47 protein-coding genes and 1 tRNA gene (1 of these 48 only partly in view) are annotated in these 49,513 nt (G+C 62.9%); 14 read left to right on the top strand and 34 right to left on the bottom strand.

Annotated features, from left to right (window positions below):
* From LZ538_RS08565 to LZ538_RS08545, 5 genes are all read left to right on the top strand, one after another.
* The coding region (locus tag LZ538_RS08565) for a hypothetical protein (RefSeq protein ID WP_249831558.1) at nt 1–2,505 on the top strand (2,505 nt) is incomplete at its 5' end.
* Between the two features lie 77 nt (nt 2,506–2,582).
* Complete coding sequence (locus LZ538_RS08560; RefSeq protein ID WP_249831557.1) at nt 2,583–4,127, top strand: TolC family outer membrane protein; 1,545 nt, start codon at nt 2,583–2,585, stop codon at nt 4,125–4,127.
* Nucleotides 4,128–4,155: 28 nt separating this feature from the next.
* Nucleotides 4,156–6,306, top strand: a complete 2,151-nt coding sequence (locus LZ538_RS08555) for a type I secretion system permease/ATPase (RefSeq protein ID WP_249831556.1) — start codon at nt 4,156–4,158, stop codon at nt 6,304–6,306.
* Nucleotides 6,303–7,334: a cell wall hydrolase gene (locus LZ538_RS08550; RefSeq protein ID WP_249831555.1), complete on the top strand. Its 1,032-nt coding sequence runs from the start codon at nt 6,303–6,305 to the stop codon at nt 7,332–7,334. Before LZ538_RS08555 ends, LZ538_RS08550 begins: the two co-directional genes overlap by 4 nt.
* Before the next feature lie 19 nt (nt 7,335–7,353).
* The gene (locus tag LZ538_RS08545) at nt 7,354–8,637 is read left to right on the top strand and encodes an HlyD family type I secretion periplasmic adaptor subunit (protein WP_249831554.1); all 1,284 of its coding nucleotides are present in this window, start codon (nt 7,354–7,356) and stop codon (nt 8,635–8,637) included.
* Here LZ538_RS08545 and LZ538_RS08540 read toward each other — a convergent pair.
* The 20 genes from LZ538_RS08540 to LZ538_RS08440 all read right to left on the bottom strand — a co-directional run bounded on the left by LZ538_RS08540 (nt 8,583) and on the right by LZ538_RS08440 (nt 29,549).
* Nucleotides 8,583–9,503 (bottom strand): transglutaminase-like cysteine peptidase, encoded by a 921-nt coding sequence (locus tag LZ538_RS08540; RefSeq protein WP_249831553.1) that lies wholly within the window; start codon nt 9,501–9,503, stop codon nt 8,583–8,585. The two genes, LZ538_RS08545 and LZ538_RS08540, sit on opposite strands and share 55 nt — an antisense overlap.
* Before the next feature lie 79 nt (nt 9,504–9,582).
* Nucleotides 9,583–10,140: a DUF4142 domain-containing protein gene (locus LZ538_RS08535; protein ID WP_249831552.1), complete on the bottom strand. Its 558-nt coding sequence runs from the start codon at nt 10,138–10,140 to the stop codon at nt 9,583–9,585.
* Between the two features lie 43 nt (nt 10,141–10,183).
* Nucleotides 10,184–10,882 (bottom strand): transglutaminase-like cysteine peptidase, encoded by a 699-nt coding sequence (locus tag LZ538_RS08530; protein WP_249831551.1) that lies wholly within the window; start codon nt 10,880–10,882, stop codon nt 10,184–10,186.
* Between the two features lie 480 nt (nt 10,883–11,362).
* Nucleotides 11,363–12,859 carry a putative 2OG-Fe(II) oxygenase gene (locus LZ538_RS13375; protein ID WP_249831550.1) on the bottom strand — a complete coding sequence of 499 codons (1,497 nt, stop codon included), beginning with the start codon at nt 12,857–12,859 and terminating at the stop codon, nt 11,363–11,365.
* Nucleotides 12,856–14,004: an aspartyl/asparaginyl beta-hydroxylase domain-containing protein gene (locus tag LZ538_RS08520; RefSeq protein ID WP_249831549.1), complete on the bottom strand. Its 1,149-nt coding sequence runs from the start codon at nt 14,002–14,004 to the stop codon at nt 12,856–12,858. Before LZ538_RS08520 ends, LZ538_RS13375 begins: the two co-directional genes overlap by 4 nt.
* Nucleotide 14,005: 1 nt before the next feature.
* Nucleotides 14,006–16,015, bottom strand: coding sequence for a tetratricopeptide repeat-containing sulfotransferase family protein (locus tag LZ538_RS08515; protein WP_249831548.1), 2,010 nt, complete (start codon nt 16,013–16,015; stop codon nt 14,006–14,008).
* Between the two features lie 88 nt (nt 16,016–16,103).
* Entirely contained in the window at nt 16,104–19,646 is a 3,543-nt protein-coding gene (locus LZ538_RS08505) for a TonB-dependent receptor domain-containing protein (RefSeq protein ID WP_283937667.1), read from the bottom strand.
* Nucleotides 19,647–19,839: 193 nt separating this feature from the next.
* Entirely contained in the window at nt 19,840–20,475 is a 636-nt protein-coding gene (locus tag LZ538_RS08500) for a DUF6445 family protein (protein ID WP_249831547.1), read from the bottom strand.
* Between the two features lie 53 nt (nt 20,476–20,528).
* A tRNA-Phe gene (locus tag LZ538_RS08495) sits at nt 20,529–20,604 on the bottom strand.
* 53 nt (nt 20,605–20,657) lie between these two features.
* Complete coding sequence (locus LZ538_RS08490) at nt 20,658–20,855, bottom strand: DNA gyrase inhibitor YacG (protein WP_249831546.1); 198 nt, start codon at nt 20,853–20,855, stop codon at nt 20,658–20,660.
* The gene (locus LZ538_RS08485) at nt 20,839–21,792 is read right to left on the bottom strand and encodes an Rne/Rng family ribonuclease (protein ID WP_249831545.1); all 954 of its coding nucleotides are present in this window, start codon (nt 21,790–21,792) and stop codon (nt 20,839–20,841) included. The genes LZ538_RS08490 and LZ538_RS08485 overlap by 17 nt, the downstream gene beginning before the upstream one ends.
* A complete protein-coding gene (locus LZ538_RS08480; protein ID WP_249831544.1) occupies nt 21,785–22,357 on the bottom strand; it encodes a Maf family protein in 573 nt (190 codons plus the stop codon). The genes LZ538_RS08485 and LZ538_RS08480 overlap by 8 nt, the downstream gene beginning before the upstream one ends.
* Entirely contained in the window at nt 22,357–22,605 is a 249-nt protein-coding gene (gene infA / locus LZ538_RS08475; RefSeq protein WP_249831543.1) for a translation initiation factor IF-1, read from the bottom strand. Before infA ends, LZ538_RS08480 begins: the two co-directional genes overlap by 1 nt.
* 73 nt (nt 22,606–22,678) lie before the next feature.
* Nucleotides 22,679–23,650 carry a quinone oxidoreductase family protein gene (locus tag LZ538_RS08470; RefSeq protein ID WP_249831542.1) on the bottom strand — a complete coding sequence of 324 codons (972 nt, stop codon included), beginning with the start codon at nt 23,648–23,650 and terminating at the stop codon, nt 22,679–22,681.
* Between the two features lie 87 nt (nt 23,651–23,737).
* Entirely contained in the window at nt 23,738–25,861 is a 2,124-nt protein-coding gene (locus LZ538_RS08465) for a sodium-translocating pyrophosphatase (RefSeq protein ID WP_249831541.1), read from the bottom strand.
* A gap of 164 nt (nt 25,862–26,025) precedes the next feature.
* Nucleotides 26,026–26,991 carry a thiamine-phosphate kinase gene (gene thiL / locus LZ538_RS08460; protein ID WP_249831540.1) on the bottom strand — a complete coding sequence of 322 codons (966 nt, stop codon included), beginning with the start codon at nt 26,989–26,991 and terminating at the stop codon, nt 26,026–26,028.
* The gene (nusB, locus tag LZ538_RS08455) at nt 26,988–27,449 is read right to left on the bottom strand and encodes a transcription antitermination factor NusB (protein WP_249831539.1); all 462 of its coding nucleotides are present in this window, start codon (nt 27,447–27,449) and stop codon (nt 26,988–26,990) included. The genes thiL and nusB overlap by 4 nt, the downstream gene beginning before the upstream one ends.
* Nucleotides 27,446–28,360 (bottom strand): alpha/beta fold hydrolase, encoded by a 915-nt coding sequence (locus LZ538_RS08450; RefSeq protein WP_249831538.1) that lies wholly within the window; start codon nt 28,358–28,360, stop codon nt 27,446–27,448. The genes nusB and LZ538_RS08450 overlap by 4 nt, the downstream gene beginning before the upstream one ends.
* Nucleotides 28,357–29,262, bottom strand: coding sequence for a pirin family protein (locus LZ538_RS08445; RefSeq protein ID WP_249831537.1), 906 nt, complete (start codon nt 29,260–29,262; stop codon nt 28,357–28,359). Before LZ538_RS08445 ends, LZ538_RS08450 begins: the two co-directional genes overlap by 4 nt.
* Nucleotides 29,262–29,549, bottom strand: a complete 288-nt coding sequence (locus tag LZ538_RS08440) for a BolA family protein (RefSeq protein WP_249831536.1) — start codon at nt 29,547–29,549, stop codon at nt 29,262–29,264. Before LZ538_RS08440 ends, LZ538_RS08445 begins: the two co-directional genes overlap by 1 nt.
* A gap of 38 nt (nt 29,550–29,587) precedes the next feature.
* On the opposite strand from LZ538_RS08440, the gene LZ538_RS08435 reads away from it, so the two are divergent.
* A complete protein-coding gene (locus LZ538_RS08435; protein WP_249831535.1) occupies nt 29,588–30,163 on the top strand; it encodes a DnaJ domain-containing protein in 576 nt (191 codons plus the stop codon).
* Here LZ538_RS08435 and LZ538_RS08430 read toward each other — a convergent pair.
* Genes LZ538_RS08430 through LZ538_RS08400 form a run of 6 tightly spaced genes read right to left on the bottom strand, consistent with a single transcriptional unit; the run spans nt 30,160 to nt 34,309 of the window.
* A complete protein-coding gene (locus LZ538_RS08430; protein WP_249831534.1) occupies nt 30,160–30,816 on the bottom strand; it encodes a glutathione S-transferase family protein in 657 nt (218 codons plus the stop codon). The genes LZ538_RS08435 and LZ538_RS08430 overlap by 4 nt on opposite strands.
* Nucleotides 30,813–31,475, bottom strand: coding sequence for a dihydrofolate reductase family protein (locus LZ538_RS08425; protein WP_249831533.1), 663 nt, complete (start codon nt 31,473–31,475; stop codon nt 30,813–30,815). Before LZ538_RS08425 ends, LZ538_RS08430 begins: the two co-directional genes overlap by 4 nt.
* Nucleotides 31,468–31,965 carry a VOC family protein gene (locus LZ538_RS08420; RefSeq protein WP_249831532.1) on the bottom strand — a complete coding sequence of 166 codons (498 nt, stop codon included), beginning with the start codon at nt 31,963–31,965 and terminating at the stop codon, nt 31,468–31,470. The genes LZ538_RS08425 and LZ538_RS08420 overlap by 8 nt, the downstream gene beginning before the upstream one ends.
* 18 nt (nt 31,966–31,983) lie before the next feature.
* Nucleotides 31,984–32,826: a VOC family protein gene (locus LZ538_RS08415; RefSeq protein WP_249831531.1), complete on the bottom strand. Its 843-nt coding sequence runs from the start codon at nt 32,824–32,826 to the stop codon at nt 31,984–31,986.
* Nucleotides 32,827–32,867: 41 nt separating this feature from the next.
* Entirely contained in the window at nt 32,868–33,626 is a 759-nt protein-coding gene (locus tag LZ538_RS13370) for a DUF1428 domain-containing protein (RefSeq protein ID WP_347402751.1), read from the bottom strand.
* Nucleotides 33,623–34,309, bottom strand: a complete 687-nt coding sequence (locus LZ538_RS08400) for a glutathione S-transferase family protein (protein WP_249831530.1) — start codon at nt 34,307–34,309, stop codon at nt 33,623–33,625. Before LZ538_RS08400 ends, LZ538_RS13370 begins: the two co-directional genes overlap by 4 nt.
* Nucleotides 34,310–34,463: 154 nt before the next feature.
* Here LZ538_RS08400 and LZ538_RS08395 point away from each other — a divergent pair, with 154 nt between their 5' ends.
* Nucleotides 34,464–35,126 (top strand): winged helix-turn-helix transcriptional regulator, encoded by a 663-nt coding sequence (locus LZ538_RS08395; protein ID WP_249831529.1) that lies wholly within the window; start codon nt 34,464–34,466, stop codon nt 35,124–35,126.
* Between the two features lie 45 nt (nt 35,127–35,171).
* Entirely contained in the window at nt 35,172–36,176 is a 1,005-nt protein-coding gene (cobS, locus tag LZ538_RS08390) for a cobaltochelatase subunit CobS (protein WP_249831528.1), read from the top strand.
* Between the two features lie 58 nt (nt 36,177–36,234).
* On the opposite strand, the gene LZ538_RS08385 is transcribed toward cobS, so the two are convergent.
* From LZ538_RS08385 to LZ538_RS08375, 3 genes are all read right to left on the bottom strand, one after another.
* Nucleotides 36,235–38,085, bottom strand: a complete 1,851-nt coding sequence (locus LZ538_RS08385; protein WP_249831527.1) for a M10 family metallopeptidase — start codon at nt 38,083–38,085, stop codon at nt 36,235–36,237.
* A gap of 245 nt (nt 38,086–38,330) precedes the next feature.
* Complete coding sequence (locus LZ538_RS08380; RefSeq protein ID WP_249831526.1) at nt 38,331–40,232, bottom strand: M10 family metallopeptidase; 1,902 nt, start codon at nt 40,230–40,232, stop codon at nt 38,331–38,333.
* The gene (locus LZ538_RS08375; RefSeq protein ID WP_249831525.1) at nt 40,232–40,747 is read right to left on the bottom strand and encodes a hypothetical protein; all 516 of its coding nucleotides are present in this window, start codon (nt 40,745–40,747) and stop codon (nt 40,232–40,234) included. The genes LZ538_RS08380 and LZ538_RS08375 overlap by 1 nt, the downstream gene beginning before the upstream one ends.
* Before the next feature lie 256 nt (nt 40,748–41,003).
* Between LZ538_RS08375 and LZ538_RS08370 the strand changes: the two genes are divergently transcribed.
* Both LZ538_RS08370 and cobT read left to right on the top strand, forming a co-directional pair.
* Nucleotides 41,004–41,699, top strand: coding sequence for a 2OG-Fe(II) oxygenase (locus tag LZ538_RS08370; RefSeq protein ID WP_249831524.1), 696 nt, complete (start codon nt 41,004–41,006; stop codon nt 41,697–41,699).
* A 6-nt stretch (nt 41,700–41,705) separates the two neighbouring features.
* Nucleotides 41,706–43,520 carry a cobaltochelatase subunit CobT gene (gene cobT / locus LZ538_RS08365; protein WP_249831523.1) on the top strand — a complete coding sequence of 605 codons (1,815 nt, stop codon included), beginning with the start codon at nt 41,706–41,708 and terminating at the stop codon, nt 43,518–43,520.
* 318 nt (nt 43,521–43,838) lie between these two features.
* On the opposite strand, the gene rpmB is transcribed toward cobT, so the two are convergent.
* The gene (gene rpmB, locus LZ538_RS08360) at nt 43,839–44,138 is read right to left on the bottom strand and encodes a 50S ribosomal protein L28 (RefSeq protein ID WP_249831522.1); all 300 of its coding nucleotides are present in this window, start codon (nt 44,136–44,138) and stop codon (nt 43,839–43,841) included.
* Nucleotides 44,139–44,320: 182 nt separating this feature from the next.
* On the opposite strand from rpmB, the gene LZ538_RS08355 reads away from it, so the two are divergent.
* Nucleotides 44,321–44,596, top strand: a complete 276-nt coding sequence (locus tag LZ538_RS08355; protein WP_249831521.1) for a hypothetical protein — start codon at nt 44,321–44,323, stop codon at nt 44,594–44,596.
* 35 nt (nt 44,597–44,631) lie between these two features.
* Nucleotides 44,632–45,084, top strand: coding sequence for a nucleoside deaminase (locus tag LZ538_RS08350; protein ID WP_249831520.1), 453 nt, complete (start codon nt 44,632–44,634; stop codon nt 45,082–45,084).
* Nucleotides 45,085–45,098: 14 nt separating this feature from the next.
* Here the strand turns inward: LZ538_RS08350 and LZ538_RS08345 are convergent, their stop codons facing one another.
* Nucleotides 45,099–45,755 (bottom strand): OmpA family protein, encoded by a 657-nt coding sequence (locus LZ538_RS08345; protein ID WP_249831519.1) that lies wholly within the window; start codon nt 45,753–45,755, stop codon nt 45,099–45,101.
* A 119-nt stretch (nt 45,756–45,874) separates the two neighbouring features.
* Here LZ538_RS08345 and LZ538_RS08340 point away from each other — a divergent pair, with 119 nt between their 5' ends.
* Nucleotides 45,875–47,218, top strand: coding sequence for a hemolysin family protein (locus LZ538_RS08340; RefSeq protein ID WP_249831518.1), 1,344 nt, complete (start codon nt 45,875–45,877; stop codon nt 47,216–47,218).
* Here LZ538_RS08340 and LZ538_RS08335 read toward each other — a convergent pair.
* Genes LZ538_RS08335 through purD form a run of 3 tightly spaced genes read right to left on the bottom strand, consistent with a single transcriptional unit; the run spans nt 47,215 to nt 49,464 of the window.
* Nucleotides 47,215–47,706 (bottom strand): hypothetical protein, encoded by a 492-nt coding sequence (locus LZ538_RS08335; protein ID WP_249831517.1) that lies wholly within the window; start codon nt 47,704–47,706, stop codon nt 47,215–47,217. The two genes, LZ538_RS08340 and LZ538_RS08335, sit on opposite strands and share 4 nt — an antisense overlap.
* 4 nt (nt 47,707–47,710) lie before the next feature.
* Complete coding sequence (locus LZ538_RS08330) at nt 47,711–48,208, bottom strand: hypothetical protein (RefSeq protein WP_249831516.1); 498 nt, start codon at nt 48,206–48,208, stop codon at nt 47,711–47,713.
* Nucleotides 48,205–49,464 (bottom strand): phosphoribosylamine--glycine ligase, encoded by a 1,260-nt coding sequence (gene purD, locus LZ538_RS08325; protein ID WP_249831515.1) that lies wholly within the window; start codon nt 49,462–49,464, stop codon nt 48,205–48,207. Before purD ends, LZ538_RS08330 begins: the two co-directional genes overlap by 4 nt.
* Here purD and xseA point away from each other — a divergent pair.
* Nucleotides 49,463–49,513 carry the beginning of an exodeoxyribonuclease VII large subunit gene (xseA, locus tag LZ538_RS08320; protein ID WP_249831514.1) on the top strand. It continues 1,338 nt past the right edge of the window, so only the first 51 of its 1,389 coding nucleotides appear in the window; the start codon lies at nt 49,463–49,465; its stop codon lies beyond the right edge, outside the window. The two genes, purD and xseA, sit on opposite strands and share 2 nt — an antisense overlap.

Raw genomic sequence — 49,513 nt, 5'->3', positions numbered from 1 at the left:
GTGAACAACACGACGTCATTGACGACACCGACGGTGCACGAAGACGCGCTCAACAACGCCAATGCGATCGGCAACAATGAGGCCGGCAAGACGGTGAACGCGTCGATCACGGTCGCGCAACTCCAGAGCCTGGTGACCCCGGGCGCGGACTCGCCGGTTACGATCAGCCTCAATAGCGCGATCGACGGCGTGAACACGGGGTTGACCCAGAACGGGGTCAACATCGTGTGGGATTATGTCGATGCGACGCATGCACGCGGCCTCGTCGGCAACGACCCGAGCAAGGTGGCCTTCACCGTCACGTTCGATGGTCCGAACAGCGAGTATGATTTCACGCTGCTCGACAACATCGACCATGACAACGATGCGAACCTCGCGACGGGTGAGGGTGAATCGTTCGTCGAGACGCTCAGCCTCGACAATGTGTTCAAGGCGACGGACACCGACGGCGACAGCGTCATCATCTCCGGCGGCGTCGCGATCAACATCGAGAATGATGCACCGGTGAATTTCTCCCCGGTAGATCTGATCGATACCGATGATTCCACGGTCACGACGCAAGACAACGCGCTCGTGAACGACGGCACCGCTAACGTCACGCGTCTCATCAACGACGCGAACAACGACGGGACGGGCGAGAACTTCATCGGGGCGGACGGTTTCGGCAGCCTGCTGTTCACCGCGACCGGTCACACCAACGGCGAAGCGCTCAAGGATGCCAACGGTGTCGCATTGACGTCGCATGGCGACGCGATCCTGGTTACCGGCTTCGGGACCAACACGCTGACCGCTTATGTAGAAAGCGGTACTACACCGGGCTTCCAGCTACTGGAGGACTCGGTCGTATTCACCGCGTCCCTCAATGCAGGAACCGGGTTCGGTTCGACCAGCACGTACACGATCCACTTCAACGACACGATCGACGACGGATCGGGCATCACGATCTCGGACTTCTCGACGGCTCCGGCGGGACAGAACGACTGGATCGGCCTCGACTCCGACGGCAACGATATCAACGACGATAACAACGACAGTCCGGACTTGTTGCTGACGCCGACGAATGCCGGCGGTTCCGTCAACACCTCGGCAACGGATATCGGTAACTCCAACCAGTGGATCGACAATGGTGAAGGGATCCGCATCGATTTCGTGCAGGACGTCCGTTATGGGTCCGGCGACGAAAAGGACGTGGCGGGCTACACTTTCGATGGCCACTATGCGGTCCACGGAACGTCCTTCTCCGTCATGCAGACGCAGGGTGGTGGTAACGCCGCTATCCGCATCGCAGCGTATAATGACCCTGACACCGGCACGCTGACGGACCTTACAGGTTCGATCGTCGCCATCGATCAGAGCTCGATCGTGGTAACCGGCGACACGACCTACACGATCGTGGCGATGGGCGACGGCACCTTCGTGATCACTGGTCTCAATGCCGGCGCCAACGTCTCGTTCGATACGGTTGGCGGTGCCGACTATGACGCAATTGCGATCACCAGCGCGGATGGTGTTCTCAATCCGGCTACGCCGAGCCCATCGGACACCTTCTCGGGCGCTCCGTTCGCGATCGGCAATTTCGGTTATTTCACCGAGCTGGCCGGCAACAACATCGACCTGGCGCTGGGCGTGACTGCGACAGACGCCGATGGCGACAAGTCGACCGGAACGATCGACCTCACGCTGGTGCCGGACGGATCGAGTTCGTTCTCCTCGCTCTCCACTTTGTCCGCGAACGACAATCTGCGGACGGCGGGCACGAACACGATGATCATGTCCGCTGCTCTCGCCGCTGCCGGCATGGAGTCCGCCGCCGCGGCTTCACCAAGCGATGACGGTGGCAAGGTGTCGGGTCACGACAACGTCAGCCACTTCGAAGCCAAGGGCGGCGCAGTGCATGACTTGCACGTCGAGCAGAACAGCTCGACCCGTGAAAGCCTGGGTCTGCTCGGTCCGCAGCAGCAAAGCGACGATCCCAAGAGCAGCGGCGACAACCGCGGTTCGCACTCCGCCGATCAGCAGAGCGATCATTCGGTAAGCGACGCTCATGGCGCGGGTCCTGCTGCGGTCAGTGCTCTTGCGCAGGGCGAGGACGCGCCGGCGGCGAATGATGCCGGCAGTCAGTCGGTCTTCACCACGCAGGCGATCGTCATGCCGGGTGCCGAGCTGCTTGCCGCGGGCGGCAAGGGCGAAGGCCATGGCAAGGGCGTCGATGGCAACGCTGTCAGCGTCGACGGCAATGCCCAGCACAATGAGGTCGTCGGCAAGGTTCTGGCCGATGCGCTCAGCGGTGGCGGGCATCACGGCCCGGACATCGACGCGCTCGTCAACGCGGTGTCGGAACATGGCGGGCACCATGCCGGCAAGGGCCTGGAGGCACTTGCAAGCCATGGCGCGGGTAGCGTTCCAATCGGGGACATGGCCATTTTCGCCGGGTTCACCGGCCACGGAATGCACGCCATGGATCCCATGACGATGCATCAGGACGCAGCTCCGTCAAACGGCTGAGCGGCTCCGGGGCAATGAACGGCGGGGTTCCCCACTCGTGGACGGTGGGGGCCCCGCAATGACCAGAAGGGGGTAACATGAATAAGAAGCACTGGACGATCATCGTTCCCGGGGCGGTGCTGATCTGCGCGTCACCAGCTTACGGGGTGGAACTGCGCGATGCGATCCAATCGGCACTGAGCACCAATCCTGAAATCCGGCAGGCGGTCGCGAACCGCCTCGCGACGCAGGAAGAGCGGGTGCAGGCACAGGGCCGCTATTACCCGCGCGTCGACGTCGAAGGATCGGCTGGCGTTCGCAGCCTGAAAAACCCGTCGCGTCGTAATCTTGGCATCGCCGACGAAACGCTGTGGCCGATCGAGGGCGACCTCATCGTCGACCAGCTCGTCTATGACAGCGGCGGTCGCGAAGCGGAAATCCGTCGCCAGGCGGCCCGCACCGACGCGGCTGCTGCGCGTGTCGAAGAGCGTTCGGAATATGTCGCGCTCAACGTCGCGCGGACATACATCGACTATCTTCTCCAGCAGCGCCTGGTTGCGATCGCCCAGGACAATGTGACGTTCCATGAGCGTCTCGCCGGGGACCTTCGCGAAGGTGTCTCGAAGGGGTCGATCAGTATCGCTGACCAGCAGCAGGCAGAAGAGCGGCTTCAGTCCGCGCGTGCTCGCGTCACCGAGGCCCGCGAGGACCTTGATACCGCCGCGATCACCTTCCGCACGCTGACGGGCATTCCCGTCGATTCGGTGAACATGCCGCCGGATCTGTCGCAGTGCATGCCGGCATCGTTGGCCGATGCGGAAGCTTCTGCGCGTGAGAACAACCCGCGGGTCCAGGAAACGCTCGCCGATCTCGCTGCAGCTCGCGAAGACATTCGCGCAGCGAAGGCCGAGCTTGGTCCGCGTTTCAATCTTGAAGGTCGCGCTCGTGCCGGTCACGACATCGACGGGTTCGAAGGCAAGACTACGGACCTGCAGGCACTCGCGGTCCTTCGCTGGAACCTCTACAATGGCGGCGAAAAGGAAGCGAACGTTCGGGAGCAGTACCATCGTGCGGATGAAGTGCACGGTCGCCTGTTCGAGCGCACCCGCGCTGCCGAGGAAGACGTTCGCACGGCCTGGAGCCGCCTGACCAACCAGTCCGCTTTGATCGGCGAGCTCGAACAGCAGAGCCGCATTTCCGATGACCTGCTCCTGTCCTACCGCGAGCAGTTCAACATCGGTCGCCGGTCGCTTCTCGACGTGCTCGACGCCCAGAACACGCGTTACAACGTGCAGGCGCAGACGGAGACCGCGCGTCTCTCGAAGCTCTACGCGCAATATCGCGTGCTCGCGGCCGAGAACCGCCTGATCGAGTGCCTCAACGTTCCGATCGCGGTCGCCTCGACCGCAGATCAGCGGGAGAAGTTCCACGTGAACCCGATCCCGCCGGCGGATCGCGACGAAAACAGCATGCCGCTGCCTTTGATGGGGCCGCCTGCGCCTGCGATGGCCACTCCGGCCATGGCACCGGCAGGGGAGCCCGCTGCGATGCCACCGGCACCGCCGCCTCCGCCGCCACCCCCGCCGAGCGGTGCCGAGAGAGGCGCCGCTGCTGACGGCACGGGCGCGCCGGAAGGCCGCTGAGAAATCGAGGACGGGTGTAGTGAGTTTCATGCACTGGCTTGACGCGGAGCGGTCGCTGGAGATCGACCCCGTCCTCGAATGCCTCGCCTACATCGCGCGCCAGGCGGATCGGCCATCGTCGCCGGTTCTCCTGCGCGCAGGTCTTGCGGTCTCGGCCGATGGCCGGCTGCCATTCCACCAGATCGAGCCCGCGCTCGAGCAGGTTGGCATGCGGTCGGATTCGATCGTCCGGCGCCTGAAAGGTTGGCCGACAGCCAAATGTCCGGCGATCCTCGAGCTCGAGGACGATCGCGCGCTCGTTCTTCTTGAAACGCGTGACCGCGACGGCCTGATCTATGCGCCCGGTGTGGCTGAGGCGATGTGGGTCAAGCTCGAAGAGATCGAGCCAGCTTACACGGGCCGCGCCGTGGTCGTCGAAACCGATCCGACGCAGGAGCGGCTGAACGAGCGGCCATGGGACGAGGCCAAGCGCCGCCACTGGTTCTGGTCGGAAGTGTGGAAGGTTCGGCGCGAGTTCTGGCCGGTCCTGCTCGCCGCGCTGATCGTCAATATGCTCGCATTCGCGATGCCGTTGTTCACGATGAACGTCTATGACCGAGTCATCCCGAACAAGGCAGTATCCACATTGTGGGTCCTGGCGCTCGGAGTAGTTCTCGCACTTACCTTCGATTTCATCCTTCGGGTCGCGCGAGCGCGGCTCATCGATGAAGTCGGAAGGAAGCTGGACGCCAAGCTTTCCCAGAAGCTGTTCGAGAAGGTGATGAACCTTCCGATGGCGCAGCGCGAAGGCAGCACGGGCGCATTCGCGCGCCGCGTTTCCGAATATGAAATGGTGCGCGACTTCTTCGCGTCCACGACGGTCGTGCTTGCGGTCGACGTCGTGTTCCTCGTCCTTTTCCTCGCGCTGATCACGGCCCTTGCCGGATGGCTGGTCATCGTACCGATCGTCGGCATCGCCCTGATGCTCTTCGCAGGCTTCAGCCTGCAGAAATCGATGGGTCGCGCAGCGCTCGATGCACAGGCGGATTCGAGCCTTCAACACAGCGTCTTGGTCGAATCGATCGCTGGCGCCGAGACGCTCAAGGCGTCGCGCGCAGAGGGCCAGATGCTGGGCCGCTGGCGCCGCTATTCGGCAATGTCCGCCGCCACGCAGGAGCGGATGCGCAAGCTGACGGCGATTGCGGTGAACCTTGCGAGCGTTTCCCAGCAGCTCATCAGCATCGGCCTGCTGATCGGTGGATTTTATCGTTTCCAGCAGGGCGAAATGACGATGGGCGCGATCATCGCGATCATCATGCTCTCGGGCCGCTCGCTGCAGCCGGTCGGCCAGCTCGCATTCCTCATCACCCGCGGTCGCCAGGCGATGGCGACGCTCGATTCCCTCCAGCGCATGATGGAAGCCGACGATGAGCGGCAGGTCGCGATGCGCAGCATCGTGCCCGAGATCCGTGCGGGGCATATCCAGCTCGCGGATGTTTCTTTCAGGTATCCCAACGCGTCGCGTGACGCGCTGTCGGGGTTGAACCTGAAAATCGATCCGGGTGAGCGGATCGGTGTCATCGGGCGCGTTGCGTCAGGTAAATCGACGCTCGGCCGCGTGCTCTGCGGACTGTATGCGCCGACGCAGGGCGTAATGACGGTCGACGGCCTCGACAGTCGCCAATACCACCCGCATCAGCTGCGCGACTCGTTCCGCTTCGTCAGCCAGGACGCCGAAGTGTTCAGCGGCACGGTTCGCGACAATCTCATGCTCGGCGCGGCTCAGGCCGATGACCGGCAGCTGATCGACGCGGTCGTTCGCTCGGGTGCCGACATCTTCCTGTCGCGTGACGCGGCCGGCTTCGATCTTCCGGTGGGAGAGCGCGGGTCGCGCCTGTCCGGCGGGCAGCGCTCTCTGCTGGTGCTCGCACGCGCTCTAGTCAGTCCGTCGAAACTGCTGTTCCTTGATGAGCCCACCGGTTCGATGGACACGCAGACCGAGAATTATTTCATCGAGCATCTGAAGACAGCGCTCGGCGCGGATCAAAGCCTCGTGGTGGCAACCCATCGCCACAACATGCTTTCGATCCTGACGCGCCTGATCGTCATCGACGGCGGAAAGATCATCGCAGACGGTCCACGCGACGAGGTCTTGAAGCACCTCACCGCAGCGTCGACCAGGCAGGGCGCGACGCCGTGATCTCGCTTCGCCCCCACCTGAACCTGAGCGGTTTCCGTGCCGAGATCCTGGCACTCATCGCGCTAGTGCTCGCCGCTGCGGCCGCGCTGGCCATTGCACTCCTGCCTGCGCGTGAACCTGCCAACGCGGCGACTGTCATCGTTCCGCCGGCGAAGGCCGCGGCGCTGATCCAGGCAACCAGCGGCGAAGCGTCTACCGAAATGCGGGCCGTGGGCGAGCAGGCAAAGGTCATCAATGCGGCGTTGCCTTTCGCCGGAGGCCCGGTTCAGGCGGCGCGGCCTTTTGCCGCGAGCGGCAGCGATATCGATCATCGCCGCGCGCTTCTGTGCCTCACGCAGGCCGTTTATTATGAGGCGGGCTTCGAGCCACTCGAAGGGCGTCGCGCCGTTGCGCAAGTGGTCCTGAACCGCCTGCGTCACCCGGCTTTCCCGAAGTCCATCTGCGGCGTCGTCTATCAGAGCAACGGGCGAGTCTGCCAATTCACCTTCGTTTGTGACGGGGCGCTTTACCGGGCGCCAGCCCGTGCGGCCTGGCTGCAGGCCGAGGCGGTCGCGCGCGCAGCCTTAGCCGGTTATGTCGAAACAGAAGTCGGCGCGGCTACGCACTATCATGCGGACTATGTTGCGCCGCGTTGGGCGCCGTTGCTCGCCAAGGTCGCGCAGGTCGGACAGCACATCTTCTATCGCTGGCCTGGGGCCTGGGGTCAGCCTGCGGCCTTCACCGGCCGCTATATCGGCGAGCCGCGCGATCCAATGTCGATGCGGCCTCCGATGCCGATTCAGACAATGGTTGGAGGCCAAGTCATCGCGAGCGGGCCGGTCACGGACGGCACCCTACTGAAGCGGGCGCCCAACGACGTTGGCGGGCTGCTCGACACGTCAAAGGGCTGGACGCTGCACATTCCGGGTCCGGACGAAAGCGACAGCTCGGCATCGAAGATGATCGCGACGCAGCAGGGAAGCGCTCCAAAGGAGGCCGAAGTGGCGTCCGTCGCTGCCAGTGCTGGACCTGCGGTCGCCAGCCGCTAATCTCGGGAGCGCAAGTTACATGGCTACCCTGCCTTTCCTCGGACCCATCGCGAAGCATCGCGAACCGCTTACCGGCGCCCGTTTGATCATCGTCGCATCGGCGATTGGCTTCGTGTTGTTCCTGATCTGGGCGAGCCTCGCACATGTCGACGAAGTGACGCGCGGCCAGGGGAAGGTCATACCTTCCAGCAAGCTGCAGATCATTACCGCTGCCGATCCCGCTACCGTCTCGGAGATTTATGTGCGCTCGGGCCAGCGGGTCCGCAAAGGTCAGTTGCTGGCCCGCCTCGACAGCCCTGAAAACCAGTCCCAGCTCGGCCAGATAGAAGCCGAGACCGAGTCCCTGCAGGCCCGTTCCGCGCGCCTGACGCAGGAAGGGATGGGCGGTTCGGTTGCCTGCCAGGGCGCAGACTGCGCCGGCGAGCAGGCACTCAAGGCGGCGCGCGAGTCTGCTCTTCGGAGCAAGATCGGAGCCCTGCAGGCCAGTGCCGACCAGCGCCGTCGCGAGGCCGCGGAAGCAGCGGCGACGATCAATAGCCTTCAAGGCAGTCTCGCACTAGCGCAGCGCCAGGTCGAGATGCTCGAGCCGCTCGCGGCCAAGAACATCGTCCCGCAGACGGACCTCATGGACAAGCGGCGCGAAGTGGTCGACCTGCAGGGCCGGATCGCCGCCGCACGTGAGCAGCAAGGCCGCGCCGGCGCGGCGGTTCGCGAGGCCCTTTCGCAGGCGAGCCAGGCGAACTTCGAATTCCGCCAACAGGCGCTTGACGAGCGCAGCCAGGTCAACGCGAAGATCGCAGTGAATGAGCAGTCGTTGCGCGGCGCCCGCGGAAAGCAGGACCGTACGGAAATCCGCTCGCCGGTGGATGGCATCGTCAATGACGTGCAGGTCACGACCATCGGGTCCTTCGTGCAGCCCGGCCAAAAAATCATGGAAGTCGTGCCCGCTGGCGACAAACTGTTCGTCGAAAGCCGGGTGCGGCCGAGTGATATCGCCTTCATCAAGGTTGGCGACCGTGCGCTCGTGAAGGTCACTGCCTATGATTTCTCGATTTACGGAGGTCTGGATGGCAAAGTCGTGCAGGTCTCAGCGGACTCAATTTACGATGAGCAACAGAAGGAAGCCTACTTCACGGTCATTGTCGAAACGCAGAAGAGTTATCTTACTGCGTCAGGCCACGCGCTTCCGATCACTCCCGGCATGATGACCGACACCCAGATCATCACCGGGCGTAAGAGCGTTCTGACTTATTTGCTCAAGCCGGTGTTGAAGGCGAGGAGCGAGGCGCTCCACGAACGTTGAGGTTCGCTGGCGTCGGGTGTTCCGCCAAGGACCTTTTCAGCTGAAGCGATTTGGACCGGCGCGGAACGGATCCGATAGCCGTGGGTCCAGGTGCCATTTGCTGCAAAAGTCAGGATCGGCCGATAATCACGAATGGCCTCACTATCGAGAAGTGCTTCCGTACCGTTATCCAGGACGTACATCCGCCCGGCCGCGCGCACGACCAGGACTGCGTGATCGGCACGGCTAACGAGATCCTTGACTATCACAAGGTATAGATCCTTGTCCGAAAAGCCCGCGCGCCGGAGCAGCTGCAGCTTAGCAATCGCATAGTCCTCGCAATCGCCTTTGCCCGCGCTCAACGTCTGATCGGCTGAGGCCCAAACGTCCGCGCGCCCAAAGCGGCGCTCATCGTCGACGAATTGCACGCGACGGTTGACGTAACGGTTTACCGCTTCGAGCTTGGCTACGTCGTCGCGCGCACCGAGCGAGTTCGCAAAGGCTGCGCCAGCACCATGCACCCTGGAGTTTTCGACTTTTAGCCAGCGTGCGTTTAACGGCGTCCTGCCCACGCGCAGGGCGACAGATCCGAAGACGTCGGGTTTGCCGCTCGAAACGCCTTCGCTGACTGGCGGCGACCGCAGGACGGCCGGCAGCGAATAGCCGGCAGGATGAAGAGTCGCCTGGGGTTCGGCAGGGAAGCCTTGCTGCTGCGAGAGAATGGCTTGAAGTGCGCTGGGGGCGCCACCGAGGATCGCCTCGTTCTTTGCCCAGCTCACAGGACGAAAAGCCGACGGGGACAATTGTTCAGCCGTCGCCGGCGAAGAGACCGACGCAAACGCCGCCGCACCGGCGAGCCACGCAAGACATTTGAATCGGTTTGCCATCGACCTGCGTGTGACAGGCCAAGGCAAATTTCGGCCTAGCGAGCATGGTTACCGTGCGCTTAACCCTTCTTGGCGTTCCTTAAAGGTAGCGCAGCAGTCGCAGGTGCCGCTGAATGAGGGGAACCGCCGCGGAAGCAACCGGTCTTAGCGTCGGGCTTGCGCCTCGAACCGCATAGGCCTGGTGCAAAGCTAGCGCCTGTTGATGAACCGCCAACTGCTGATTCTTGTACGTAAGATCAAAGCTCGAGGACGCGCTCAGCTCTTCAAGCCTTGCCGAATATTCCGGGGTGAGGGCGCGTGCAGGCAACAAGTTCAGCCGCCTCCCGGCGAGTGCAAGCTGCGCGCTCGTACCTTGGTGCGCCTGTATTTCCATCGTCGCGAAATCGCGAACACTTCCTCTGCCGGATCTTTCCAGCGCAAGCTTCGCCGACTGAATCTCGAACAGGTCGATTGCCGCCGCGCGCGCAACAAAGTCGGTCGACGAAGGCGCTGGCCGGATCGGCTTCGGTGTTGCCCGGCTCGCACGCTCCGCGACAGGTTTGGAAATGGTTGTGGCGGGGTTCTCCGCCCGATCGCATGCGGCTAATCCGAGTAGCGCGCCGGATAGGATAAAGCCGGTTTTGCTGACCATGTGCATCGACGCCCTCTTGAGAAGCGTGCGTTACCACATGCGCGGCCAATTACTTGCTGGTCGCTGCGCCTGCTGCGCTGGCTGCGACGACTGCTACAGGCGATCCAATCTTCTGGTGTACCCATGCGCCTGTCCATCCGAAGCTGAGGATCGGCTGGAACTCAAACCGCCTTGTATCGGCGAGGAACGGCGCGCCGCCAGTATCATCCAGGACGTAATACCGGCCGCCGTAACGCACCACGAGCACTGTGAGCGGACCGCCAACGCGATCTCGCGCCAAGGTGATGTAAAGGTCGCGCTGGTCGAACCCGAGAGCACGGAGGGCCTGCATCTTCACGATCGCGCGATCTTCCATGTCACCAGCGCCATGCGACAAGGTCTGTTCGGCGCTCGCCCAATAATCGTGCTGCCCCCATTCGGTCGCGTCGGATATCCAGTGGATGTTCGCGTGAACGGCGCGCTGAACGAAAGCGATCTGTTGCGGGCGCGTCAGGCTGCGAGCCGGCGCAATGAGACGCTGCATAGCGGGCAGACGCGACGCATCTTCCAGCGCGCGACCCCAGCTTGCCGCAAAACGGTCTGCGCGAACGCGGACCGCAACAGTTCCGAGCATGGAAGGACCCCAGCTTGGGGCGGCCGCCGGGCCCGCATAAATAGGCTTGTCTGTGGTTGGACGGCTTTCCGCGGCAGTCGCGACCATCAAGGCCAGGGCCGCAGTCCCCGCCATCCGCGCGCAACGATACGGCATGCGCATCCGTCTCCTCCCCTAAGCATGAGGAGGGGAACACGTATGTACCGTCGGCGGAAGCTGACCGTGAACGCTGGTTAAACGGTCAACGGCAGGACGTTACGTATCCGCGACGAAATGAGCTCATGCAACGTTTTCAGCTGTCGAACTATTGCGTCATGCCTCGTTCGACCTGGACTTTTTCAATGCCTTGGCGGTCCTGGAGGCGTTCGTCGGCCCACTGCGCTCGCGTCTTGCAGACCCGCTTGGTGCCGAGCCGGCTTCCAGTCACAGGCTGCTTTTCGCAAATCACTTCATTTGGATTCAGGGCTTGCGCGTCCTTCGCTTGCTGGGGTGCGACGGATGGGGGCGACGCCGCGGCACCAAGAAGCGCGGCTAGCGGCAGAGCACACAGATGCTTTCGTGTCATCGCATCAATCCCTTCGTTCGACTGATGGCACGTGCGGGCGAACGATTCCACGCAGATTCGACGAACGCGCGCTAGCGAGGCACCGCTACGTCGAACGCGACGGAGAGCCTTTCACCGGCCTGAAACGGAACCGTGCCGTGCCACATCCAGGACGGGAACAGCACGAGCTTGCCTGGCTTCGGCTCGATCTTCTTCCAGGGCGGCAGAGAGCTGCCGAGACGATCGTCGGGCTCTCCGACGGTCAGCCAGCCAGCGTCTCCCGTACCTTCGGGCGGAACGGAAATGTAGAGCGCGGAGCTGATCCAACCCTGAGGGTGAGTGTGGTTCGCATGGCGGCCACCTTCGCGGAGACGTACCGACCAGCTGCCCGCGAACCTTACTCTTCTATCGCGTCGATGGCCGAGAAGCGGATGACTCGCTTCGATTGGCGGTAGTTGCGCGACATATTCCTCGACCGCGCCGACGATCACTTTTCGGAGCGCCTGGATGGTAGGATCTATGCGGCTGAGCAAAGGCCCGTCAGTCTGCGTCCCGCCGAGCACCGACTGGTCCAGATATTCTCCTTTTGCGACGTGGAGCGCGCGCAAAACGTCCGCCAATTCGCCTAGCGGCGGCAGAGCGTCGGCCAGGTCGAACGTGCGAACCAGCTCGCCATCGCGCTCCAGCCAGTTGGATCTCGGATCATCGGCCAAACGCCAGGCGGTAGCAGCGTACGGCCAGATATCCCCGGAGGCATTGCGAGCAAGTTCTTCGTCCAAGAGCGGAATCAATCGCTCCATATTGGCGGTCCGCAGGAGATGCCGGATCCTCCAAACGGTCAGCTCCGGCAGCGCCTCTGCTGCCGGCGAGTACAAGGCTGCGGGCCCAGCCTCATCGCTCAGCTCTGCTGCGTGCACGCCTTCGTAAATCGCGAATTGGAGAGATTGAGCGCCCGCTGCCTTGGCGCGCTCGATCGTTGGCAGAATTTGCTCGAACGATCGGCGGCGCACCTCGAGGTTCAGCAAAGTTTCCCACAAGGGCGAAGCTTGGGGAAACAGAAGCAGTGCGCGTTCTATCGAGCTGGTCGCCTCGTTGCCTCGCCCCTGCGTCGCGAGCAGTTGCGCAAGCTGTTCATGTCCATAGGTCCACGCAGGTGCCCGCCCGACGACCTGAGCGAGTTCGTCGATAGCCCGATCTGCTTCGCCCGCCGCGGCTTGAGCTGCGGCGCGGCCGACCAGGACTGCCCCATCATTCGGGGCGAGCTCGAGCGCCCGGTCGTAAAGGCCCCGCGCGTCGATGCCGGCTTCAAGGGCCGTGCGTGCATGGCCGTGGGCAATCGTGGCATCCGTTGGATCCAGGCGAGCCGCTTCGGCAAAGGAGGCGAGCGCCTGGGCGTGGTGATCCATCGAGCGCTCGAGCAAACCCTTCCATTGCCAAAGGCGTCCGACCCGCCTGATTTCGACGGCCTGCTCGAGCAGGGAAAGGGCATGTTCCTCTTCGCCGTTTTCGAGCGCCTGCTGGGCGATATCCGCAAGTGTGTCGGCATCATCCGTCGGCGAGGCGCCGGCCAGAATCTCCGCGAGGCTCACAAAGCCGCTCCACCGGTCTCGAGCGCCAGCAACGCGGCAACAGCTTCGCGCTCAACTTCGCTGAGATCCGGATGCCAAATATCGAAGATGAAAACGACGCGCAGTTCGTCGCTCGGGTTCATTGCTTCATGCTCGATCGTGTCGTCGAAAACGAAGGCCTCTCCGGGCCGCCACGCTCGCGTCTCGGCACCCGCCCGGAACCAGCACCCTTCGGGCACGATCAAGGGCAGATGGCAAACCAGGCGGGTGTTGGTGACGCCAACATGTGCGGGAATGTGCGTATGCGGGGCGAGCAATGAGAACATTGCGTTCGGACCGCTTCCCTTGGTGCTCGGCTGTGGAACGCGTCGAAGGAGGTCTAGCGTCTCCCGGCAATGATTTGCGTTGGCCTCAATCCTCACACCGTTTTGCCACAGGTGAATCGCGGTCCAGTCGGGGTTCCGATTGAGTTGTCGCCACTGGTCGAGCGGGAGATGATCGTCATATTGGATGTACGGGACTAGTTCGGCTCGCTCGGCCGCCATGACGGCTTTGAACTCTTGCCGGATCATATCCGCGGCGCCTTCAAGCTCGCTCAACCAGGGGAACAGATGGCGCGGATGGAATTCGCGTTCGACAAGCCCGGGGAAGTGGAAATGGGTCGGCTCGCTGTGGAACGGACGTGTCTTCCGCAGGGCATTACTTCGGAACCGCGCAATGCGCGCGCGCTCCTCCTCATTCCCGCGCTGTTCTGGCCCAGCCATGGCGCGGGCGAGACGGCTTTCCCGGGCTTCCAGCCACGCCGCATGATGCCGTTCCCCCTCGGCGACCGTCGCGGCAAGTTGCGGGGGGAGTTCGCCCGAGGGCTTCTGGGCAAGCGCGTGTCCCCAAGCCTCTCCCGCTTGGGGGTCCTCCATCCTCTGCAAGAGGCTCGCGCGCATCAAGAGTCCCATGAAGTCGAGCGGGGCGACTGCGAGGCCCTTGTGCACAGCCGTTAGGGCATCTGACGGATTCCCGCTCGCGCGGTGCATCGCGGCGATCTGCAGCCATAAGGTCGGATCGTCCGGCCGATGCTGCGCCGCGTCTTCCAGGAGCTCGAGGGCATGCTTCAGGTTGCCAGTGCGAAACGCGGCATTCGCCCTCTCGACCAGCGCGTCGGTCTGCACCTCAGACCTCGTAGCCGAATTTCTCGACCCAGGGCAGCAGCGTCGGGATGACCGGCTCCAGGTGCTTGCGGTAATTCACCCATCGGCCGGCAGATCTCGTGTAGATTGGCTCGACGACCTGGGCGTAGCTCGCGGTCTTGATGTGCCCGCGCTTCTTTGCCGTGGTTTGATGGTCCAGCAGGCGTTCGTCCCATTCGAGGCCGAGGAAATCGAGCAATGGCCGTAACTCACGGTCCCGGTCGGCAACGATATTCTCGTAGACGACGGTGTGAACCGCAGGCTGCAACAGCTCGCGGGCTTTCTCGAAATAGCTGAAGGTGAGATCGTAGAGTTCCGCCGCGGTGTCGAGCGACAGGAAGTTTGCCATCGCATTATTCGGCTGAAAGTTTGTGATGTAGCAGGATAGGACGACGTCGCAGGGATGCCGCAGCGCGAGGATGATCTTCGCGTCCGGGAAAAGCCGGCGAATAACAGGGACATAGTTCATCGAGAGCGGATTCTTGTCGATCAACAGCTTGCCCGGATCGAGCGGCGTCAGCTTGCGGGCCGTTTCGAAATAGGCGTCGCGGGCTCTTTCGATCATGTCCGCCGACGCGGCGGGAATAGCATCAAAGCCGCCCAACGCCTCCGTCGCATGCACGAGGGTCGGCTCTTCCTCGAGAACCTCCGTCAATGGGTGGCTCATCAGGATCGTATCGAGAAGCGTTGTCCCCGATCGTGGAAAGCCCACCAGGAAAGCGGGCGATGGCCGCTCTTCGAGCTCAGCCTTCCGCCACGAGGATGCCCATTCCGGAGTCAGCGTATCACGGGTCTGCCTGATCAGGTCGCGGTAGGCGCGGGCGCGTGCAGCTGGGTCGGAACGGTCATCCCGGATGATCGCATTCATGGACTCGAAGGCGGCGAAAGCGTCATCGAACTGCCCGGTGCCTTCGAGCAGTTGGCCGAGCAGCTGCTGCCTGCGAGCAGTTTCGAGTTCTTCCGGGACATGGCTCAGCTCTGCCAGCCCCTCGGCATATCGCTTGGCTCGGCGATGATCGAATGCCTTGATAAAGCTGAGGCCTTCTTTGGCTATGCTTTTAGCCTCGGCTTCTTTCGCCCAAGCCGCGAGCTCATCGATACGGTTGAGGTGATCCATGACCGTCGCGACGCCGAGCCAGGCGAGTGCATTGTCCGGATCTATCGTCAGTACCCGGCGATAAGCTTCTTCGGACGCCGCATGATGTCGCTGCGCCAATTGATGGCTGGCGAGCGATAGCCCGAGATCGATGTCGCGCGGTGATCGGCGGACCGCTTCCTCGATCGCTTCGGTTGCGTCCTCGTCGCGATATTGGTTCTTCAGCAGGAGGAAGAGCTCGCGCATTGTGTTCGCGTCGTTCGGGAACTCCAGCGCCATGCGCCGCAATTCCTGCTCCGCTTCCTCGACCTTGCCGGCATATTCGAGCGACGTCGCGTAATTGAGCCTTACCGGACCGGAACTCGCATTGAGTTCGACGGCGCGAGTGCTCGCTTCCAGGGAACCCAGATGATCGTCGAGCGCGCGGCGCGCATTGCCGAGGTTGTTCCAGCTCTCCCAATCATTCGGGGCGGCCCCGACCACATGCTCATACGCTTTCACGGCGCTTTCGAAATCAGCCAGCGATTGAGCAAGGAAACCCCGCAGCCGAAGCAAATGCAGGCTGGGATCCTGTTTCGCCAATGCCTCAGGAAGGACGTCCAGTGCCTCACGATGACGCCCGATTTGTGCCAGTGCCGTCGCCAAGTTCTTGGCGATGAGAATATCCTGAGGCCGGAGCTCGTGAGCTTTTGCCAGATGTCGGATCGCGCCTTCGAGATCGCCTCTCCGGGTCCGAAGCGCGCCCAGCATGGCGTGAAGCGCAGCCGGCTCGCCTCCAGCTTCGAGCGCTTGTTCCCCAATCGAGCAGGCGTCGGCTAAGCGGCCGGCTGCCGCGGCGGACAGCGCCTGCCGAATTGCTGAAGCGGTTCGATCGTCGAGTGTGGAAACGGCGCTCATTCGGCGTGTCTAACCGAATTGCCGCCACGTGCATAAAAAAAGGCGGCGGATCCGAAGATCCGCCGCCGGTAGTTCAATTCCCTCCCGCTTAGTTGCCGCGTTCCGGAGCCGGAGGCGGCGGAGGCGGAGGCGGAGGCGGAGCCGGGCAGGTGTCCGTCGCCAGGATCACCGAACCGTCCGCGCAGGTCTGCGTGGCAGGCGGCGGGGGCGGCGGTGGCGGTGGCGGCGGGGGCGGCGGCGGCACGTGCTTCGGCGGAGCGAAGTCGATCGTCGCACCGAGGTACAGGTACCGGCCGAGCGCATCCCACGTACCCGGATAGGTGTTGCCGTTACACGGGCCGGTCGGGCAGAGGTTCGACCCTTCGAGCACGCCGCTGCCCGTCGTCACGAGCGGCGGATCGTTGTCGAAGATGTTGTTGACGCCGGCGCGCAGATTGACCCGATCCAGCACGGTGAACGTCGTCGCCAGGTCGAAATAGTTCTGCGCCTTGATGTGCAGGCCCGGGTCGACATTGAAAGGCCCATTCAACGTCTCGTTGTCCTCGAGAGTCTCGGCCTTGACCTTGCCGACATACCGCCACTGCATCGACAGGCCGAGGCCGAACGGCATCTGGAAGCCCACGCGAGCCTTGTGCCGCCACTTAGGCATTGGCGCCGAGCTTGCGACCACGCCGCTGCTGCACACCGGGCCATAGAGTCCCGCGCAGTCATATTCCTCGGTCAGGCCGTTATTGACCTTATACTTGTGGAGATAGGTACCGAGGAAGCTTGCCGACAGCGTGCCCAGGAAGTTGTCGAAGCGATAGCTGTAGGAGCTGGCGATGTCCCAGCCGTCCGTCTTGATCGTGCTGGTGTTGCCGGGAAGATCGCTGACGAAACCTCCTGGGGTCAGCCAGATCGAGCCCGATGGGTCACGGTTCACGAGTGCGCAAGCCGGCGAGATGTTCGTCGCGCTGGTCGACTGATTGACGCAGGCCGTGAGGATGGCGTCCGCACCGAGTCCCTGGATCGCATCCTTAACCTTGATGTTCCAGTAATCGAGGGTGAGTGAGAAGCGCGGGATAAAGCGCGGCTGCAGTACGATGCCTGCACTGCGGGTCGTTGCCTTCTCCGGCTTCAGGTCGGGGTTGCCGCCCAGAAGGCCGTTATACTGGCCGGCCGGGTTGCCCGGGGTACCAGCGCCGAGCGCGACTCCGCTTGCCAAGCAGCCGAACTCGTTCGCCTGGATCGGGTGCCCCGAGCACGGATCCTTGGTGCCGTCCAATCCGACGAACACAGGCGCGAACAGCTCCTGGATGTTCGGCGCGCGGCTGGCACGGTTGTACGAAGCGCGCAGCCGGATGTCGTGGATCGGGGCGATCTCGGTCGAGATCTTGTACGTATCCGTCTGGTAGGTGCTGCTGTCGTCCGTTCCCACGGGCGCCAGGTCGTTATGGGTCTTGTACCATGAATGACGATAACCGGCGGAGATCGTCCACTCTTCCATGAACGAGTTCTGGATGATGGGGATCTGGGTTTCGCCGAAGAGCTCCCATACGCGGAAGTTGCCGGCAACTGGAAGCGTCGGAGCGCCCTGGCCGGTCAGATCGCCCGTTTGGAACGACTGGTCCGGATTCACTTCAAGCGATTCCCGGCGATACTCGACGCCGACGTTGATCCCTACGCCATCTTCGGCCCAAGGCGTCTTGATCCCATATTCGCCCAGCGTGCCCGTGAAGTTCGCGTTGGCGATCTGCTCGGAAGTCTGACCGGTGATGACGCCGAACACGTTCAGGTAATTGATCGACGCCTGCGAGGGCGCAGCGCCGAAGATATCGTAAGGCACGCAAGTCGGATCCTGACCGGTCAGAACCGAGCGGCAGACCGGGAGGCCGAAATTCGGATTCGGCTGACCTGCAATGGTCGCGCGCGGGTCCTTCACCGCGTCGAGCGCGCGGGTCAAGCGAGCGAGCGAGAACTCGTTCTTGTAGACCTGTTCGTAATTGGTGCGGCCATATTGCCAGTAGGCATCGTAGGACCACGCGTTGCTGAGATCACCGCGCGTGCCGAGCACTCCGCGCCAGTTCTGGTGCTTGAGGTCGGCAATGCGGGGTCCGCCCTCGACGTTGCGCCGGCCAACCAGGCCGAACGCGCGGTAATAAGGCTGGCCGGTGACGGGGTCGATGAATGGAAGCGCGGTCGTCCCGCCAACACCGTTGTCCGTGGTGTTGTAGGGCGCGCCGATCGCGACCGGGAACGTGCCGATGAAGCCGCCGACGAGGTTCGGATAGCCGAGGTCTAGCGGAATTCCGTTCGCATCGACGCCGCCGCAGAGAAGATCGGCCGCGTCGGGCGATATCGTCGGGTTGTCGCAGTTGATCGACGTCGTCGATCCAAGGAAGGCGCCGCCCGGCGCGATCTGCGCCAGCGTGCGGTCGTCCATGAACATGAACTCGAGATACGGCTTGATCTGGTCGTTGATCTCATAATCCGCGAATGCACCCGCGATGTATCTCTCGTCCGGCCGCTGGAAATAGTTGTACGGCGCGAAGTTGAAGAGGTTCTGACCGAGTTCAGCTGTGCCCGGCCCGAGCGCGATCGTGGTCGAGGTTGTCAGACCGAACGACGGAAAGCCGAGGATGTTGCCTGGCGCCGCGGTCGCTGAACCGCCGCACCGCGGATTGCGGGGCGTGTACTTCGGTCCGTCCTCACCCAAGGGGAATGGTCCGTTGACCGACCGCTGGATTGTACATGCGCTGAAGTCACGATCGGACTGCAGGACTGGCTTGACGTTGCGATAGCCGAAATAGGCGACCGCATGCCCCCGACCGTCGTCGAAGGCCGAGCCGAGCATCACGGTGCCGTCAATCGTTCTGCCGCCCCAATCGCTTCCCGTCGGGCTTGGGAATCCGCGACCAGCAAGAAGGTCATTGATGTGAACTTCCTGGCCTGCGGCGGTGCAGCCTGCGCTGCCTTGCGCATTGAAGCATTCGCCGACGAGCGGATTGTCCTGATGGTGCTGATAGCCGCTGATCGTTCCGTCGAAGCGGATGCCGGTGAAATTGGTGTCGAGGATGAAGTTGACGACACCGGCGACGGCATCCGCGCCGTACACCGACGAGGCGCCGCCGGTGAGGACTTCCACGCGCTTGACCAGCGCACTCGGGATCAGGTTGAGGTCGGCGGCCTGCGTCGTGCTGTTCGGGTCGCCCGGGACCATGCGGCGGCCGTTGATCAGCGCGAGGCTGCGCTTCGAACCGAGATAGCGGAGGTCGACTTCGGCGGTGCCGCTGGCGCCGTTCGAAACGCCGGAAGCTTGCGATGCGCCGACGGACGGCAGCTGGTTCAGCGCGTCCTCGATGCGGGTCGTGCCGGTCAGCTTGATGTCCTGGCTGGACACGACCGTGACCGGTGCTGCCGATTCAAGGTTTGGCTGCGGAATGCGCGAACCGGTGATGATGATGTCACCGGCCTGGGCGACTGGCTCGCCCTGAGCGGAAACCGACGGAAGAGGCGCCGATTCCACGGGCCCGCTAGGCGGCTGTGCGTTCGGATCGGGCGATTGCGTTTCCTGTGCGAATGCAGGGCTTGCGGAAGCCGCACCGACCAGCAGGGTGGTCGCAAGCAGCCTTTGGCGCAGGGTCGTCCTCATTCTGTCATTCCCCTCTGTTAAGCGCGCAGCGCGTTCTGCACGCATACGGGGGTATGTCTTCTCCTACGGCTGGCCGGGAGCAAGTATTCGTCGACGAATGTAGTTGCTTTTTTGAATCGGTGTAGCGCCGAAACAACATATCCGACCACCCCGACATGCTGTGGCGGGCGGCAAATCAGTGAGCGAATAGGCGTTACGATGCAGCTGCGGCGGCTCCCGAACTTCGTTGGCCGCGCAGGAAGAACATCAGATAGACAAGGCGGCCGTTCACCACGCTGTCGCCGAAGGAAGGGCCGGATGTGTGCCAGTAATGAGGCTGCAGCAGCACCAGTCGATTGAACCGCATCGGCACGGTCATTGTATGTTCCCACTTCGACCGGTCGAGCGCGTCTTTGTCGATAATATCGTGCTGAAGCTCCTCATATGTCGAATAGCCGGCGCGCTTCAGGCTCTCGGCGTCCATCGGGACGCGGTCGGTACCCGTCGGCTTATGACGGAAGAACTCCGTCCCGCCGCGACAGTCCTCGTCACGGGTCAGGTAGAGTATTCCGGACCAATGGCTTTGGTCGACGTGGATGCGGCCGGGCCTATCGTCCTTGGCGAGGGACAGTCGGCAGCAAGCGTGTGAATTGTCGTTTGCCCACATCGGTTGCACGGGCTCGCGCACCAGCATCGAGACGATCTGGTCGAGCCCTTCGATATTCACCTTTTCGGAAGAATTGAGCCCCGGAAAATGGCCTGTGACCGAATAATTGAGGGTCAGTGCTTCTTCGCGAACCCGGTCGGCATTGCGCAGGAAATCGTCGATCACGAAGAGGTGGGGAACCATGCGCGCGGATTAGCACGTATTGCTGATGCGGCCAGCAGGCTCTGTAAAGAGGATGGTGCCCAGGGGCGGAATCGAACCACCGACACCGTGATTTTCAGTCACGTGCTCTACCAACTGAGCTACCTGGGCCCACGTGAGGGGCAGCGCCTGCGCCGCGTCAGCAGGCGAAGCGAGCCGGCTCCCTAACCGTCGCCCTCCTCGCTGTCCACCCTTCCGGAAGACAGCTCAGGGGCTGCGGCGGGCCCGGGGATGCGATACCCTTCACCAAGCCACTTCAGCAGGTCGCGGTCCTTGCAGCCGCGGCTGCAGAAAGGCGCATGATCCGGTGCTTCGCCTTTGCCGCAAAGGGGGCAGGCCTTGGTGTTAGGACGCTTCGGCATAGCCACCGGACATGGTTAGAGTCGGATCGGCCCGCAAGGTCACCATGCCGCCAACTTGGCGGCTCAAGGCTTCGGCCCAGTCCTGGCGCAGGGCTGCGGCAACGGCGGGGTGAACCGCAAGGCGAATTGCGCCCTTCGCGCTCGCGGCGCGCCTAAGCAGGGCACGGGCTTCGAACGCTGCGCGGTCCTGCGCCAGCTCGATCAGCGAGGCACGACGTCGCGGTCGGACGATCTGCAGGAATCCGAAGCCGTTCATTGCTGTGCGTTCAAAGGGCTTGGGCAGGATGTCGTCGATCGCCTGCCCGGCAAGCTGGCGCGCCGCCTTGTCGCCGACGGTAGGCAGGTCGATCCCGATCGAACCTCCGATATCGAGACGACGAATCGCCTTGGCTGCTTCCCGCGCGCCGCGGACCGCGAGTTCCGTCGGAGGCAGTTGACCGTCCACGTCGATCAGCGTCATCGCTGGTGTCGGGGAGATTCGTAGCTCGCCGCCGTCGAAGCGCACGACTCCACTCCTCGCTTGCTCGAGGAGCTCGTCCCAGCCCTCTTCTGCAAGCCGGTCACGACCAGGCAAAGGCGGGAACGCGAGCACAGTTGCGGAAGGTCGTTCGGTGACGGCGGCTTCCTCGTCCGCCGCCAGGCGCGCGAGCGGCCGCTTCCACGGTTCGCTTCCGGGAATGCGTGCTCGCGTTACTGTGAGCCGGATTGTGGAGCCTTCGGTTGCTTGGGGCGCTCGTGGCAGCAGGACCTCCGTGCCGTCAGCGGTCACAGCGATCGCGTTGCGCCCGGTCGATCCAACCGAGATCAGCCGAGCCTCGAGAGTTCGGCCCGCGGGGAGGACATCATCCAGCTCGACGCGAGCCTCGATTATCTCTCCGCCGTCGACCAGCACCGTGCGGGTCTCCCCGACCCCCTCTTCGGTCAACCATTCAGGCAAGCTGGTAGCCCGCCGATTTCAGGAGCACGCGGGTTTCGGCAACCGGCAGGCCCACGACATTGGAATAGCTACCCGCGATTTGGCGCACATAGACTTCGCCGTAGCCCTGCAACGCATAGCCGCCGGCCTTTCCGCGCCACTCTCCGTGACCGGTGTAATAGTCGATCTCTTCGTCGCTGAGCTGCTTCATCGCGATCATTGTCTCGACGACGCGATCACGGATCACCCCCCGCGGCTGCGCAAGCGCAACGCCAGTCAGGACCCGGTGACGCCGGCCGGATAACAGCCGCATGCATGCGCGCAGCGTGGCCTCGTCTTCAACCTTGGGCAGGATCCGACGCCCAACGGCGACGACCGTATCCGCTGCCAGGACCAGTGCATCGGGGTGTGCTCGCGCAACTGCTTCGGCCTTTTCTCGGGCCAACCGCCGCGCATGATCTCTCGGTAATTCGCCTTTCGGTACGCTCTCGTCGATCTCGGCCGGAACGATGGCGTCAGGAATGACTCCAATTCGGGCAAGCAGATCGACGCGGCGCGGGCTCGCTGAGGCGAGTACCAGCCGCATCAGGGATAACCGGGCGGGCCTCCGCGGCCAGGCATGAAGCGATAGGTGATGCGCCCCTTCGTAAGATCGTAGGGCGTAAGCTCGACCAGGACTTCGTCCCCAGTCAAAACGCGGATGCGGTTCTTGCGCATCTTCCCCGCAGTGTGGCCGAGGATCTCATGGCCATTCTCGAGGCGCACGCGGAACATGGCGTTGGGCAGCAGTTCCACGACCGTGCCGCGCATCTCGAGCAACTCTTCCTTGGCCAAAAGATCCCTCTTCCTCTGTGGTAAAAAGTCGCGGAGCCTTACTCTGCGATTTCCTGAAATGGAAGGTGCGGGCTCAGATCGTCAGGATCGTCGATCCCGTCGTCTTCCTGGCCTGGAGGGCGCGATGCGCTTCCGCTGCATCTCTCAGCGGAAATCGCTGCTGGACCTCGATCTTCACTTTGCCGCTGGATACTACCGCGAACAGCTCTTTAGCCGACTGCTCCAGCTGTTGGCGCGACGCGATATAGTGAAACAGCGTAGGTCGGGTGAGGTACAGCGAACCCTTTTGCGCGAGCAGGTTGGGGGAGAAAGCGTCTACCGAGCCGGACGACTGGCCGAAGCTCACCATCAGACCGCGCACCTTCAGGCAGTCGAGCGAGCGCATGAATGTATCGCGCCCAACGGAATCGTAGACGACCGGAAGCTTCTCTCCATCCGTGATGCGTTGCACCTCGACGACGAAATCCTGCCTGGAATAAATGACCGGGTGCGCGCACCCGTGTGCGCGCGCGAGCTCGGCCTTTTCTTCCGTGCCCACCGTGCCGATAACTGTCGCGCCAATCGCCGATGCCCATTGGCAAAGGATCAGGCCGACGCCGCCGGCCGCTGCATGAATGAGGATCGTATCCCCCTTGGCAACTGGAAAGACGGACCGCAGCAGCATCTGCGCGGTCATCCCTTGGAGCATCATGCCGGCGGCCTGCTCGGCCGAAATATCATCCGGAAGCTTCACGAGGCGGTCGGCGTCGATCAGCCTCTGTTCGGCATAGCCGCCCAGCGGGCCCGCATAAGCGACGCGATCCCCAACCTTCACGTGGGTTACGTCGGATCCCACCTTTTCGACAGTGCCGGCCCCTTCCGTTCCAGGCGTGAAGGGCAAGGGCTGCGGATACAGGCCCGTCCGATGATAGACGTCGATGAAATTAAGGCCCACGGCCTCCTGCCGTAGCAGGACCTGGTCGGGCCCCGGATCGGCAGTCTCTATCTCTTCCCAGCGGAGGACTTCGGGTCCGCCAATCTCATGAACTCGGATCGCGTGCGCCATGGGAGCGCTTCAACCCGTTCTGCGCGCAAAAGAAAAGCCCCGCCGCGGCAGTGCCGGGCGGGGCTCCCCTTTCTTATTTCGCGGAGCTTAGTGGGCGCCGCCCGCGAGCGCCGCAAGAAGCAGCAGCGCCACGATGTTGGTGATCTTGATCATCGGATTGACGGCCGGGCCGGCGGTGTCCTTGTAAGGATCGCCGACGGTGTCGCCGGTCACTGCGGCCTTGTGCGCCTCAGAGCCTTTGCCGCCGTAATTGCCGTCTTCGATATACTTCTTGGCGTTGTCCCATGCCCCGCCGCCGCTGGTCATCGAGATAGCGACGAACAGGCCGGAGACGATTACGCCGAGAAGGAGCGCGCCGACTGCCGCCAGGCCGTTCTCCTTGCCGCCCACCGCGCCGATGACGAAGTAGACGACGATCGGAGCAAGCACCGGCAGAAGCGACGGAATGATCATTTCGCGGATCGCGGCCTTGGTGACGAGGTCGACGGTGCGGGCATAGTCCGGACGTACGGAGCCATCCATGATGCCCGGATTGTCACGGAACTGGCCCCGGACTTCCTCGACCACGGCTCCACCCGCGCGGCCGACGGCAGTCATGCCCATCGCTCCGAACAGGTAGGGAAGCAGGGCGCCGAGAAGGAGGCCCACGATGACGTAAGGATTCGAGAGGCTGAACAGAGTGTCCAGATCGGTGCTGACCCCGATCTGGCTGCCAAACTCACGGAGGTCGGCGGTGTAGGCGCCGAACAGCACCAGGGCTGCGAGGCCGGCGGAGCCGATCGCGTAGCCCTTCGTGACGGCCTTTGTCGTGTTGCCAACCGCATCGAGCGCGTCGGTGCGATGACGAACCTCATCCTCCAGGCCTGACATCTCGGCGATGCCGCCGGCATTGTCGGTGACCGGGCCGTAGGCGTCCAGCGCGACGACCATGCCCGCGAGAGCAAGCATGGCCGAGGCCGCGAAAGCGACGCCAAGGAAGCCGGCGAGCTGATAGCTGCCGATCAGGCCGGCGATGATCACCACGGTCGGAAGCGCCGTGGACTCGAGGCTGATGGCGAGACCCTGGATGATATTCGTGCCGTGGCCCGTCTGCGACGCGCGAGCGATCGACTGGACCGGACGATAGTTCGTCCCAGTGTAATATTCGGTGATCCAGACGATCAGGGCGGTGACGGCAAGGCCGATGAAGCTCGTCCACACGAGATTGATCGCCGGGAAGCTGGTGCCGTTGGTGGTTGCTACTGTCTGGCTCAGGTTGCCGTCGAGTGCGAGCCATGCCGCGCCGAAGATCGCCGGCACCGCGAGCAGGGTCGCCGTCCAGAAGCCCTTGTAGAGAGCGCCCATGATGGAGCCCTTGGCGCCGAGCCGGACCATGTAGGTGCCGATGATCGACGTAATGATGCACACGCCGCCGATCAGAAGCGGAAGCGTCATGAGCGGCACGAGCAGGTCGCCAGCTCCGACCAGCAGCGCAACCATCACCATGGTGATGCCGACGGTGACGACATAGGTCTCGAACAGGTCGGCAGCCATGCCGGCGCAGTCACCGACGTTGTCGCCGACGTTGTCGGCGATGACCGCGGGATTGCGTGGATCGTCTTCCGGAATTCCGGCTTCGACCTTGCCGACAAGGTCGGCGCCGACGTCGGCGGCCTTGGTGAAGATACCGCCGCCGAGACGTGCGAAGATCGAAACGAGCGACGCGCCGAGCGCAAGCGCCGTGAGGGCCGTCACGACCGAACGGTCGTTCGGGGCATAACCGGCGGGGCCGGTCAGGTACCAGAACAGCACAGAGATCGCGAGGAGGGCAAGGCCGGCAACGAGCATGCCGGTGATCGCACCTGCGCGGAACGCAACGGTAAGGCCCTTCTGAAGGCTGCTACGAGCCGCTTCGGCCGTGCGCACGTTCGACCGGACCGAAATGTTCATGCCGATGAAGCCCGCCGCGCCGGACAGGATCGACCCAACCAGGAATGCAGCAGCCGAGAGGCCGCCGAGGAAGAAGAAGATCACGGCAGCGACGACGACACCGACGATGGCAATGGTCGTGTATTGACGACGAAGGTAGGCGGCGGCGCCTTCCTGGATCGCGCCCGACACCTCGATCATGCGCTGGTTGCCGGCCGGAGAGGCGAGCACCTGGCGGCTGGTCAAAATCCCGTAGAGGACGGCGATCACGCCACAGGCGATCGCAATCAGAAGCAAGTTCATCCTAATTTTCCCCGTTGGACGGCAGACAAAAGGCCGGCAGGCGCGAAGGCGCCGCCGGATGAGTAGCGCCCCTTTATGAGGCCCGGACTAAGCTTGCAACCTGCGGGAAATGTGCGCGGAGTTAATGGAGGAGCAAAGCGGCGGTCATGCCTGACAGCAGGCCGCTAAGGGCGATCAGCCACTGGCGAAGCGATACGGCCGCGATGTTCATAACCAAGCGTCTCCGGCAACGGTATCGGGACGACGCCGTCGAACAACCGTACATCCGGGCTGCCGGCGGTCATCGTTCCGATGCGGGTCATGGTCGTCCCGGAAGGTAAAGGAAGGATTAAAGGATTGCATTCGGCGGGGAGCGCGGCGAGCAGCGCATAATCGTCGCCGCCCGTCGCGGCGAACAGTCGGGAGGCGAGGTCATGGCCGACCTCGGCGACGAAAGCGCGAGAAAGCGGCAACAGATCGAGTGCGATGTCCGCACCGCAGTCGCTGGCCTCCGCGAGACGCGAGGCGTCGAGCAGAAGGCCGTCGGAAATGTCCATCATCGCGGTCGCATGTTCGGACAAGACTTGCCCGGCTCCCAGCTGGGGGACGGGCCGACGATAGGATTCGACGAGGAGTCCGTGCGCCTTTGAGTCGGCAATGAGCTGCCGAAGGCCTGCCGCGGCATCTCCCAGCGATCCGACTACCCAGAGCGTGTCCCCCGGCCGAGCGCCACTCCTCGACGGGACATTTGTGCCCGCCCGGCCGATGGCCGTAAGCCCAAGGACGCGAGTGGCCCCTGGCGGGAGAGCGATCGTGTCTCCACCGATGAGCGGCAGCGCGTAGCTTTCACACGCATGCTCTACGCCCGTGAGGAATTCATCGTCCCAAGCGGTGTCGGCGCCGATCGTCAGCGACAGCAATGCGCCGGCTGGCGAGGCTCCTTTCGCGGCAAGGTCGGACAGGTTCACCGCAACGAGCTTCCAGCCGACGCTAGCCGCTGGGTCCGATGGCAGGAAATGAACGCCTTCGGCGATCGTGTCGTGCGTGATCACCAGTCCGTCCAGAAGCGCGGCATCGTCGAGAAGGCCGCGGGCAGCGGGGTCGCTCGCGATCCGCCGCAGTCGCGCTATCAACTGGGCTTCGATCGTCACCCCGCGCTCGCGGCCCGCGCTTCCTTGGCGATGGCGTCGAGAAGACCATTCACGAAGCCGCTTTCGCGCTTGTCGTAAAAGGCGTGGGCGACGTCGACATATTCACTGATGACCGATCCCACCGGAACGTCCGGACGCGCAATGAGCTCGTACGCCCCCGCGCGGAGGATCGCGCGCATCGGACGGTCGAGCCTCTCGAGCGACCATCCTTGCGCCAGCCTTCCGCTGATCAAGCCGTCGATGTCCGCGTTGCGCGCGCTGACGCCTGTCACGATGTCGTCGAAGAAGTCGCGCTCCGCCGCATGATATTCCGCGTCCTCGATCGTCGCGCCAAGGCGATGATCGTGGAACTCTTTGAGCAGACGCGGAACTGGAGTCCCCTCCATGTCGTGCTGGTACAGAGCCTGCACTGCGGCGAGGCGGGCTGCGGACCGCGAACGGGAACGAGTCTGGCTCATGCGGCAGGGGCAGTAGCGCCGGCGCCTTCCGCGAGGAAGGGGGCGATCGCCGATACGACTTCTTCGGGCGCCTCCCAGGGCGCGAAATGCCCCGCACCGGCCAGGCGAACGACCCGCAAATCCTCGACGAGGTCACCCAGCCCGTCGAGCTGCATCGGCAGTAGCGCCTTGTCCCGCATCCCCCAGATCACCAGGGTCGGCACTTTCACTTTCGGGAAGGCGCGCAGCAGGAAGTCGGGCAGGGGAACGGTGACGCCCGGGGGAGGCACGACGACCTTCGCCGCGCGGTACCAGTTGAGCATGGCGGCGAACCCACCGGGCTGGGACCAATCCGCGATATATTGCCGCTTCTCGGCCTCCGGGATCTTCGAAATGTCGACATGCCCGGAGAACGTCTTCTCGAAGAAGGCGTCGTAGCCCATCGCCTCCACGGTTTTCTCGAATCCGGAAACGCGAAACGCGTTGATATATTGCGACGCGGCGCGCTGGTGCTCGTTTTCCACGAGGCTCTTCTGGAAGATCACCGGGTGTGGCGCGTTGACGATGGCGAGGCGAGACAAGCGCGGATCGTCGCGCAGTGCGGCGGCCCATGCGATCGCTCCGCCCCAATCATGGCCGACGAGCGTGAAGCTCTCTAGCCCGATGGCGCTCGCAAGCGCGAATATGTCGTCGACCAAGGTATCGGTCTGATAGGCCTCGACTTCGGCTGGCCGGTCCGACCCGGCGAAACCGCGCTGGTCCGGCATCACCAGGTGAAAGTCGTCCTCCAGGCGAGGCGCCAGCTCGCGCCAAGTGCGGTGGGACTCCGGGAAGCCGTGGAGGAGCAGGACTGCCGGCTTGTCGGGCTGTCCCGCGAACGCGACATTCAGCGTGACACCAGTGCACAGTGGAACGCGGCGGAACTCGATCATGGATAGCTGACCGTCGTCGGCACTTCCGGAAGCGGGATGAATTCGTGATCGTCTCCGGGCGGCAGCGCGAAGCGCATTGCTTTCCAGTCTTCCTTGGCCTGGTTGATTCGGTCTCGCGACGAGGACACGAAGTTCCAGAACACGTGCCGCGGCGTGGTGAACGCCTGCCCGCCCATCAGCATGGCCTTGCCACCGCTCCGGCTCGCAAGGCGTGCGACATGGCCCGGCTTCAAGACGTATAAGGCAAACAGGTCGAGCGCCTGGCCGTCGAGATCGGCCTCTCCGCCCACCAGCATGATCGCGCGCTCGTCCGCCTCGGCTTCGATCGGGATAGCGCCGCCGGCGGCTAGTTCGATGTCCGCATAGATGGTCGGCGAATGTTGTGGCGTTGCCGCGGTCGCGCCCCACAAAGTGCCCATCAGCACCTTGGCCGTTACTGTGCCGTCCTGCACCGTCGGCAATCCGTCGGAAGGGACATGGTTGAATGCCGGGTCGATCTCCTCCCGTCCGTCCGGCAGGGCAAGCCAGGTCTGCATCCCGTACAGGCTCGGTCCATCCTCGCGCAGCGCCTGCGGCGACCGCTCCGAATGAGTGATTCCGCTGCCGGCTGTCATCAGGTTGATCGCTCCCGGCTCGATAACCTGGTGCGATCCGATGCTGTCGCGATGCTCGATTGCGCCTTCGAATAAATAGGTGACCGTCGCCAGGTTGATGTGAGGGTGGGGCCGCACGTCCATGCCCTGGCCGGCGGGCAGCCGCGCAGGGCCGAACTCGTCGACGAAGATGAACGGTCCGACCATGGTGCGGGGCCTGCTCGGCAGCGTCCGGTTGACCTTGAAGGCGCCAAGGTCGTGCGTGACCGGCGCGATGATCTGCTCGAACGCTGTTTCGACGGTGGCCATTATCCTTCTCCTGGCGCTGCTGCTCTTATCGACAATGCATGGACACGGGCGTGCATCATGTCGCCGAGAGCCCGGTAGATCATCCGCTGTCGTTCGACGCGGTTCTTGCCGCTGAACGCGGCGCTTTCGACGAAAAGGCTGAAGTGGCTTTCCCCCGCCGGATTGTATCCGCCATGCCCGCGATGCTGCTCGCTGTCGTCGACCAGCTCGATCCGTGAAGGCTGGAGCGCCGAATTGAGCCGGCGAAGCATTTCGGTTGCGACCGGTCCCGTGGCGAGCGCGTTCATGACGGCCTATATAGAAGGGTTCGCGAGACGGAGAAGTTGTGGCTTCGAAGCAAGGCAAATTGCATGGGCGGGTCGAAGGGGCGCGCGCGCATTGCGCAGTTCCCGGATGCCGCGCGCCCGGCGAGTACAAGGCGCCGCTGCCGGCGGCCAATTTCGACGGACCGGGGTCATGGCGCTTCCTGTGCCTTGATCACGTCCGTGAGCACAATACGAAGTACAATTATTTCGAGGGCATGACTCCCGATGAAATCCACGAGGCGCAGGGCCCTCTCGGCGGGTGGGAGCGGCCAAGCCGCAAGTTCGCGACCAATGGGGCCGATCCGCCCCCGGCGTGGAGCGATTTCTCCGATCCGCTCGATGCCATTTCCGCTCGTTTTCGAGGCCAGGCGCGCCGAGGCGAAGCACCGAACAGGTTCAGCAAGGCGGAGCGGAGAGCACTAGCTGTCCTTGGGCTTGGCGAAGACTCAGACATGCACTCCCTGCGCAAGCGCTACTCTGCGCTCGTGCGTCGCTACCATCCGGACAAGAACGGCGGCGACCGCAGCCATGAAGGCAAGCTGGGGGAGGTGATCGAGGCCTATCAGCTGCTGCGGAAATCCGCCGCCTTCGCTTAATCGCGGTCGGGCGCGCCGAGCGGGAAATAATGTCGGTAGGGCCGGCCTTCGTCGACGGCACGGGCCACGATCGGATGGCTAAGCAGACGTGCGCGATAGGAGATGAGCCTGGGGCGCGCAGGACCGATCCTTTCGATCCAGTCAGAGTAGAAGAGCGCTGGAGCGGCCGCACAATCTGCAAGCGTGAAGGCATCGCCGATCGCCCATGGGCCGTCACCAAGGTTCGCCTCCAGCCAGTCATAGGCGATGTGAAGCGACTTGCGCGCCTTCTCGACGCCAAAGGGGTCTCGCGAGCCTTCGGGCCGGATCGCGTCGATCACCGGCTTTTGCATGTTGCCCATCACATGGAGGTCGAAGAATCGGTCCAGGAAGCGGGTCCTTCGACCGGCTTCGCCGTCGGGGATCCAACGGTTCGCACCCGGATGATGAGCCTGCAGATGTTCGATAATCGGGGTCGATTCAAACACAGCTGTCTCCCCGTCGAGCAGCAAGGGGAACAGGCCGAACGGCGAGTGCCTGGCAAGCACTTCGCCATTCTCGGGGAAGTCCTGCTCCAGGATGCGATACTCGAACGGCGTCTCGTCCGCCCAAAGGGCAATCAAGACTTTCTGAGTATAGCTGCTGAATGGGTGACCGAATAACTCCACGCTCACCAGCTTCCCGCCTCCATTTTTTCGCGCCGTTCCAGCTCTTCAGCGCTCGGAGGCTTGTTCTCGAAGGTGCCCGTTGGGACATTTCCGGCGGGCTCGTACGAAGCAAGGACCACGCCCGTCTCCGATATGAAATGGTCCGTGAGCTTGAGCTGTCCGGAGCCTTGCGACCCGTCGAAGATGCTCTTGCCCTCCCCGAGGATGACCGGAAAGGTTATCAGGACAAGGCGGTCTATCAGGCCTGCTGCAAGCAGGGGCGGGTAGAGCGTGCTGCTGCCCTGGATGAGTAGGTCGCGACCCTCACTGCGCTTGAGCTGGGCGACCGCTTCTGGCGTGTGGCCCGAAAGCCTATGGCTGTTGTCCCAGGTCAAATCTTCGTCCGAATGGGTAAGCACATATTTGTTGATGCGCTGGAATTTCTCGCCGATCGGATTGTCCTGATTGTACGGCCAATAAGCCGAGAAGATGTCGTAGGTCCGCTTGCCCAGCAGCAGGTCGTATTCGCCCATGATTATCTCTTCGAACGGGCCCATGCTCTCGCTCCAGAAGGGCTGAACCCACCCGCCGAAGCGAAAGTCGCTGGTCGGGTCCTCTTCCGGTCCGCCCGGCGCCTGCATCACACCGTCGAGAGAGACGAAAACGGCGCCGGTTAGCTTACGCATCGGTTGTCTCACCGGCGAACGCCGCTTCAATCTTCGCGACGTCGATCTTGTGCATGGTCATCATCGCTTCAAAGGCACGTTTCGCGGCAGCCTTGTCGGGATTGTCCATCGCCTCGAGGAGGACGCGTGGCGTGATCTGCCATGAGAAGCCCCACCGGTCCTTGCACCAGCCGCAAGCGCTTTCCTGGCCGCCGTTGCCGACGACGGCGTTCCAATAGCGGTCAGTCTCCTCCTGGTCTTCGGTGACCACCATGAAGCTGACCGCTTCATTGGGCTTGAAGTTCGGGCCTCCGTTCAGGCCGACGAACGATTGACCGAGCAATGTGAACTCGACCGTCAGTTCTTCGCCTTCGTGCCCGCCGGGAAAGTCGGTGCTGGCGTTGTGGGCGGGCCCGACATGCGTATCCGGGAAGACCGACGCGTAGAATTCCGCCGCCTTCCTCGCTTCGCCTTTGTCGAACCAGAGGCAGGTCGTGAGCTTGTTGGACATTATTCCCTCCTCAATGATTCACGAGCATCGAGGCCCGACGAGTCCGAAGGGCGCGCCTTGCGGATCCATGCCGTTGAGCGCGTACTCGCCGCCCGGAATCTCCATCGGCCCGTTGAGGATCTGGCCTCCGCCATCGCGGATGGCATTCGCCGCGCGATCGATGTCGTCGACGCCGATGTAATAGGTCCACATGCTGACCGGCATCTGATCCGGCTTGCGCATGACGGCCCCGATGCCCTTCCCTTCGTGTTGCAGGAAGCTGTATTTGCCCATGGAGCCCATATCCATGTCGCCTTCCTGGGCCCAGCCGAACTGTTCCTTGTAGAATTCGATCGCCGCCCCGGGGTCGGCAGTCGCCAGTTCGTTCCAGCGCACGCGTTGCGGCTGGTCGACGGAGAAGACGTCACTCTGTCCGTGCGGATCGTCAGCGGGCGGGATCGGCTTCATCAGGTAAAAGGCCGCGCCCTGCGGGTCCGTGACCATCGCGATGCGGCCGACATTAGGGATGTCGAAAGCGGGCATCATCGACTTCCCGCCGGCTTGTTCGATCGAGCCGACGGCGCGATCCACGTCCGTAACATGGATGTAGCCGAGCCATGTCGGCCGCGCCCCATGCTGCTGCATTTCGCTGGTCAAGGGCAGTACGCCGCCGGCCGCCTTTCCGTCGCTTCGGCCGATCATGCGATAGCCGTTGAAGTCCGGCGAAGCCTCGCCGATGTTCCAGCCGACGACCTCATCATAGAAGGCTTTTGCTCCTTCCGCGTCGGTGGTCATGAGTTCGTACCAGATGAAACTGCCACGATCGGTGCCGCGATCATTCGCCGGGGCGGTTCCCACCGCCTCGTCACGTACGTCGGTCATGCTTCACTCTCCCTTGTCGCTGGGGCCACGAAGGGCCTGGGTTAAGCGGTGACTGGAGTCCCTGACCGCGGCGCCGATTGCTTCTCGGCCGTGTCGACGATCTTGTCGAAGCCGCCCCAGAACATCCGTTGGCCGGCGAAGGGCATCTCGCCTTCGGGCTTCAGGCTTTCGTCCGACATGATCTTTTGCCAGGCATCGTCACGGGTCTGCTTATCCGGCCATTCGATGAACGAGAACACGACCGTCTCGCCCTCTTCGGCATTCACTGCCCGATAGAAGTCGGTGACCTCGCCACGCGAAACGTCATCGGCGATCGATTCAATCACGCGTGACGCACCATGCTGGCGGAAGACCTTGGCCATCTTGGATGCGAGCTCCCGATAGGCGTCGCGATTCCCTTCGGGAACGGGGACGATGAAGCCATCGGTATAGCTGCCGCCCGGGGACCCTTCTTCGACGATCGCGTCGAAGCCACCCATGATCATTCGTTTGCCGTCAAAGGGCATATTCTTGCCCATCTCCTCCATCCGAGGATCGCTCATGAACTTCTCGTTCGCCGCATCCCGTTCCTGCCTCGATGGATATTCAAACCAGGAGAAGACGATCTTTTCATCGGGCTTGGCGTCGACCGCCTTGCGGAAGTCCGTAACCTTGCCTTCCGGGACGTCGCTGTCCCAGCTCTCCACCATCCGGCGAACGCCGACTTCGTTGAACAGGCCCGAAGCGTTGGTTGCATGTTGGAGGTAAGCGTCCTTGTTCGCCTCGGGGACGGGCACGATGAATCCTTCAAAGTAGGTCATGCAGCTGCTCCTTCATGTTGGGGTTCGTGCTCGCGGAACACTGCGAGCTGATCGGATAAGGCTCTCTGGAACGCGGGCCGGGATTCTCCGCGCTTCACGAGCGCTGCGAGATTGGGAAAATGATCGAGGATGCCTGTACCGCGAAGTTGGCGCAGGACGGTGACGGTCATCAAATCACCAATGGTGAATCGGTCTTCCAGCCATTCCTTGTCGCCGAGGGCTTCGGAAACGCACTTCAAGCGCTCCCTGAGGCGATCGAGGAACTTCGGTCGGGCCTCCTCCGTCCACGGCTCTCCCTTGTTGAAGACGTTGATCATGAGCAGTGGGAAAATGGCAGGTTCCACGCTGTTGAGGGCTGCGATGAGCCAGGCAATGCCGCGCATTTGTGACGGGCGATCGGACGGTAAAAGGCGTTCGTCCTGCAGGCCGAGGTGGATCAGGATGGCGCCGCTTTCGAAGAGCTGGACTTCGCTGTCCTTATAGATCGGCACCTGCCCGAACGGCTGCTCGCAAAAATACTCGGAAGGGCGGGGATGGAGCGCGTCGAGCAGGCGGACGGAATAAGGTCGCCCGATCTCTTCCAGTGCCCAGCGGATCCTGAGATCGCGCACTAGGCCCTGAGCAAATTCGGGGACCCAGCGAAACGCCGTGATTTCTATGTTCGAATTGGGGTCGACTGGCATCTCACCCTCCTCAATGCGGCGCCATACGCCTGTTTTCGTGACGGATCAGCACTAGCGCTTACCGCTATATCCCGATCAGCAGTCGCCTCGACGATTCCCGTCCCGGCGACTCGAGTCGCTTGTTTTATGACGGCGTCAGTAATATATTGCAACCATGCAGTTAGAAAAACTAACTCAACAGGATAAGCGACGCTACGACGATGCGTGTGGACTGGCCCACGCACTCGACCTGCTGGGTGACCGCTGGTCGATGCTCATCATCCGCGAGCTTGCTTATGGGCCGCGCCGTTTCTCCGAATTGAAAACCGACCTGCAGGGAATCAGCGCAAATGTGCTGACACAGCGGCTCGGCGAGCTGGAGGGCCGTGGCCTGGTGCGGAAGTTCAAGCTGCCGCCGCCGGCGTCGGTGCAGGTCTATGCTGCAAGCGAGTGGGCGCTCGAGGCGGTGCCTGTGATCGCCTCGCTCGGCAGGTGGGCGGCGCGGAGCCCGCTTCACGACCCGACCTTGCCGATGAGCCACGTATCGCTGCTGATGTCGCTGCAGACGCTGATCTCGCCCGAACGCGCTCAGGGGATTGACGCGCGCATCGGTTTTCGTCTTGGCGATGCGAGCTACGTCGCAACGGTTCGGGAGGGCGCGCTCGACGTCGACCGGCGTGAGCCGGAAGATTGCGACGTCACGTTCATCGGCAGCCCCACTGATGTTGCGGCCGTAATCCACGGCGGCGCACCCTTCGGCATCATCCAGGTCGAAGGCGACATGGACTTGGCGCAACGCTTCGTGACGCTCTTCCCCCTGCCTCCGAAGGCGACCTGAAGCCTATTGTTGAGGCGCGTGGCCGGCTGGCCTAAGGCGAACCGCATGACCGATTTGGCGAATGTGAATCCCGAAAGCCGAGCGGAGACCCTGATGGCGACGCCCGACAGGGTGGCCAAGGTTCGTGACTTGTTCGGCGTCGACTCCGATATGGAGGTTCCGGCGTTCAGCGAGGCGGACGAGCGCGTTCCCGATCTCGATCCGACCTACGTCTTCGACCCCGATACGACGATGGCGATCTGCGCTGGCTTCTCGAAGAACCGTCGCGTCATGGTCCAGGGCTATCATGGCACCGGCAAGTCGACGCACATCGAGCAGGTTGCCGCGCGCCTCAACTGGCCGCTCATCCGCATCAATCTCGATGCCCACATCAGCCGCATCGACCTCGTCGGCCGCGATGCCATCGTGCTTCGCGATGGCCAGCAGGTCACGGAGTTTCGGGAAGGGCTGCTGCCGTGGGCTCTCCAGCATCCGGTCGCGCTGGTCTTCGACGAATATGACGCCGGGCGACCCGATGTGATGTTCGTGATCCAGCGCGTGCTGGAGGCCGAGGGCAAGCTTACCCTTCTCGACCAGAATCGCGTGATCCGGCCGAACCCCTGGTTCCGCCTTTTTGCGACGACGAACACGGTCGGCCTGGGCGACACCACCGGGCTCTACCACGGCACGCAGGCGATCAATCAGGGCCAGATGGACCGCTGGAACATCGTCACCACGCTCAATTACCTGCCCGCCGAGGTCGAGGCGCAGATCGTGCTCGCCAAGTCGGGCGAATATGACGAGCCCGGCGGCAAGGCGATCGTGGTCAAGATGATCAAGGTTGCAGAGCTTTCGCGGCAGGGATTCATCAACGGCGACATTTCGACGGTTATGAGCCCGCGCACGGTGATAAGCTGGGCGCAGAACGCGCATATCTTCGGCGACGTCGGTTATGCCTTCCGCGTATCGTTCCTCAACAAGTGCGACGAAAGCGAGCGGCCGCTGATCGCGGAATATTACCAGCGGGTGTTCGGGGAGGACCTGCCCGAAAGCGTCGCCCACAAGGCCTGAAGGCGGACAAAAAAAGGGCGCCACCCAGCGGGTGACGCCCTTCTCAATTAAACCGGCCTCAGCCGTAGACTATGTCGGTGTTCGGATCGAAACCTGCGCCGAGAACGTGAACGGCATAGTCATGCCCGTTCGCGCTGAACGTCAGGTCCGTACCGTTATATTGAACGTTGGTCACCGTGTCGTGGCCGAACGAAGCGAGATCGACCTTGTCGCCCTCGGCGTGATTGAAGTCCATGATGGTGTCGACCGAAGTGTCGACGACCGTCTTGCTCCAGTCGGTCGTGTCGGTCGGATCGGAAATCACGCCACTGTAATCGGCAATGACGAACGTGTCCGCGCCCGCGCCTCCAGTGAAATGATTTTCCGCCTGGTTGCCGTTGATGCGATCGTCGCCATGGCCGCCGATGGCGTTCTCGATAATCGCACCATAGGCGATGCCGATGTTCTGCTGCATCAAGAAGTTGGCGCCGTCAGGGCCGCTGCCCGTGATGTCCTTCCAGCTGATGCCTTCGTTGATGTAGATCGGGTTGCCATCATCATCGACCTGCAGGACCCCGTTTGCATCCCGGAGCTGGACTCCGCCCTGCAGATACAGATCGTAGAAATATTCCGGATAATAGTTGGCCGGGGCCGGACGCCCGCTCGTGAAGCCTGCCGCCTTGTTTGTGGCATCGATGATCGCGAGGACCTGAGCAGCGGTGAGGTCCAGGGGATTGGTTCCCGCGACGGCGGGGTCGTACGCTCCCCATCCGCCGGCGCTGCTGTACGCGCCCTCGCGAAGGTCGATTACCGAGTTGGTGTAATAGCCTGACAGATCGAGCGTGTCGTTTCCGCCGGCGTCCCAGATGGTGAACATCGTGGACATTTCGCCGGTGTGGAACTTCATCGCCTCGTTGGTCACGTCGGCCGTCGAGTTGAATCCGTAGACGGTGTCCCCCGTCCGCGTGTTCATTTCGGCACCATATTTCTGCTGCACGACAAAGATGTCGTCGACCATCGGCGTCGATGGATAGACATAGCGGAAGACGTTCCAGTCAACCGGCTGCTGCCCCGTCTCCTCGCCGCCGAAATAGGACATGATCGTGAACTGGGTGCTGTCCTGGAAATATTCGGCGTCGGTCGTGTAATTGATCGGGTCGGGCACACCGTCGCCGTCGGTGTCGTCTCCGAAATTGTAGGACCCTGGATGCAGCAGGCCGAGCGAGTGACCGAGCTCGTGATTGAGCGTCAGCAGACCGTAGAAGCCCGGATTAAGCTGGCCGTTGGATCCGTTGGCGCGCGGATCCGCGATCCACACGTCGCTCGCGATTCGAGAGCCACCGGGATAATAGGCCCACGCTTGCGCGGGGCCGGTGAAGGTGTTGGCGAGCCAGATGTCGGCGCTGTTCTGCGCCCAGCCCTTGACGCCGGGTCCTACGGAGACTTCCTGGAACTCAGGCGCGATGAAGTCGTCCCAGTTCTGAACCGCGATCCTCGCGGCGGCTTTTTGCGCCTCGGTGAAGGGAGCATAGCCCTGACCCTCGCCATAAAAGTGTGGATTGTTGTTCCGACCGGGAAAGCGCGTCGCGTCCATGAACCCGAAGTTGATGATGCCGGAATCGCCGCCCGGCCGCAGGTTGATCTCGACGCCGGCGTCCAGCTGCCAGCGAATCGTCCCGGGCACGTTGTCGCCATGAGGTATTACAAGCTTGCCGTCGCGCGGCTCCGTCCCAAGAAGGTCGGTGATGATCGTGTTGAGACCCGGAACATTCTCCCACCGAAAGTGAGAGTTGAAGTCGGCCGCGTCGGCGATCGGCGTTAGCGGAACCGGATCGGTCGCGGTCGGAGTCGTCGTGACCGGCTGCTTGCTTGCGTTAATGTGATCGATGCGGCTGCTGCTCGTTTGCGCACGTACTGAGTGTCTACCCAACGTTCCCTCCTAAGGCTCGCGCGAATACGCCGCGCGAATCCCCTCGCGGGCGAAGGGGAGCGAACCTGCCCTTGCGCAAACGACAGAGTCAACAGCCAATTAACTAATTCGAAAGATTAAATTTTTGGGAACTGCTGGAGTTGTTCCAAAACGAGAATCCATCGAAGCTTCCAATAGAAAAGGGGCCCCGGTTTCCCGGAGCCCCTCTTTTTCGCAGCCTGAGAGCTGCGGCACGTTCGTGTTCGTTAGAGAACGAAGTCAGTCGCATCGAGCGTCGGCGCGCCGAGCAGCACGACCGCGTGATCGACACTGCCGCCATCGAAGTTGGCCATCACGACGGTGACCTTACCACCGTAGCTGCCGGACGTGCTGTGGATGTCGAAGCCCAGCGCCTTCTCGGCGCCGTTCATGCTGTCGTACACTTTGTAGCTGAGCGTGCCGGCATCCTTGTTGGCGCTGGTGCCAACCCAGGCGAATGCCTGGTCGCCAGACACCTTGCTGTTCGCATCGAGACTTGCGAAGTCGATCTTGTCGGTCGTACCGTCGAAGTCGGTGACCACGTCGAACGACATCGTGCCGATCTTGCTGTTGACCTTGTTCGAGTTCACCTCAGCGATGAACTTGTCGGCGCCGGCGCCAAGCGTGATCAAGTCGGTGCCGTCACCGCCCGAGATCACGTCATTGCCGCCGTTACCGACCAGCTTGTTCGCTACCGAGTTGCCCTTGATCTGGTCGTTGCCGCCGCCGCCGATCGCATTCTCGATCGTAACGCCGTAGGCGATGCCGATATTGTCGTGCATCAGGCCGTCGGTCAGGCCGTACGTGTCCTTGAACAGCTGATTATAGAGATCGTAGGTCGCCTGGTCGCGCGGAGCGAGGCCCTGCGCGGCGCGGTTCGCATTGATCTGTTCGAGCGTAAGGAAGTCGACCGTTCCGCCGGCGCTGCTGAACGCGCCCGGGTTTAGGTCAATAATGGACGGGGTGTTGTAGCCCGACAGGTCCAGCGTGTCGTTGTTTCCGCCGCCGTCCCAGATCGCGATGACCGGGGCCGGCGTCTTTACGAAGTCGTAGCTGTCATCGTTCAGCCCGTGCGTGCTGAGGTTCGTATTGAACCCGTAGGTGTCGTTGCCATTACGCGTCGTGTAGTCCGCGCCATAGATCCGCTGGATCGCGGCAATGTCGTGAACGCCCGGCGTCGAATTGTAACGGTAGGTCAGGTTGTTCCAATCGACCTGCTGCATACCGGTCTCTTCACCGCCCCAGTAGGACATGATCGAATACTGGTAGGAGTCCTGGTAATATTCGGCGCCGTTCTCGTACGTAACGTCGAAGCCCGGGCCGAAGTTGTAGGCGCCCGGATGCTCCAGGCCGAGCGCGTGGCCCGTCTCGTGGATCAGCGTCGTGAGGCCATACTGACCTTCATCGAACAGGTGGTTCGACGCCTGGTTCGGATTGACGTAAACGTCGCCCGCGATTTCGGCGTAGGTCACGTACGAGCCGTCATCCTGAACAATGCTCGTGCGACCGTAATCGTACGGCAGGTAGGCCGACGCCTGGGCGGGGCCCGTGGTCGTGTTCATGAAATTGATGTCGCCATGCGCGGCATCCGTCTCGACAATCTTGACGTTAATCAGCTCGTCCCAGGCTGACAGCGCCTGGCGAGCCGCGTCGCGCTGGTCGGCGTCGAATGCCGAGAAGCCCTGCGCAACGGCCAAGCCGATGTACTTGGCGTTCGTGCCGTCCGACAGTCGCGTGTAGACGTAGGGATCCGGCAAAGTTGCGAGGGACTCGTAAAAGCCGAAGTTGATCGTGGTCAGCGGGCCGGTCGCGCCGCTTCCACCGAGCGAATAATAAGCCGCTTCGCCGCCATTGTTCTTGGATACAGCCTCCCAATACCACTGATTGTTGGCAGTGCCTTGAGCGCCGTCCCAATTCGCTCCGGAGTTGTAGGAAACGCCGTCGACAGTGAACACACCATCGCCGCGATTCAGGTAATATGCGGCCTGCTCAATGGTGAAGACCGGCTTGTCGCGGATCGTGCCGCCCTGGCCGTCGACGGAGCCGTTCAGGACGGTGTCGCCGCCGATTGTCACTCCGCCAAAGAAGTCTTCGCCTTGGTAACCGTCACTCAATGTACGTGTACGCATCAATCTACCCCTCTCCTAGGTACTGGATTCAAGTTCACGGTGGGTTGGTTCAGCCACGGCAGCAGCTCACCCAGCGAGGCGCGGATGGCCTCATCGAGCTTTTGGTTGTCGACTGAATTGGTGACGGCGACGGCGCGAGGCGTCGAACCGAAATAAGAAGGCGCAGGCTCGATTCCGCCCTGGTCGCCGCGGCGGATCGTTAGCAGCAGCATCGGGTTGCCGGGCGCTGGCTCGCTGACGGATGCCTGCACTGCCAGGACGGCGGAATGCGTATCGAGAAGCGCGGGATCGCCCAGCCTCGTGCAGGACACCTTCATCGGCGCGCCCGCGGCGGCGATTGCCTGAGCGCGCGCGCACAGCGATTCTGAGGTGAGTTCGGGCATCACGGTCTGACCCGACGTAAACTGCGATACGATGAGGACCTGGCGCTTGCCGACCCATGTCGGGTCCCGCATCGATGTCGATGACGGAGCCGCGCCGACGGCAGCGACCGCTGCGCCCGCGACTGCAAACATCTTCAAGACCCCGAGAACGATCACCACGCCCCATCGCCGAGCAATTGCTTGCTCGACGCCCCAAGATTTTGTTGTTGGTGAAGGTAAGCCCCAACGCCAACGCGCGAACCGAATCACTTGCCTCGGCTGCGAGCGGGGTGATTCCATTAAGAAAACTTAACTGCAATCAAATTCTTAATTTCACTCAACTTTTTTGTTGATTCACTGTGTCTGATCGGGACACGTGCCCCCTCGGACACAGATTTGGAGGCCGATCTTGTTTGAACTTGCGCGGGGGTTGGACCCGCAGGCTTTGAGGAAGATCTACGACGCGCATGGTCGCCTGCAGATCACGGATTTCCTGACCCGCGAAAGCGCCTTGGCGCTGTACGAGGACCTGGCCCAGAGCACCGAATGGCGGCTGACCGTAAATCGGGGCGAGGAGATTTTGCACTTTGGTCTCGACGAACTCGGTCTCTGGGAGCCGGCCAAGGCCGAGCTGCTCGAAAAGGCTGTTACTTCCGGTGGCCGTTTTGGCTTTCAGTTTCGCTACGATGTCATTCGAAAAGCCGAGGGTTCGGACGGGCTGCTCACCCCATTCACTGAATTCATGTGCAGCGACAACGTGCTGGATCTCATGCGCGCGATCACCGGAGCGGACGATGTTTCATTCGCGGATGCCCATGCGTCGCGATATCGCGCAGGGCATTTCCTCACGACCCATGACGACAGGGTGGACTCCATGGGCAGGCGCGCGGCCTACGTCCTGAACCTGACGCCGAAATGGCGGCCGGACTGGGGCGGTCTGCTTCAATTCTTTGATTCGAGGGGCGATGTTGTCCGTGCCTTCACGCCCGGGTTCAACACGTTGAACATCTTCCGCGTGCCGCAGGCGCATAATGTCAGCTGGGTCACTCCGCTTGCTGGTGCACCGCGATATGCAGTGACAGGCTGGCTTCGAGCGAATAGCTGAGCCTTGATGGTTGAACGCATCGACCTCTTTCGCCGCGCTCTTGCCGGCGCGACGCGCGCGATCGCCAAAGATGCGGAGGCCGATGTCGTCTTCGCCGCCGAGCCAGCGAATGCGACTGGGAAGACCGCTCGCGTCCCATCGCCCGGACCCGCGCTCGAGCCCCGCTTGGTCGCCGAGGCGCGCGGCGCGGCCGACGCTGTAGCGCTCAGGCTTCGCTATCACGATGCGAAGCTCCATTCCGCGCACGCGCCGATGGACGTCGAGGCTCGGGCTGTGTTCGACGCGCTCGAGACCGCTCGTGTCGAGGCGCTGGGCGCGAAGTCGATGGGGGGCGTGCGCGAGAACCTCGCGCGGCTCACGGACGCCCGCGTGCGCGGCGATGCAATCGTGCGCGCGCGCAGCGCCGAAGAAGTCCCTCTGGCGACGGCTATCGGACTGATCGCGCGCGAGCGGCTGACCGGCGAAGCGCCGCCCAAAGCCGCACTTGGCGGGCTGAAGCTGATTGCCCCCTGGATCGAGGACAAGGCCGCTGCCGAGCTGGACGCCTTGGCCCTCACGCTCGATGATCAGGCAGCATTCGCTCGGCTTTCACGGCGGCTGCTTGAGGATTTGGACCTGGCAACGGCCCAGGATCCGACGGAGCAGGATCCCGAGGAAGGCGGTGACGAAGAAGAGGGCGATCAGGGCGGCACCGAGGAAGCCGCGGATGAAACCGGCGAGAGCACTCCGTCAGGCGGCGACGTGGAAGCTCGCGGTGAGGAAGCGGAAGAAGGCGATTCGGACAGCCAGGACTCGGATCAGGCGGAAGCTGGCGAGCAAGAGGCGATGTCCGGCGAGGAGGCCAGCGAGAGCGTTTTCGCTGCGCCGGGGCGTCGAAACTGGGAGCAGTCGCCCGAAACTGACTACAAGGCATTCACCACGCGTTTCGACGAGATCGTCGAGGCAGGCGAGCTTTGCGACGAGGAGGAGCTTGGCCGGCTTAGGGCCTATCTGGACCAGCAGATGAGCAGCCTTCAGAATGTGGTGACGCGGCTCGCCAACCGCTTACAGCGTCGGCTGCTGGCACAGCAGGCACGAAGCTGGGATTTCGACCAGGAAGAAGGATTGCTCGACGCGGCGCGCCTGGCCCGCGTGGTGGTCAGCCCCGGTCATTCGCTATCCTACAAGGTCGAACGCGACACGGAGTTCAAGGACACTGTCGTTTCGCTCTTGATCGACAACAGCGGGTCGATGCGCGGCCGCCCGATCGCGATCGCGGCCATCTGCGCCGACATCCTGGCGCGGACGCTCGAGCGCTGTGGCGTCGCGACGGAGGTGCTCGGCTTCACCACGCGCGGCTGGAAGGGTGGACAGAGCCGTGAAGCCTGGCTGGCCGCGGGACGTCCGCCCAAGCCGGGCCGGCTGAACGACCTCCGGCACATCGTCTACAAGCGCGCCGACGAGCCTTACCGCCATGCGCGTCGTCATCTCGGGCTTATGATGCGGGAAGGGTTGCTGAAGGAGAATATCGACGGCGAGGCGCTGCTGTGGGCGCACAATCGCCTGCTTGCGAGGTCCGAGGAGCGCCGGATCCTGATGGTGATTTCCGACGGTGCGCCAGTGGACGATTCGACGGCCTCGGCGAATGGCGGAAGCTATCTCGAGCGGCACCTGAGACAGATCATCGACTGGATCGAGAAGCGCTCGACGATCGAGTTGATCGCGATCGGCATCGGCCACGACGTCACGCGTTATTACAGTCGGGCTGTCACCATCATGGATGCCGACCAATTGGCTGGAGCCATGGTCGACCAGCTTGCTCGATTGTTCGAGAGCGCCTGAAGCTTCGTCAGGCAAAAAGTTGGGCCCGATGCAACAACGCGCATCGGGCCCCCCTCGTTACGCGACGCGAGGGAACTAGATGACGACGAGGAAAAAGGGGGAAACCTCGTCGCTTGAAGGTCTTATGCGCGATTCGCATGCAATCGAGGCTGAACGCCCGTTGCAGCCTATATTCAGGAAAAGCGAGCGTAGTCAGAGATTTAGGGGAGGCGACGTACGTTGATCGGTGCACGCGCCAAGAGGTGGCGGCGGACGCCGCTGCGATTCCAGACACTCAGCGCATGAGACGGCGGGGATGCGCCCGCCAGTCGGGTAGACCTAGGCCGCGGCTTCCGCCTGCGACTGCTTCTTCGCGATCTCGCGCTTCAGCTTGCGGGCCTTGGTGCTAAGCTTGTCGTTGCTGGTCTTGAGCAGCCAGTTGTCGAGGCCGCCGACATGCTCGACCGAGCGCAGACCGTGCGTAGAGACGCGCAGCTTCACGCTCTGCCCCAGGGCATCGGAGATCAAAGTCACGTTCTGCAGGTTCGGCAGGAACGTGCGCTTCGTCTTGTTGTTGGCGTGGGAAACGTTGTTACCCACCTGCCGGCCCTTGCCGGTCAGCTCGCAAACCCGCGACATGGTCTTTATCCTGATTTGAGCGAGCGCATAGCTGCGCCCGGAAAGGGCCGCCCGTTAGCTGCTTGGCGCTTGCTCGTCAACTTGCGCGGCCTTTCTCAAGGCAACTGGATAACAGCAATTTGCGTTGAGCCTTGTTGAGTTGCTGGACGGGCGCGGAAGCCGCCCTATTCTGGGAGATGCAAATGCGCGCCGCGCTCCTGCTACTGATAGTTGCCGTCGTCGTAATCGTGATCGCCGTCGCCTCCGGCTTCGTGAACATCAATCAGATGCGAGGTGCCCAGGCTCCTCAGGTGTCCGCCAGCGCCAACGGTGTCACGGCCACCGGTGGCCAAGCGCCGGCGTTTGAGGTGGAGACTGGATCGATCAAGGTCGGGACCAAAGATGCCAGGGTCAAATTGCCCAGCGTGGAGGTCTCGCGCCCGGAGCAGAACGAGGTGGCGACCAACAACGCCATGTAGCTGACAGCTGTCGCACGCTCGGCTAGCGCATCGGCATGAGCTTTCCCTTGCCTCCCCCCATGCGTCGCGCGCTCGAGCTCGCGCGGGATGCTGCAAGTGCGGGCGAGGTTCCGGTCGGCGCAGTTGTCACGCTCGGCGACACGATCGTCGCGGAGGCTCGCAATGCGATGCGGGGATCCCTCGATCCGATCGCCCACGCGGAGATGGAAGCGATCCGCGCGGCTGGAGCGAGGCTGGGGGTAGCGCGACTGGATGACTGCACGATCTGGGTCACGCTCGAGCCCTGCGCGATGTGCGCCGCGGCGATCTCGTTGGCTCGGCTCAAGGAACTGAGGTTCGGAGCGGAAGATCCCAAAGGCGGCGGAGTCGTACATGGCCCACGGATTTTCGCGCAGCCGACCTGCCACCACCGCCCCGATGTTCTCGGGGGCATTGGGGAGGCTGAAGCAGGCGCGCTAATGAAGGGCTTCTTCGCCGCCCGCCGCTAACGGCGCCCGCGCGTTCACATATAGGGGACCAGCCTGATTTCGACGCGCCGATTGGCTGCCTTCTGCTCCTCGGTGACGTCGGAGGCGTACAGCGGCGCACTTTCTCCATATCCCTTCGACGCGATGCGACCGCGCGCCACGCCATGCTTTGACAGGAATGTGGCGACAGCCGCGGCGCGCTTGTCCGAAAGGGACTGGTTGACCTGAGGCGTGCCGCTCGTGTCGGTATGCGCGAGCACGTCCACATAGGACTGGTTCTGGGACTTCACCGTCCGCGCGATCTCCAGGAGCGTGGCATCGAATTGCGGGTTCACGACTGCGCTGCCTGACGTGAAGGTGAAGGCGGCCGGTATTCGAATCAGGATTCCATGCTGGAGGCGGATCACGTCCAGGCCGATGCCGGCTGTCTGCCTCCGCAGCTCGGTCTCCAGGATGCTCGAATAGCTCGCCGCTCCTGCCGCCGTCAGAGGCTTGATCCCCGCCGCCTTCATCTTCGCGGCTCGCGCCCGTTTGCCGCCAATGACGTCTCCGTTCAGGTATGGGGCATTGACGCCAAGCGGAATGAAGCTCGCGGGCGGAGCGATGACCGGAGGAGGCGCAGTCTGACAAGAGGCGAGGGCGAGGACGGAACAGCAAAGGGCCAACGCCGACAGGCTGCGCGAAAGGGTCATCGTTAACTCCGGTGAAAGAGGCTGTTGAAACCGGGCATAGCAGTGATGGTTCCGCTCGTGAATCGATCTCCGACTTGTGAACAGCGAGAACGGCAGGCTACAGTCATTCTTCTGCGCCCATGAGCGAACAACTGCTTCCCATCCCTTGGCTGGACGTCCTCCTTATCCTCGCCCTGATCGCCCTCAACGGCGTTCTGGCGATGAGCGAGCTTGCGATCGTCTCTTCCCGTGACGCACGACTGAAGGCGATGGCGAAGGTCGGCAGCAAGGGAGCACGATGTGCTCTCGAGCTCGCTTCGGAGCCAGGCCGATTCCTGTCCACAGTTCAGAGCGGCATCACGCTGATCGGCGTCCTCAACGGTGCATTTTCGGGCGCGACGCTTGGCGAACCGGCAGCGGAGCGGCTCCAGCTGGCCGGTTTGCCGGCGGACACCGCGCATACGGTCGGGTTCGGACTTGTGATCGTGCTCACCACGTTCGTCTCGCTCGTCATCGGTGAGATCGTCCCGAAGCAGTTCGCATTGCGGTCGCCCGAGTCGATTGCCGTCATCGTCTCGCGCCCAATGCTGTGGTTGTCCAAGGCTACCGCACCGTTCGTCTGGTTGCTGGACCATACAAGCGCACTGATCTTCCGCGCGCTCGGCATGAACCGCGAATCCCGCAACCATGTGACTGCGGAAGAACTCCACCTCGTCGTCGCGGAAGCGCAGACGGCGGGCGTTCTGGAAGAAAGCGAGCGCGCGATCATTTCCGGTATCGTCCGCCTTGCGGATCGACCCGTGCGCGAAGTGATGACTCCGCGCACCGAAGTCGACTGGATCGACGTCAATGCGGGCCCTGATCAGGTTCACGAAGCTTTGGTGGAGACCCAGCACAGCCGAATTCCCGTCGCCGACGGCTCGATCGAAAACGTGGTCGGAGTGATCCAGACTCGTGACGTGCTCTGCGCGGTCCTCGAGGGCCGGGAGGTCGATCTCAAGCATCTTTGCCGTACAGCGCCGGTAATTCCCGACCTGATGGATGCCATGGATGCGCTCGCCGTTCTTCGCAGTGCCGATGTTCCGCTGGCACTTGTGCACGACGAATACGGCCACCTCGACGGGATCGTGACGCCGGGCAGCATTCTTGCTGCCCTTGCCGGGACTTTCGCCCACGACGTCGAGCAAGGCGAGGAGCCCCCACTGGTGGAGCGCGAGGACGGCAGCTGGCTGGTTTCGGGAGCGGCCAGCGCGGACCTGTTGGTCGATCGGCTGGGAATCAATCTTTCCGAGGATCGCGATTATTCGACCGTAGCGGGCTTTGCGTTGTCAGTGCTCAAGCATCTCCCGGAAACGGGGGAGACCTTCCGCCATGACGGCTGGACCTTCGAAATCGTCGATATGGACGGTCGCAAGATCGACAAGCTGATTGTTTCGCGACCCCGCCGCAAACATTCCGACGAGCGTGCCGAAGCCGCGAGCTAAAGCTTGCCGAATCGCTCCTCGAAGCCGTCGGTGTCTCCCCGAGCGAGATAATCCGCCTGCTCAACGATCCGATCGCGAACGATGCGGCCCCGGAAGGCCCCGAGCTGGCTGTCCAGCCTCTCGATTTCGGTCGGCGTTAGCGCCGCGATTTGCTCGTAACGACGAAATCCGAGGTCACTCAGCGAGTCCGCGAACTTGGGCCCGATCCCCTTTATCCTGCACAGGTCGTCAGCAGCGCCAGTGTCGCTCTCGAGCTGTCGATGTACTGGTGCGCCGATGATCTCGCCGGTGACATCGCTCGTCGCCGCGGCCGCTTCTCCGGCAAGGCCTCGCCCCTCCGCCGGACGTCTTTGCGCCATGTGAGGACGGATGGGTGCGCTGTCCGTCAGCGTGACTCGCTGCCGGGGACGCAAGGCAAAGAAGGCGACCAGCGCCAGCACCACAAGGGCCACCACAATGATCGGCCAATATGCGTTCACGAAATCCATGCGATCACCAACTCCATTGCGCGTTGTAGCGACGATGCAGCTCGACCAGATAGGCCAGCAACACGCCCACGAGAAAGCTGAGCAGGGCCGCCAGCGCAGCCTCCGCCGCCAGCGGAAGTCCGCCCAGCCGGTCCGTCCAGCCTGCGCTACCAACACCTGGAAGCGCGCTCATGATCCGTGCAAGCTCGCTCCGCTGGAAATCATCGGCTCGCCCGATAAGCACGAGATGCCGGCTCAGCGGATCGCGATGCAGATGCGCGACGACGGACCCCATTTCCCAATCGACCAGCGTCTGTCGGGCGGTTCGCTCCACGACCGTAGCAAACCGATCAGCGGCTCCAAGCGGTCCATGCCAGATCAATGCGGCAATGATCGCGGCCGCCGCCCCGACGCTGAGAGCAGTAGTCAGTCGCTGCCGCCGGAAACCAATCGTGCCGGCTATCGCTCCGGCTAGCAGGCCTGCGGCCGCGACAGGCCAGAAGTACGACCAGAAGACGTTCATCCCTCAGTACGTTCCAGCTCGCGCCAGCCGATATCGCGGCGGTGGAAGCCGTCGGCGAAATCGATCTGATCGATCGCTCTGTACGCGCGAGCGCGCGCATTCGCGAAAGAATCGGAGACCGCCGTCACTGCAAGCACGCGACCTCCCTTGGCCACCAACGCTCCATCGGCAAGCGCCGTGCCCGCATGAAAAACGGTCACCCCATCCACCTGCTCGGCAGCTTCGATCTCCCTTATCTCTCCGCCGCTGGCCGGGGTTCCCGGATAGCCCCGAGCGGCGACGATGACAGTCATCGAATGCTTCGGAAGGAGTTGCGGCGCATCGCCTTGATCAAGCCGCCCAGTTGCGACCGAATTGAGGAGTTGCGCGAAATCGCCGTCGATGAGCGGCATGATAGCTTCGCATTCGGGATCGCCGAACCGGACATTATATTCGATCAGCTTAGGGCCATCCGCAGTGAGCATCAGTCCGGCATAAAGGACGCCGCTGAACGGCGTTCCTGCGGCCGCGAGTGCGCGTGCGGTGGGCAGGACAATCTCTTCCATCGCCCGATTCTGCAATTCCGCGGTGAGAACAGGCGCCGGCGCATATGCGCCCATTCCGCCGGTATTGGGCCCGGTGTCTCCTTCGCCCACTCGCTTATGATCCTGGGCCGACGCCAGCGCGACCGCAGCGTCCCCGTTCACGAGAGCGAAGAGGCTCGCTTCCTCGCCTTGCAGGAATTCCTCGATGACGAGCGGACCGTCGCCGGCTGCCTCGATTGCGGCCACGGCCTCGTCGCGCGTGGTCGCTACGGTGACGCCTTTGCCAGCCGCAAGGCCGTCGGCCTTGATGACGACCGGGATGTCGAACTGATCTAGCGCACGGAGCGCGTCGGAAGCTTTTTGGGTGCGCACATAAGCCGCGGTCGGGATGCCAGTCGCCTGGCACAGGTCCTTGGTGAAGCCTTTCGATCCCTCGAGCTGCGCCGCCGCAGCGCTAGGCCCAAACACTGCAATGCCGGTCTCGCGCAGGGCATCGGCGACACCGGCAACGAGAGGAGCCTCTGGTCCGACGACAACCAGGTCAGCGCCGAGCCGGCGCGCCGCATCGACAACCGCCGCCGGGTCACAGGGATCGAGGGCGATGCATTCGGCCCAACGAGCGATGCCTGGATTGCCCGGAGCGGCATAAAGCTTGTCGCAGCTCGGCGATTGCCTAAGTCGCCATGCGAGCGCATCCTCCCTGCCGCCCGAACCCAAGAGCAGAATATTCATGGATCTCCCTGACGACACGCGTTCCGGCCTGTTAGCGAACGTCGCCGCA

The sequence above is a fragment of the Sphingomonas hankyongi genome, assembly GCF_023516575.1.
In the GTDB taxonomy this organism is placed as follows: Bacteria; Pseudomonadota; Alphaproteobacteria; order Sphingomonadales; family Sphingomonadaceae; genus Sphingomicrobium; species Sphingomicrobium hankyongi.
The sequence above is the reverse complement of the archived record's forward strand: the minus strand, read 5'-3'. Positions and strand labels throughout refer to the sequence as shown.

Bases quoted from the DNA above. Each gene is read 5' to 3' on its own strand.
- LZ538_RS08350 (WP_249831520.1), top strand. From the start codon at position 44,632: ATGAGCTTTCCCTTGCCTCCCCCCATGCGTCGCGCGCTCGAGCTCGCG.
- LZ538_RS08470 (WP_249831542.1), bottom strand. From the start codon at position 23,650: ATGGCGCACGCGATCCGAGTTCATGAGATTGGCGGACCCGAAGTCCTC.
- LZ538_RS08545 (WP_249831554.1), top strand. From the start codon at position 7,354: ATGGCTACCCTGCCTTTCCTCGGACCCATCGCGAAGCATCGCGAACCG.
- LZ538_RS08345 (WP_249831519.1), bottom strand. From the start codon at position 45,755: ATGACCCTTTCGCGCAGCCTGTCGGCGTTGGCCCTTTGCTGTTCCGTC.
- purD (WP_249831515.1), bottom strand. From the start codon at position 49,464: ATGAATATTCTGCTCTTGGGTTCGGGCGGCAGGGAGGATGCGCTCGCA.
- cobT (WP_249831523.1), top strand. From the start codon at position 41,706: ATGGTTGAACGCATCGACCTCTTTCGCCGCGCTCTTGCCGGCGCGACG.
- LZ538_RS08340 (WP_249831518.1), top strand. From the start codon at position 45,875: ATGAGCGAACAACTGCTTCCCATCCCTTGGCTGGACGTCCTCCTTATC.
- LZ538_RS08330 (WP_249831516.1), bottom strand. From the start codon at position 48,208: ATGAACGTCTTCTGGTCGTACTTCTGGCCTGTCGCGGCCGCAGGCCTG.
- LZ538_RS08540 (WP_249831553.1), bottom strand. From the start codon at position 9,503: ATGGCAAACCGATTCAAATGTCTTGCGTGGCTCGCCGGTGCGGCGGCG.
- LZ538_RS13370 (WP_347402751.1), bottom strand. From the start codon at position 33,626: ATGACCTACTTTGAAGGATTCATCGTGCCCGTCCCCGAGGCGAACAAG.
- LZ538_RS08555 (WP_249831556.1), top strand. From the start codon at position 4,156: ATGCACTGGCTTGACGCGGAGCGGTCGCTGGAGATCGACCCCGTCCTC.
- LZ538_RS08335 (WP_249831517.1), bottom strand. From the start codon at position 47,706: ATGGATTTCGTGAACGCATATTGGCCGATCATTGTGGTGGCCCTTGTG.
- LZ538_RS08380 (WP_249831526.1), bottom strand. From the start codon at position 40,232: ATGCGTACACGTACATTGAGTGACGGTTACCAAGGCGAAGACTTCTTT.
- LZ538_RS08395 (WP_249831529.1), top strand. From the start codon at position 34,464: ATGCAGTTAGAAAAACTAACTCAACAGGATAAGCGACGCTACGACGAT.
- LZ538_RS08445 (WP_249831537.1), bottom strand. From the start codon at position 29,262: ATGGCCACCGTCGAAACAGCGTTCGAGCAGATCATCGCGCCGGTCACG.
- LZ538_RS08560 (WP_249831557.1), top strand. From the start codon at position 2,583: ATGAATAAGAAGCACTGGACGATCATCGTTCCCGGGGCGGTGCTGATC.
- LZ538_RS08450 (WP_249831538.1), bottom strand. From the start codon at position 28,360: ATGATCGAGTTCCGCCGCGTTCCACTGTGCACTGGTGTCACGCTGAAT.
- LZ538_RS08505 (WP_283937667.1), bottom strand. From the start codon at position 19,646: ATGAGGACGACCCTGCGCCAAAGGCTGCTTGCGACCACCCTGCTGGTC.
- LZ538_RS08440 (WP_249831536.1), bottom strand. From the start codon at position 29,549: ATGAACGCGCTCGCCACGGGACCGGTCGCAACCGAAATGCTTCGCCGG.
- LZ538_RS08480 (WP_249831544.1), bottom strand. From the start codon at position 22,357: ATGCGGCTGGTACTCGCCTCAGCGAGCCCGCGCCGCGTCGATCTGCTT.
- LZ538_RS08465 (WP_249831541.1), bottom strand. From the start codon at position 25,861: ATGAACTTGCTTCTGATTGCGATCGCCTGTGGCGTGATCGCCGTCCTC.
- rpmB (WP_249831522.1), bottom strand. From the start codon at position 44,138: ATGTCGCGGGTTTGCGAGCTGACCGGCAAGGGCCGGCAGGTGGGTAAC.
- LZ538_RS08490 (WP_249831546.1), bottom strand. From the start codon at position 20,855: ATGCCGAAGCGTCCTAACACCAAGGCCTGCCCCCTTTGCGGCAAAGGC.
- LZ538_RS08530 (WP_249831551.1), bottom strand. From the start codon at position 10,882: ATGCCGTATCGTTGCGCGCGGATGGCGGGGACTGCGGCCCTGGCCTTG.
- LZ538_RS08355 (WP_249831521.1), top strand. From the start codon at position 44,321: ATGCGCGCCGCGCTCCTGCTACTGATAGTTGCCGTCGTCGTAATCGTG.
- LZ538_RS08425 (WP_249831533.1), bottom strand. From the start codon at position 31,475: ATGCGTAAGCTAACCGGCGCCGTTTTCGTCTCTCTCGACGGTGTGATG.
- LZ538_RS08420 (WP_249831532.1), bottom strand. From the start codon at position 31,965: ATGTCCAACAAGCTCACGACCTGCCTCTGGTTCGACAAAGGCGAAGCG.
- LZ538_RS08535 (WP_249831552.1), bottom strand. From the start codon at position 10,140: ATGCACATGGTCAGCAAAACCGGCTTTATCCTATCCGGCGCGCTACTC.
- cobS (WP_249831528.1), top strand. From the start codon at position 35,172: ATGACCGATTTGGCGAATGTGAATCCCGAAAGCCGAGCGGAGACCCTG.
- nusB (WP_249831539.1), bottom strand. From the start codon at position 27,449: ATGAGCCAGACTCGTTCCCGTTCGCGGTCCGCAGCCCGCCTCGCCGCA.
- LZ538_RS08500 (WP_249831547.1), bottom strand. From the start codon at position 20,475: ATGGTTCCCCACCTCTTCGTGATCGACGATTTCCTGCGCAATGCCGAC.
- LZ538_RS08375 (WP_249831525.1), bottom strand. From the start codon at position 40,747: ATGTTTGCAGTCGCGGGCGCAGCGGTCGCTGCCGTCGGCGCGGCTCCG.
- LZ538_RS08515 (WP_249831548.1), bottom strand. From the start codon at position 16,015: ATGAGCGCCGTTTCCACACTCGACGATCGAACCGCTTCAGCAATTCGG.
- LZ538_RS08400 (WP_249831530.1), bottom strand. From the start codon at position 34,309: ATGCCAGTCGACCCCAATTCGAACATAGAAATCACGGCGTTTCGCTGG.
- LZ538_RS08415 (WP_249831531.1), bottom strand. From the start codon at position 32,826: ATGACCGACGTACGTGACGAGGCGGTGGGAACCGCCCCGGCGAATGAT.